Below are 55,542 nucleotides of genomic sequence, written 5' to 3' on the forward strand. Positions count from 1 at the left end.
CGCCGAGCAACCGGCAGATCACCGCCACGGGCAGCGGATGAGCGAAATCCTCGACGACGTCGAACTCGCCCTTCTCGACGATCACCGGCGTGCCGCCCGATGTCATGGACGAGCGGATGCAGGCGGTGCGGCGGCTGCGCGATTATCTCCACGAGTTGATCGAGCGCCGCCGGTCGGAGCCGGGCGACGACCTGCTGTCGGGCCTGATCGCGGTGGAAGAGTCCGGCGATCAGCTGACCGAGGAAGAGATCGTCTCCACTTGTAACCTGCTGCTGATCGCGGGGCATGAGACCACGGTGAACCTGATCGGCAACGCCATCCTGGCCATGCTGCGCAACCGCGTGCACTGGTCGGCCCTGGGCGCCGACCCGGGTCGGGCGCCGGCGATCGTCGAGGAGACCCTGCGTTACGACCCGCCGGTGCAACTGGCCGGGCGAGTCGCCTTGGCGGACATGACGATCGGCGACGTCGACGTGCCGGCGGGCGACATCATGATGGTCCTGCTGGCCGCGGCCCAGCGTGACCCCGCCGAGTTCGACCGGCCCGACACGTTCGACCCCGACCGAGGGACCGTGCGGCACTTGGGTTTTGGTCGCGGAATTCACTACTGCCTGGGCGCGCCCCTGGCGCGGCTGGAAGCCGGCACAGCCCTGTCGGCCGTGACCGCCCGCTTCCCGAACGCCCGGCTGGCCGGCGAGCCGCAATACAAGGCGAATGTCACCCTGCGTGGTTTGTCGGAGCTGGCGGTCGTCCTCTAACTGGTTGACTGCTGGTCCACGGCGCTCGGACGTCGAGTGTGAATTGTGGGCATCGTGCGTGAATTCTGGGCGGCCAGACCGCCGAAATCCCGCCCTGAGCTCAGGCGGTAAACCGTCATTGCACACTGAAAGCCTGAACGCCGCCCTCTAGGGGCGAACGCTCACATGATGCGCTGGCGGAAGGCCTCGTCGTGAATCCCGCTGTGCGGGAACGGCCGTGCCTGGTGCGCGGGAGGTTCGCCGCGGCCCAGCCGATCGTTTTCGGTTCCGTGAGGTGTCAGCTGGCGTGCCGTTAGGCAAATGACCATGATTGCCTGGGTGGCCCAGCAATACCAAGTCATTGACGTGCTTCGTGTACTAGCATGCCATCACCGTACGAAAGTGCTGTTGCCGCAACGCTGCCCACGATGATCGACTTGCTACAACCTGCTCACTGGCAACCGTCGCGGCCAGTGAGATCAGCCGCGTTCCCAGGGCGCGGTCTCGTCCATCTTCTTGTAGTACTTCGCCAGGTGACTCTTGACGCGGTCGATGTCGGCCTTGGGCAGGTCGATGCCGCCACGTGCGCCGTCCATGATCGCGCCGGCGATCATCACTCCCCGCGGCACCGCCTTGAGCTCGCCGCCGATCACATCGGCGAACAGCAACTTGTACGCGGTGAAGTTGTCCTTCTTGTCGCTGTCGTACCAGATGTGGGCGTCCCGGTATTTCTGGTTCGGCTTGTCCTCGGCGCCGGCCCACTTGCGGACGCGCTTGTCGGCGGCATCCCCGTCCCATTTGCGGTCCCGGTCGGCCAACGGCAGGTCCTTGAACGCTGTTACTGACATTCTTTTCGCGTGCCCGCTGCCGGGCCGGGATAAACGCCGCTCAGGCCTCGGGTTACGTGCCTTCCCCGTCGTCGCCCCCCGGAGTTGCCTCGACCAAGGAAATCGATACCGGGATTGGTGTGGCCAACTCGACTTTTCCCTGCGGGTCGTAATAGGCGCCGATTGTGTACTCGCCCACCGACTCGACGGAAATGACGAGGTCCTGGGTAAAGCACCGATACTTGGACGAGTTATCGCCATCGTCCGGCCAGTGCCACTTCCCCTCCAGGCTGCCGCGGGGCGTCCCGCCGGGATCTTTGCACACGACATGTAGTTCCGGGTCGTAGTCACCGCCGCAGCGTGCGTGCACCACCAGCACGACCGGAACCTTTGCCGTCAAAGGGATTTGCGGAACCTGAAAGCCCGTCGTGGGGATGCGGGTGGCGTAGATCGCGCCGGTGTCGTCGAGCGCGGCGGTGCCGGCCACGAAAAGCGCGGCGATATTGAGCATCACGACAGCTTAGTGGGCGTCCCGCAGCCGAATTCGGGGGTTTGCATTCGGTGCGTTAGTCGCAAGAATTTCGCAAGTGGGCGGCGATAGGTTACGGCCCACAGCGGCGAAAGGAACCCCGATGAATAGCACCCGCGTCCTGAAATCGATCATTGCCGCGGCGCTGCTATCCGGTGCGACGGCGGCCGGCGGAGTTGCGCTGGGAGCAGGCACCGCCCACGCCGACGGCCCACACCGCTGGTGCCCGGGGGATCCCAAGAACATGCCCTACGTGGTCAATAGCCTGATCGACTGGGACTGGAACGTCTGCCATACCTGGTACCCGACCAATTACGGGATGGGAAACGTGACCAGCCAGGGCCGGCCCATGTCGATTTGGGACGGAGATAACCCGCCGCCGGAGGCGATCACGCCCCGGGGATGTCCACCGATCGCGTTCATGTGCCCGTAGCCGAAATTGGGACCGGTAGCGGCGCCGGCGATGTCGACTTTGTTCAGTGCAGCGGCCCACCCGGGCCTCGATCGGAAAGGACAACGATGAACAACGTTCGTTCCATGACAGGGCGAATCGCGCGGCTGGCAACCACCGCGGTGGTGGCCGCCGGTCTCGGCGTTGCCGGCCTGGGCCTGACCGTGGGAACCGCGTCGGCCCATCCCGGTCCCGCGCCGTTGAACGCGTGGCCCGGTTGCCCGGAGGATCACCCGCAGGGGCCGTGCCGCTGGTGCCCGGGGCAACCGCTGCCGCCGACCGGCAACCACGTCACCAACCCGGTGATCTGGGACAACAACATCTGCCACACGTACTACTACGTGTACTTCGGGCAGGGGAACGTCGCCCAAAACATCTGGGACGGAGACAATCCGCCGCCGCCGCCCCCGCCGGCACCACCGGGCCTGATCAACAGGGACAACTGCCAGCAGATCCTCGGGATGTTCTGCCCTCACGCGTGATCGGATGCCGGCCCCAGGCCGGGGACGATGTCGCCGAGGCGGAAGGTGACCGGCTGTTCGAGTTGCGCGTAGGTGCATGAGCGCGGGTCGCGGTCGGGGCGCCACCGGCTGAACTGGGCGGTGTGCCGGAACCGCGGGCCTTCCATGTGGTCGTAGCGGACCTCGACCACCCGCTCGGGCCGTAGCGGCACGAACGAGAGGTCCTTGCCGGCGTTCCAACGCGAGAATTCGTTCTTGCGCGGGGTACGTTCGCCGGCTTCGTGCGCAGCCCAGTTCCACGGGTGACCGTCGAAAGTGGTTACCAGCGGCTGCAATGCGGCGAACAGCCGCCGCCGTTCGGCCATCGGGAAGGCGCCGATCACACCGACCGACGCCAGCTGGCCGTCGTCCGTGTACAGCCCGAGCAGCAGCGAGCCGATCGCGTCACCGCCGGACTTGTGCACCCGGTAGCCGGCGACCACGCAGTCGGCGGTCCGTTCGTGTTTGACCTTGAACATGACGCGCTTGTCCGGCTGATACGTGATGCCCAGCGGCTTGGCGATGACCCCGTCGAGGCCGGCGCCCTCGAACTCCTCGAACCATCGTTGCGCGGTTTCCATGTCGGTGGTGGCCGGCGTGACGTGGATCGACGGCCCGGAATCGGCCAGGGCGTCGACGAGGGCCGCGCGCCGCTCGCTGAACGGGCGCCGGGTGTAGTCGTCGTCGCCCAGGGCGAGCAGGTCGAATGCGATGAAGGAAGCCGGCGTCTTCTCGGCGAGCATCCGCACCCGCGAGTCGGCCGGGTGGATCCGCTGTTGCAGCGCTTCGAAGTCCAGGCCGTGGTCGGTGGCGACGACGATCTCGCCGTCGATCACGCAGCGCTGCGGCAGCTCGGCCCGCACCGCCGCGACCAGCTCAGGGAAATACCGGGTCATCGGGCGCTCGTTGCGGCTGCCAAGCTCGACTTCGTCGCCGTCGCGGAAGCAGATGGACCGGAATCCGTCCCATTTGGGTTCATATGACGCGTCCGGCGGCATCGAGTGCACCGGCTTGGCGAGCATCGGCGACACCGGCGGCATGACGGGTAGGTCCATAAGCTGAGGATATGGCTGCTGCAGAAGAGCTCGACGTCGACGGCATCGCCGTGCGGGTGACCAACCCCGACAAGGTGTATTTCCCCGCCCTGGGCGCTAAGGGCACCAAGGGTCGGCTCGTCGAGTACTACCGGGCGGTGGCCGGCGGTCCGATGCTGACCGCGCTGCGTGACCGGCCCACCCATCTGCAGCGCTTCCCGGACGGCATCGACGGCGAGGAGATCTACCAGAAGCGGGTGCCGCAGCATCATCCCGACTACCTGGAGACCTGCCGGGTGACCTTCCCGTCGGGGCGCACGGCGGACGCGCTGAAGGTGACGCACCCGTCGGCCATCGTGTGGGCGGCGCAGATGGGCACGGTCACGCTGCACCCGTGGCAGGTGCGCTGCCCGGACACCGACCATCCCGACGAGTTGCGTATCGACCTGGATCCGCAGCCGGGCACCGGTTTTGGGGAAGCGCGGGCGGTGGCCGTCGATGTGTTGCGGCCGCTGCTCGACGAACTCGGTCTGGTCGGTTATCCGAAGACGTCCGGGGGCCGTGGGGTGCACGTGTTCCTGCGCATCGCCACCGAGTGGGACTTCGTCGAGGTGCGCCGGGCGGGCATCGCGCTGGCCCGTGCGGTGGAGCGCCGCGCACCCGATGCGGTGACGACGTCGTGGTGGAAGGAAGAGCGTGGCGAGCGGATCTTCATCGACTTCAACCAGAACGCCCGAGACCGCACCATGGCGTCGCCGTATTCGGTGCGGCGCACGCCGATCGCGACCGTGTCGACGCCGCTGACGTGGGACGAGTTGGCCGGCGCCGATCCCGACGACTACACCATGGCGACCGTGCCCGACCTGGTGAAGAGCCGGGACGATCCGTGGGCCGCCATGGACGACGTCGCCCAGTCGATCACGCCCCTGCTCGAGCTGGCGGCGGCCGACGAGGAGCGCGGGCTGGGCGACATGCCGTATCCGCCGAATTACCCGAAGATGCCGGGGGAGCCGAAGCGTGTTCAGCCGAGCCGGGATACCGATCTGACTAGGAAAAACAAGCTGAAGTGAGTGGTCAGCCTGCTAGCGGCTTGTCCGTGTCTTTTGATTGATGGCCGTCGCCGTAAATCACGCGCGGCCCGTTACGCTTGCCCTCATCGGCCCCTACACTGGGTGGGAAATGAGCGGCTACCAGACCGTCGTGGTCGGCACCGATGGTTCCTACACGTCGATGCTTGCGGTCGACCGCGCAGCGGCGATCGCTGCGGATCAGGGCGCGAAATTGATCGTTGCTACGGCGCATGCCCCCGTCCGCGAGGAAAAGGGCCGCTACGCGATCCCGCCGGGAAGCGACCACGGCGCGGACTACCGGACGCAGCGCGAAACCCCCTTCCGCCAGATCCTGCGGGACGCCAGCGACCGGGCGTACAAAGCCGGGGCCAAGAACGTGCTGCAGGAGGCGATCGTCGGCCATCCGGTCGACGCGCTCGTAAATCTGGCCGAGAAGGTCCATGCCGACCTACTGGTCGTCGGCAACGTCGGGCTCAGCAGGGTCGCCGGGCGGTTGCTGGGAGCAGTCCCATCCGAAGTCTCCCGCAGGGCCAAGACCGACGTGCTGATCGTCCACACCACCGACTAAGGGCGTCTCTGGGCCCGTAGCGAACTCAGGCACAAGCCACCGATCTCACCAAATGGGTGATCGCCGCCAGTGGGTAATGACGACGGTTTGCGTGCTCGTGGTCAGGCTTGTACGAGCAGGCTGATCGCAAGTCGGTCTACGGCTTGGTCGATCCGGTCTTGGCTTTGTAGCTCTATGGCGACGAACGCGCGAGTCAGCTGATAGTCGATCCGGTCGGGCGTGGCATGGACGTTCATTTCAAGGCTCCGATCTTGTCGCGTCCTTTGTCGGAATGAACGGTTAATGCTTTCGAATCGATCTCCGCCCAACCGGCGTTCACGAGAGATCATGATCACACCGGGCTCCGAAGCGTCCGGACGAGCCGCGATACGGAACACAAGGAAAACGAGCGAGTTTTAAGTTGCGGGGTCGCCAGCCGCACAGTCCCCCTTATCCTGGGAGGGCCATGAAACTCGGGGGCGGATTGGCGGAGGTCGTATGACGGCCGTGCTGGCCTGCCGCGCATGCGGCACCGAATCCCTCCCGAATGCGCGGTTTTGTCATGGATGTGGCGCACCGGTTGGCGCGCCCGCCGCACCGGCGGAGTACAAGCAGGTGACGGTGCTGTTCGCCGACGTGGTCAGATCGATGGACATCGCCTCTGCCGTCGGGGCGGAGCGGTTGCGCGAGATCATGGCGGAATTGGTCAACCGGGCGGCAAATGTGGTGCGGCGGTACGACGGAACGGTGGACAAGTTCACCGGCGACGGCATCATGGCCGTCTTCGGCGCGCCAATAGCGTTGGAAGACCATGCCTTAAGGGCATGCCTTGCGTCATTGGAAATCCACGACGAACTCGCAGGGTTGGTAGCCGAGGTCCGCCACCGAGACGGTGTCGACCTAGCATTGCGCATCGGGCTCAATTCGGGTCAGGTGATCGCCGGCGAAGTCGGCTCGCTTACCTTGGGCTACACCACAATTGGCGAGCAGGTGGGGCTAGCGCAGCGGATGGAGTCGGTCGCTCCGCCCGGCGGGGTAATGCTTAGCCCGTCAACCGCCCGGCTGGTAGCCGGCGCAGCTGCCCTTGGCGAACCGGAGATGGTTCGGATCAAGGGTGACGACGAACCGGTGGCCGCCTATTGTCTGCTGGGCGTAGGCGAACCCCAGCGTGGCGTCGGGCGTGCCGACTCGGCTCTGGTCGGTCGACGCTGGGAAATAGCCGCGATCGAGGGCCTGCTGGAGCGTGCGATCGACGGTCACGGCGCGGTGGTCGGCCTGGTCGGTTCAGCGGGCATTGGCAAGAGCCGCATGGTCCGCGAGGTTGCCGCGATGGCCGCCGCCAGGGGTGTCGACGTGTTCAGCGCCTACTGCGAATCACACACCAGCGACATCCCTTTCCGCGTCGTTGCGCGGCTGCTGCGGGCGGCCAGCGGCGTGGGTGACCTGGACGGCGCGGCGGCCCGTACGCAGGTCCGGACGCGGGCACTTGGAGCCGACCCCGAGGACTTAGTGCTTTTCGATGACCTGCTCGGCATCGCCGATCCCGGCATGGAAGCGCCGAAGATCGATCCGGACGCGCGGCGGCGGCGGTTGGCTGCGCTGATCAAGTCGGTATCGCTGGCCCGCGAAGCCCCGGCGGTCTATGTAGTCGAGGACGTGCACTGGATCGACGAAGTCAGCGAATCCATGCTGGCCGAGTTCCTCATGGTGGTCCCGCAGACGTCGTCGCTGGTGCTGGTCACCTACCGTCCCGAATACCGGGGCGCACTTGGCCGGACCGCCGGGGCTCAGACCATCGCCCTTGCGCCGCTGAGTGATTCAGAAACCACGGCCCTCGTCGCGGAGCGGCTGGGTTCGGACCCTTCGGTTGATGCGCTGCGCGAGAAGATCGCCGCAACCGCCGCCGGTAATCCGTTCTTCGCCGAGGAGATCGTGCGGGAGCTGGCCGAGCGTGGCGCGCTACGCGGCGAACGCGGCGCATACATGTCGGTGGCAGACGTCGGCGAGGTAAGCGTGCCCGCCACGCTGCAGGCGACGATCGCCGCGCGCATCGACCGCCTCGACCCGAAAGCCAAGCGCACGCTGAGCGCAGCGGCGGTCATCGGCTCGAGGTTCGGCCTCGACTTGCTGGAAATGCTGGGCATCGATCCGCTCCTAGACGATCTCGTCGATGCCGAGCTAGTTGATCAGGTGAGGTTCATTCGACAACGGGAATATGTGTTTCACCACCCGATGATCTGGACGGTGGCCTACGCGTCGCAGCTCAAGTCTGATCGCGCCGAGCTGCACCGGCGCGTCGCGGCCGCCATCGAGTCACGTGACCCGGCGGCGGCGGACGACAACGCCGCGGTGATCGCCGAGCACCTGGTGGCGGGCGGTGACTTGCAGGCCGCCTATGGCTGGCACCTTCGCGCCGCGGCGTGGGCGACCACCCGTGACATAACGGCGGCGCGGTTGAGTTGGGAGCGGGCCCGAATGATCGCCGATGCATTGCCCGACGATGATCCCAACCGGCTAGGCATGCGCATCGCCCCGCGGACCATGTTGTGCGCGACCGCCTGGCGAGTTCACGAAAGGGTTGCCGACGATCGCTTCAACGAACTGCGGGAGCTGTGCACAGCCGCAGGGGACAAGGCCTCGCAAGCGATTGCCATGGTGGGGCTGGTGGCCGAGCGCGCATTCAAGGACCGCGTAGCAGAGGCGTCGGAGATGGCGACTGAAGCCATGGTCCTGATCGAGGCGATCGGCGACCAGGAGTTGACGGTGGGTCTGTCGTGCATGCCCATCTTTGCCAAGACGGAAAGCGCCGAGTATTGGGACGTGTTGCGGTGGTCGCAAAGGGTAATCGACCTGGCCGACGATGACCCGTCGAAAGGCAGCTTGATCGTCGGATCCCCGTTAGCGGTTGCCCTCGCGCAGCGCGCTGATGCCCGCTATTCCCTGGGCCGCCCCGGTTGGCGTGACGACGTGGAGCGGGCCCTGGCCATGGCCCGAAGCGCCGACCCGATTTCCTATACGACGGTCGTGAGTTACATCTACTCCGGGGGAATACCCGGCGGGGTGCTCGTTGCCGACGATCGCGCGGTGCGCGAAAGCGAAGATGCCTTAAGGATCGCCGAACGATCCGGCGACGATTTCGCATTGGCCTCCGCCCGGATGACTCTGGGTCTCGCGCTGGTGCACCGCCAACCGGCAGTCGATCGCGACCGGGGACAGCAGCTGCTGGCCGAGGTCCGCGAAATGTACGAACGCTGGCAACTGCACCTCTGCGACCTGCCGACCGTCAACGTGTACTTGGCGCGTGAGATGTTTCGGTCCGGGGATCGCGGCGAAGCGATACAGCTCATGCGCGCCGGCGCCGACGATTTGTTCCGCGAAGGTCGGCTGCTGGGCTGGGGCATGACCGCCACGGGTGTTCTGGTGAACGCGTTGCTGGAACGCGGCGGCGACGGTGACGTGTCCGAGGCCGCGGCCGCGATCGAGCGGTTGGCAGCGGCCCCGGCCGACGACGGCTTAGTGGCGCGCGACATCTGGCTGCTGCGACTGCGGGCGCTATTGGCGCACGCGCATGGCGATACCGCTGCCTATCGAGACTTCCTAGATCGTTATCGAGACATGGCGAAAACGCTTGGTTTCGAAGGCCATATCGCCTGGGCGGAGGCGATGGCTTGACCGCGGGTATACAGCAAGACGTTGGCGTCGACGATCCTCATGCGCCGCGGCGCTGGCGCCGGATCAGTTCTTCGTCTTCGAGTTCGCCGGCGATCTGCAGGGCTCGGTCCAGGTTCACCGGCACGCCCAAATCAGCTGTTCGCGTTTCGAAAACCGCGGGAGCCGGTCGGTGTTGCGCACCCTGCCGGATGGCGTCATTGAGCGCCTGCTTGAACGAGATGTGGCGCTCCCGCATCAGGCGTCTGATGACCACGAGCGTGTCGTCGTCGAGGGTCACCGTGGTCCGCATGACGACAGCATAGGGTTCAAACTTGCTGATGCCATGCTGTCAGCTCACCGCTCGCCGTCGGCGTCCGCTAGTTGAGCCGGCAAGATCCGCGCTGACAAGGGTGCGGCGCGCCAGACCTGAACGCCGCGGCCCTAGTTCGTGACGTGGTCGTTCTTCACCGCGTTCTCGACGTCGAGCAGCGTCTGCGAGATGTCGGCGCTGCGGTTGGGTGTCGCGGCGCTGTCGGCGGCTCCGTGCGGCTTGGGCGCGAACATGCTGGTGACCATCTGATAGATCGGGCCAAGGGCGCCAACCAGTTCCGCCAGCCCCGCACCACCGTTGAGGATGTTCAGGTTCGAGTTCTGCAGCCCGAGGCCCTGAGCCAACTCACGGGCGATGGCCGGCATGACCTCGACCCGCTTGGCCTCGATCTGGGCGTTGTTGTTGGCGGCCAGTGCCTCGGCCTTCTTCAGCGCGCCCGCAGCCTCGGCCAGTTCGTAGGCTTCCTTTGCGGCGGCCTCGGCTTCACCCTCGGCACGGCGGGCGGCGGCATTGGCTTCACCGGCTGCGCGGGTGGCCTCGGCCTTGAACGCGGCCGCATCACGCTGCGCCTCGGCGTCGAGTTTGACCTTGGACGCGGCGGCCTGGGCCTGCTTCACCTCGCGGGTAGCGGCAGCCTCGGCCTCGAACCCGGCGCGTTTGGCGGCGGCCTCCGCCGCACTGGTCTGCGCGTCGGCTTCGATGCGCACCCGCCGGGCTTGGGCTTCGGCGGGCTTGATCTGCTCCGCAACCAACTCGCGCTCACGCAGCGCGGCATTGGTGTCCGCCACCGCCTGCCGGCGCTCCAGTACCTGGCGCTCCACATCGGCCTCGGCCAACTGGCCGGCCGCGTTGGCCTCGGCGTTGGCTTTGTCCACCTCGGCTTTGATCGCGGCCTGCTTGAGCTGGGTCTCGCGGATCTGGTCGTTCTTCTTGCGCTCCGCTTCCTGGCGCGCCTGGGCCGATTCCTGATCGGCGCGAGCTGCAGCAATGGCGGCCTCCTTGGCGGCCTCGGCAAGGTGCGGCGCGGCGAGGTTGTCCAGATAGCCGGACCCGGCGTCGTCGAAGTGCTCGATCTGCAGGGAGTCAACCGTGAGTCCGAGCTTGCTCATCTCGAACTGCGACTGCTTGAGGATCTCCTCGGCCAACGCGTCGCGGTTGCGGTGGATGTCGACGACCTTCATGGCCCCGACGATGGAGCGCAGGTGCCCGGCGAAAATGTTGCGGGTCATGTCCTCCATTTCGCCCTTTCGCTGCTCACCCAGGAAGCGCTGAGCCGCGGCGTTGACGGAGGGAATGTCGCCCTGGACCTTGAAAGCCACGACCGCCTTCAGGTTGAGCAGGATCCCCTCGGTGCTGCGGCAGGTCTCCTCGATCTCCACCTTGTGCAGGTCGAGACCCAAAAATCGCACCTTGCGGAATCCGGGCATCACCCAGGCGCCGTGACCGATCACCACCTTGAATTGCGCGCCTTCGGTTTTTTGCTTTCCACCGGAAATCAGCATGGCCTGATCGGGACTCGGCACTCGGTAACCGAGCATTTTTGTTCTCCTTCGTTGTAGCCGTTTTCGTTGTCTTCCTTCGCCTTCGGCGAAGTGGTCTGTGATCGGTCGCGATGGCCGACAATGCCGATTCTGCGGGGAAGTTCTTGCGAAATCCTTGTGTTCGCGGGCCCGTAATCGCCACCTCATTCCGGCGAATTCTCAGCACCGGATGGTTGCGCGGCGGTTAAACGGTTATCCCGCTCCAATGGCCATCGAAGGCGGTGGTCGGTCAATCGGTGGGGAGCACGCACATGGGCATCGGAATTTCGGTCGCGGGGCTGGCCAAGTCGTTCGGGCCCTCGCGAGTCTGGGAAGACGTCACGATGGACATCCCGCCGGGTGAGGTCAGCGGGCTGATAGGGCCATCCGGAACCGGCAAGTCGGTGTTCTTGAAATCCCTGATCGGGCTGCTGCTACCAGAGCGCGGCTCGATCGTCATCGACGGTCAGGACATCATCAAGAGCACGGCGAAGGAGCTTTACGACATTCGCAGGCTGTTCGGCGTCATGTTTCAGGACGGCGCGCTGTTCGGCTCCATGAACTTGTACGACAACACTGCGTTTCCGCTGCGCGAGCACACCAAGAAGAAGGAGAGCGAGATCCGTGACATCGTCATGGAGAAGCTCCAATTGGTGGGCCTGGGTGGCGACGAGCACAAGATGCCCGGCGAGATCTCCGGGGGAATGAAGAAGCGCGCCGGGCTGGCCCGCTCGCTGGTGCTCGACCCACAGATCATCCTGTGCGACGAGCCGGACTCCGGACTGGACCCCGTGCGTACTGCCTACCTGTGCCAGCTGCTCATCGACATCAATGCGCAGACCGACGCGACCATCCTGATCGTGACGCACAACATCAACGTTGCCCGCACCGTGCCCGACAACATCGGCATGCTGTTTCGCCGCAGGCTGGTGATGTTCGGTCCGCGCGAGGTGTTGCTGACCAGCGACGAGCCGGTGGTGGGGCAGTTCCTCAACGGGCGTCGCATCGGCCCGATCGGGATGTCGGAGGAGAAGGACGAGTCGACGATGGCCGAAGAGCAGGCCATGGTCGACGCCGGTCAGCACGCCGGCGGTGTCGAGGACATCGAGGGGGTGCCACCGCAGGTCGTCGCCACTCCCGGCATGCCGGTGCGCAAGGCCGTCGAGCGCCGCAGGGCGCGGGTGCGCGAGCTGCTGCACACGCTGCCGCCCAAGGCGCAACAGGCGATTCGGGACGACCTGGAGAGCGACACCGCACCGGTTGGCGCACAGCGGCGCTGACGATCCCGGACGACTACGCGGGCGAGGGCTGCGGCCGCGATACCCGGCCGATCAGTACACCGATGAGCGCCGCCGCCAATCCGGCGGCCGTCGCTGCCGCCGACGATGCCGAGAGCACGAAGTAGCCGAAAGCGACGCCGCCGCACAGCAAAACGAGGCGCGGCGGCGTCCAGGCGGCCGCCGCGGGCAGCCGGTAGGACAAACCGATGCCGAGCAGCAGGGCCAGGACATGTCCGACGGCGGTGAAGTCGGCTCCGATGGCCGCCACCGTCACCGCGATGCCGAGCCACCACCCGATCCATGCCGGCTGCCAGCGTGGCGGAATCGATGCCGTCAGCGCGCCGAGGACGCAAACCGCGCCGTAGCTGACTCCGACGTCGCTCGCCCGCGCGATGGAGAACGGCAGCCAGCCCGCCTCGACCGCGACGACCAGACCGGCGGCCACCAGCAGCGTGGCACCGATATGGCCGATCGCGAATGCGATGATCAAACCCCTGCTGCGCCAAATCAATTCGCCCAAAGCCAGCAGGCACACGAGTCCGGGCAGGCACGCGCAGATCTGGCCGCCGTCGTCGACGAACGCGCTGCCGACGAGCGTGCTGAGTCGGCCGTGGGCCAGATTGTGCAGGTTGGTGCTCATGCGACTCACCGCGACCTCGCGGGCGTGCGGACCGAGCGCGCTCAACAGGAGCGACACCGCCACCAGGGCGGTGGCGTACGCCGCCGTGATACGCACTGAAGCCGCACGGGATAGAGTCCGCGCGGTCATCGTGGCCCAACGCTGGGCGTTGTCGCGAACGGCGATGGTGGACATGGTCATTCGCCCTGTCCCGAATGTCCCGACCAGCCCCGGTCCCGCGCGAGCAGGTCCGCGATGGTTTCGCGGCGGACCAGTTCACGCGCCTCGCCCGCGGCGACCGCGACCAGCGGTGGGCGTCCGACGACGCTGCAGCTCGATCCCATCGAGTAGTGGTAGGCGCCGGTGCAGGCCACCGCCAGCAGATCGCCGGGATGGATGTCGGCGGGCAGCTCGACGTCGCGGGCGATCTCGTCCCCGGCCTCGCAGTGCCGGCCGACCACCGTGACCGGCGCGGTGGCCGTCGCCGCGTGCCGGTTTGCCAGTGCCACCGTGTATTTCGCGCCGGCGGGCGCCGTCCGCGGGTTGTCGCTCTTGCCGCCGTCGACCGCGACGACCGTGTGCCCGTCGGGCCGGCGCTTGACGGCGACCACCCGGTAAAGCGTGATCCCGGCGCGGGCCGCGATCGCCCGGCCCGGCCCGATCACGATCCGGGGTCGCGGGTAATCGTGCTGAGCACAGGCGTATTGGAGCGCGGCGTCGACGACCGCCCCTAATGCCCGCGGGTTGAGCTCGGGGTCGCCGCCGACGCTGAGCTCGGTCAGCACCACATGATGGCGATCGCGGACCTCGGCCATCAAGGCCAGCATCTGCCGGATCGCCTCGCCGTACAGCCCGACGTCGGCGAGCTGCGACCCCAGTTGGCAGTGCAGCCCGACCAGGTCCAGCCACGGCTCGCTCACGAGCCGCTTGACCGCGCCGGCGGCCTGCCCGCCCGCCAGGGCGAAGCCGAACGTCTGGTCGCCGCCTTCGACGTCGGGAATCACTCGCAGCAGCACGCGTTGGCGACGGCGCACCCGCCCGGCCAGCAGGGCGATCTCGTTCGGGGTGTCGATCACGATTCGCCCCACCCCCGCGGCGACGGCGTCGTCGAGCTCGCCCGCGCTCTTGGCGGTGCCGTTGAGCACGATGTTCGACGGCGGCACCTCCCCGGTCAGGGCGGTGGCCAGCTCGCCGCCCGAACACACCTCCACGCCCGCGCCTTCCTCGGCGGCCCACCCCGCGACGGCCGCGCTGAGCAGCGCCCTGCCCGCGTAGATCAGTTCGGCGGCGGGCAGCGCCGCGCGATAACCCTTGATTCGTGCCCGGAAGTCTTGTTCGTCGACCACGTAGGCGGGCGTGCCGAACTCGGCGGCGATGTCGATGGCGGCCACGCCGCCCACGCGCAGCCGACCCATTTCATCGACGGAGCTGCTCAGCGGCCAGATCGCGCGGTCGAGGTGGGATCTCACCTCGTGCCGCTGCGACGAAAGCAGCTCGGACAGCGTCATGCTTCCACGGTGCAGGCGTGCGGCGGGGTCCGCCGCGTTCTTAACGAACCTTTCACACGCGTGTGATTAATCTTCACGGATTCAGTACGGCGGACCGCCCCATCCGGCCCACTCAGGCGAAGTAGTCCGACGGAACGAACGGAACGTCGTCCGGCGCATCATGACGGGCGGCCAACAGCGCCCGCGCGGCGTCCCCGATCGGAATTCGCAGCGGTAGCTGCGGTTTCTCGGCGGCGTCGACCACCTCGGCGGCGACCTGCTCCGGTGTGATGATCCCGGCGCGCGCGCCGCCGCCCGCCAGGATCGCTGCATACGGGTCGTCCGGCAGCGTGTAGGTGGTCACGTCGTCGAGCGCGCCCGAGCTCACGGCACCGGGTTCGAGCAGGGCGGCCTGAACCCCGAAGGGTGCGACCTCGATGGCCAGCGCCTCGACCAAGGCCTCCAGCGCCCACTTCGTCGACGCGTACGCCGCGCCGGGTGGCAGCACGACACGGCCCATGACGCTGGACATGAACAGCAGCTTCCCGTCGCCACGCGCGCGCATCTGTGGCAAGACCGCCTGTGCGACGCGGATAGCGCCAAGGGTGTTGAGGTTGAGCAGTCGCTGCAGTTCGGCCAGCGGGGTGGCTTCCACGGACGCGTAGATGATGTCGGCGGCGTTGGAGACCAGAATGTCGACCTCCGCGGCGGCCGCGACCGCCGCCGCCACGCTGGCATCGTCGGTGACGTCGAGCGCCAACCGCTCGCTGACGTCGAGGTCCGCGAGCGCGCGGGGATCGCGGGCGGTGGCCAGGACTCGATGCCCGCGACGGGCGAACTCGACGGCCAAGGCGCGGCCGATGCCGCGGCTGGCACCGGTGATCAGAACGGACGACATGGCATGTGCTCCTTGTTAGTTGGGATGGGTTACGCCGACGCGGCGAAGCGGGGAAGGTTCTGGCGGACGAAGTCGGCGAAGGGCTTGGGCGGACGACGGAGCATCGTCGTCAGGGCCTGCGGGTCGGGTCCGATGGGAGGCTCGGTTCGTTGCGACACGGCCGCGCCGACAGTTGAAATGTGCTGTGCCATAGCGCTATTGATGGGCGAGGTGGGATCGGCCTCGCCGGCGCTCTCCAATTGACTTCGCCACTCGGCCGCGGAGATGTGCTCATAGCGCACGGAACGACCGGTTTCGGCGGCGATGATGCGTGCTATCTCCGCGTGGCTGATGACCTCGGCGGGTGGCGGATAACTGATCTGCGGTGCGGACGGTCGCGGTGCCAGGAGATGAGCAACGGTGATTTCGGCAGCGTCCTCGCCGCTGATCCACGGCGCCGGGGCCGCACCGAAGCTGTTGGCGATCAGGCCCTTCCGGATGAGGGTGTCCCCATGCAGGAGCAGGACGTTCTCGTGGAACAGGGCGGCGAACCGCAGCACCGTGGGGTTCAGACCGGCCCAACCGAACAGCTCCTCGGCGACGGCCTGGGCCTGGCCCAGTCGGCTCGGGCTGTCGACCGACGACACGACCATCGACATCACCACCAGGTGCGCCGCGGACCCGGCGTCGACCAGAGCCGACGAAAGGTTGGCGGCGGCCGAAATGACGCCTGCGGCAATGGGATAGGTGAAGTAGACGGCGCTCAGGTCTTCTACCGCGCCGACCAGTGACGCCCGGTTGTGCAGGTCACCGACGACGGTGGTGGCCCCGCGACGCCGCAGTTCGGCCGCTCGGTCGTCATCCATGCGGACCAAAGCGCGCACCGTGTGGCCGCGGCGCAGCAGGCAGTCCACCACTGTTGAACCGGTGCCGGCGTGCCTGCCGGTTGCGCCTACGACCAGGATCGGTGGCGCCTCTGACGGGGGTTGCGGCATCGGGGCCTCCTCAAGCGGCGGGTTGTCCGTTGGTGCTGAGAGTGTTTGCGCCAGTGGGTAAATCGAAGACCAGCAAAGTGCTGGTCGCGGTCGCCACCAGCCTTCCCGAGGCATCGCTGACTTCCGCCTCGGCAAATCCGATCCGCGACCCCGCTTTGACCACGGTGCCGACCGCGCGCAGCGTCCCGCTGGCCACGGTGACCGCCCTGAGGTAGTTGACCTTGATTTCGACTGACGTGTAGCCGACGCCTTCGGGCAGCGTGGTGTGCATCGCGCAGGCGGCCGCGGTGTCCAACAGGGTGCACACCGCACCGCCATGCACCACGCCCAGCGGGTTGTACATGGACGCATCCGGCGTGCAGGAGAATTCGATACGCCCGGTGCGCACATCCTCGAGCCGCATGCGCAACAGCTCGGCGATCGGTGAGGGCGGCAACTGCCCGTCGGCGACCGCCTGCCAGTACGAAAGGCCGGACATCGACGTGGCCGCGGCCTGCGTGGCGACAGGGTCACGCCAGGTGACCAGCCGCGACTGCTCCACGCCCCAACCCACTGAAGTCTTCACCCGCTGGCCTTCCGGAAACTGATCGGTTTACTCACCCGGGCTCAACCTAGCTCGGCAATTACTGCTTGTAAACCGTTCGGTGTACGATTAAGGTGTGAACGACGCCACATTCCAGACGCGCCCGGCGGGCGGCCGCGGGGCCCGCGAGCGCATCGAACGCGCCGCGGCGCGGCTCTTCTATCGCAACGGGATCCATGCGACCGGCGTCGAACTCATCGCCCAAGAGGCCAATGTCTCGAAGCGCACGCTGTATCAGCACTTCGCCAGCAAGAACGACCTCGTGGACAATTACCTGCGCGGCTACGAGGCCCGCGGCGGCTCGCCCAATGAGCGGCGGCTGGAGGACGCCACCATGTCCCCGCGGGAGCGTCTCCTGGCGATCTTCGAAATGTCGCCCCGGGAAGTATTGCGAGGCTGTCCCTTTCACAATGCGGCCGTGGAATCCGCTGGATCCCTGCCGAGCACGGACGAGATCGTGCGGGCCCACAAGCAGGCGTTCACGCGCCGCCTCGTTGCGGTGGCGCAGCAGGCGGGTGCCGCCGACCCGCACCTGCTCGGCCACCAGCTGGCCGTGCTGTTCGAGGGCGCCACCGCGATGGCCACCTCGCTGAACGACACCGCGCCCGTCGTCCACGCCCGCGCCGCCGCGACCACGCTGATCGACGCCGCCCTGCGCTCTTGACGATCCCCTCCCGGTGCTGTTAGACATGGCGTGCGCCCAAATTTGGGCGATCGCCCAAATACCGGGATCGAGGTGGCAATGGGCCGGATGGAGGGCAAGGTCGCGTTCGTGACCGGCGCCGCACGCGGACAGGGCCGCAGTCACGCGGTCCGGCTCGCGCGGGAGGGCGCCGACATCATCGCCGTCGACATCTGCCGCAAGTTCGAGGCGTCACCGGCGGACGGCGCGGCGCCCGAAGACCTCGACGAGACCGCGGGGCTGGTGAAGGACGCCGGCGGCCGCATTGTCACCGCCGTCGTCGACGTGCGCGACTTCGGCGCGCTGCGGGCCGCCGTCGACAGCGGCGTCGAACAGCTGGGGCGCCTGGACGTCATCGTCGCGAACGCCGGCATCGGCACGACGGCGGGAAAGCTGCACAAGACCGACGAGTCGCTATGGCAGGAGATGATCGACGTCAACCTCAGCGGGGTGTGGAAGACGGTGAAGGCCGGCGTTCCCCACATTCTCGACGGCGGCCGCGGCGGCTCCATCGTGCTGACGTCGTCGGTGGCCGGCAACAAGGCCTACCCGCACGTCGGCCACTACGTGGCGGCCAAGCATGGTGTGATCGGGCTGATGCGTTCGTTCGCAGTCGAATTGGGCCAGCGGATGATCAGGGTCAACGCCGTCCTGCCGACGCACGTGAATTCGCCGCTGCTGATGAACGAGGCCACCTACCGCGCCTTTCGGCCGGAGCTCGAAAACCCCGGTCCCGACGACCTGGCGCCGGTGTGCCAGAGCTTCCACTACCTGCCGATCCCCTGGGTAACCCCCGAAGACATCAGCAACGCGGTGTTGTTTTTGGCCTCCGACGAAGCGCGCTACATCACCGGCGTCGCGCTGCCGGTGGATGCCGGCAGCTGCCTGAAGTAAGGATGCATCGATGACCGTCACCAACGACACCGACGTCTATTACGACCCCTACGACACCGGCATCATCGCCGACCCGTACCCCACCTACGCGCGGCTGCGCGAAGAGGCGCCGATCTACTACAACGAGCGGTACGACTTCTGGGCGATATCAAGGCATTCCGACGTCGAACGGGCGCTGGCCAACTGGGAAACGTTCTCCAACAAGAGAAGCGACATCCTCGAGCTGATCCAGTCGAAATTCGACATGCCCGGCGGCGTCATGATGTTCCAGGATCCGCCCGAGCACACCAGGCTGCGCGGCCTGATGTCGCGGGTGTTCACGCCGCGCCGGATGGCCGAACTCGAAGACCAGATCCGGCGGTACTGCGTGCGGTGCCTGGACCCGCTCGTCGGGTCCGGCGGATTCGACATCATCGCCGAGCTCGCCTCGATGATGCCGATGCGGGTGATCGGCATGCTGCTGGGAATCCCTGAGTCCGAGCAGGTTTCGGTCCGAGACGCCAACGACGCCAACCTGCGCACCAAACCGGGCACCCCGATGAAGGTCGCCGACGCCGACTCGATCGCCGACGGGCGGATCTACGCCGACTATGTCGAATGGCGATCCAAGAACCCGTCCGACGACCTGATGACGGTGCTGCTCAACGTGGAGTTCGACGACGAGCACGGGGTGCACCGAAAGCTGACCCGCAAGGAGGTGCTGCATTACACCCAGGTGGTCGCCGGCGCCGGCAACGAAACAACCGGCCGGTTGATCGGCTGGCTGGCCAAAGTACTGGCCGAGCACCCCGACCAGCGCCGCGAGGTCTACCACGATCGCTCGCTGCTGACCCGAACCGTCGACGAGACGCTGCGCTACGAGCCCACCGGGCCCCACGTCGCGCGTTGGATGGCAAAGGATTTCGAGTGCTACGGCCGGACCGTTCCGGCCGGCAGCGCCATGCTGCTGCTGTTCGGCGCAGCCAACCGCGATCACCGCCGCTATGCCGATCCCGACACGTTCAACATCCGCCGCGACAACATCTCCCACATCACCTTCGGCAAGGGCGTGCACTATTGCCTCGGGGCGAACCTGGCGCGCCTTGAGGGCCGCGTCGCGCTGGACGAGATCCTCAACCGGTGGCCGGAGTGGGATATCGACTATGACACAGCGCAATTGGCGTCGACGTCGACGGTGCGCGGCTGGGAGCGCCTGCGGGTCGTGCTCCCGTAGGTCAGCCGCGCGGCTTCTTCGGGGTCGGCATCTCGAACCGATCCAGGAACCGGTTCACCAGCTGGACGGCCTCGTCGTGGCCGCCTTTGGTGCCGAGTGTCTGTTCGAGGATCAGGGTGCGCCCGATCGCGGCGATGACGACCGCGATGCCCGCCGGCGGGAATTCGCTTGTGTCAAGGCCGTGTTCGCGGACGACGAAGTTGAGCGCGGTGATCTGCTGCTCGCGCCACCGCTCCTGCCAGGCGGAGATCTCCGCTCGGATCTCCTTGCGATGGTTGGCAAGTCCCATGAACTCCAATAGCAGCCGCGCGTCCTTGGGTTCGATGAGCGTCTGCCAGAAGGCGTGCAGCGGCCGGTCGGAGGCCAGCGCCTCGCTCTGCCGTTCCAGGTAGGCGGCGGCCCCACGCCGGAACACGTCGAGGTACAACTCGTCCATCGTGGGGAAGTAATAGTGCACCAAGGCCGGTTTGACGCCGGCCTCGGCCGCGACCCGCCGCGACGTGGCCGCGGCGTAACCCTCGTCGACCATGATCCGGCTCGTCGCGTCGATCAGCATGTCCCGAGTTGTCGAGTCCCTGGCCATCACCGACCCTAAATTGGGCGATCGCCAAAAATCAACCGGCTCCCGTGGGGAGTGTCGGGCTCACTTGACCGACCTCGCGAAAGGGTGATAGGCAATGTCGAGCCCACGTGCTGGGCGATCGCTCAGGAAGGCGGGTGGGCGCGGGTGAAGACGGCGGTGGTGACCGGCGGTGCGTCCGGGATCGGCCGCGCGGTCGCGGAGCGGTTGCGCAGCGACGGATTCCGGGTGGCGGTCATCGATCTGTCGCCCACCGACGACGGGTTCGGTTATGTCGCCGACGTCACCGACCGCGCACAGGTCGACGCGGCGGTTGCGGCCATCCGCGAGGCGCTCGGCCCGATCCTGGTCTTGGTCAACGCGGCCGGTGTGGAGGGCTTCAAGAAGTTCCTGGACATGTCCTTCGAGGCGTGGTCGAAGGTGATCGACGTCAACCTGAACGGGGTGTTCCACACCATCCAGGCCGTGCTACCCGACATGGTCGAAGCGGGCTGGGGCCGCATCGTCAACATCTCCTCGTCGAGCACCCATTCCGGCCAGCCCTTCATGGCCCACTACGTGGCGGCCAAGTCTGCGGTCAACGGCCTGACCAAGTCGCTCGCCCTCGAATACGGTCCGAGCGGGATCACTGTCAACGCGGTGCCCCCGGGGTTCGTCGACACCCCGATGCTGCGCAGCGCCGAGCGTCGGCAGCTGCTCGGCGGCACAGTGGAGGACCACATCGCGCGCACTCCGGTGCGAAGGGTGGGCAGGCCCGAGGACATCGCGGCGGCGTGCGCGTTCTTCGTGTCCGAGGAGGCCGGCTACATCACCGGCCAGATACTCGGCGTCAACGGCGGCCGCAACACCTGATAAGGATGAGGTGTGGCTCCCAGCTTCCAGGACGTCATCGCATCCAAGTACCTGCTCCTGACCACCTTCACCAAGGACGGCCGCCCCAAGCCGGCCGCGGTCTGGGGCGTTCCCGAGGGCGGCAAGCTGCTCGTCATCACCGACGACGAGTCGTGGAAGGTCAGGCGAATCCGTAACACACCCCGGGTGACGCTCGCTCGCAGCACGGCATTGGGAAAGCCGAAGGGCGAGGCGGTCGAGGGGGTCGCCCGGGTCCTGCCGAAGTCCGAGACGCGGCGCGTCTACAACGCGGTGCTCAAGCGGTACTGGTATCACGCCTGGTGGTTCTATGCGCACTCGATCGTGCGCGGCGGCATCGACAAGGTGCACGCCGGGCTGGAGATCGAGCCGGCGTCCTAGGACGGTCCGCGGCGGCAACGGCAACACGTCACCTCAGTCACTTGAGTCCCCGCAGATTGGGGGTCGAACAGGTGCCCGCCTCAGCGCGACAATCGGGCGCCCGAGGGATTTGTCGCTCGGAGGCGGGCACGACAGGTGGCCGCTCCGCCAGGGGCCCATGGGTCAGATGTGATTGCTGGTGAATCACTCCCGCCGGGGGACCGTTATGCGCCAACCGGGGTCGCGGCGTCGCTCTTGGGGTCGATGAGGATCTTCGCGTGTGCCTCCGGATCGCCGAGCGCGTCGAACGCGGCCTCGACCCCGGGCAGCCCGACCGTCCCGGTGATCAGCGGGGCGACGTTGACTTTGCCGTCGGCGAGCATGTGCAGCGTGTCGCGGAATTCCAGCGGGGTGTAGCCGAGCACGAACCGGAGGTCGGTCTCCTTGTTGATCGCCATCGCCGGGCGGATGTGGTCGGAGCCCATGCAGACGCCGACCACAACGACGCGCGAGAACAGCGGCGCGCCCGCGATGATGCCGTCGATAATGCCCGGGACGCCGACACATTCGAAGATGATGGGGTGTTTCGGCGTTGCGGCGCCGGCGGCTTCGGCGGCGCGCCAAAAGTGCCACCAGGGCAGCCGCAGCCGTTGCAGCTTTTCGATGGTGCCGACCGCCAGATCGAACGCCTCGAGGATGCCTCGCAGGTGCTTGCTGCTCGCGTCCGTCGCGTAGGGCGAGTCCTGGGCGGGATCGACGACGATGTCGGCGCCGCAGGCGGTTGCCAGCCCGCGCCGGCCCGGCGAGAAGTCGCTGGCGACCACGGTGCGCACGCCGTGCGCCTTGAGCATGCAGATCACCGCGAGACCGATTGGCCCACAGCCGATCACGATCGCGACGTCACCCTTGCCGACCTCACCGCGCCGCACCGCGTGCCAGCCGACGGCCATGGGTTCGGTCAGGGCGGCCACCTCGGGTGCCAGCCCGTTGGGGACGGGCAACGTCAGCGACTGCTCGACGAGCAGCTGCTCGGCATAGGCGCCCGGGGCCATCGTCGAGAGCCCGATCCCGTGCACCTCCTTGCCGCGGCGCAGCAACGGCAAGGCGACGACCCGGGTGCCTGTCCGCGGGGCCTTTCGGGTGCCGGGGCCGTAATCGAGGACCTCGCCGCAGAACTCGTGGCCGAACACGACGTGCTGGTCCGATCGCATGAACGCGTCATAGCCGGATTCGGCCATCACGTCGGCGAGTTCGTCGCAGTGGTGGCGCGCATGCAGGTCGGATCCGCAGATGCCGCACCGCAGCACCTCGATCAGCAGCTGGCCCTTGCCCGGCACCGGGCTCGGCTGGTCGACGACTTCGAGCTTTGCGTTGGTGCACGTGACGCTCTTCATCTGTCGATCCTCCTACACCGGCTCGGCTTGCAGACCCACCGGCTGCATTCCCGCCGCCTCTTTCAGCTCGTCGTAGGCCTGCCTCGTGCAGCGTGCGAGTTGCGGCAGGTCACCGAGCGCCGCGCTGTTGCCGACGAATCCGAAGTTCATGCTGTCGTGGTAGGACGCCAGCGTGGCGTTGAGCCCGATTGACGCGGCGAGGGCGGAGACCGGGTAGATACCCAGCAGGCGCGCGCCGTTGAGGTAACGGGTCTCCTTGGCGCCCGCCACATTTGAAATTACGAGGTTGCACGCCGGGCGGGCTACCCGGTCCAGGTGCGTGGAGGAGCCCAGGCCGGCGAGCGCGACGAGACCGACCGCGTAGGTCATCGCCGCCTCGCCCGACATGCGGTCGAGTTCCTTCTTGCACGCGGCGACCGAGTCCGTCACCTGGCGCATTCGTTGCGACACGCTCGCGCCGGGCTCGCCGAGTCGGGGGAATATCGCCGACACGCGCGTGCCGATGGCCGCGTCGCCGTCGCCGCGCATCGACACCGGACACATGGCAATGAAGGGATGCGCGAAGGCGCGGTCCGTTTCCCGCAGGTAGGCGTGCAGCCCCGCGTCTATGACGGTGACGGCCACGTCGTTCAGGGTCGCCCCGAAGCGCCGGCCGACCTCGTGCATCTCCTCGAGCGGCAGGGACAGCGTCGCGAAGCTCCGACCGATCTTGAGCGGCTCGTTGGTTGGGGCGTGCCGCGCCGCGAACGGCAGGCTGCCCTCGAGATGCGAGCCGCAGAGACCGCCGAGCACCTTGCGGATGGCGCCGACTGAGATCTGGTTGAGCGCCTCGACCTGCGTGACCGCCCCGTGGATCGACTCCGTGATTCGCGCCGTGAGCGGCGTGGGCGGATGGGGCGCCGGTTCAGGTGCGCCCAGCGCGAAGGCGGGCGTCGGGACGGTGCGCCGATCGGTCGTGCTCAGCCCGGCGTACAGGAGCTTGAGGCCCGATTCGCCGTCGATGATGCAGTGGTGGGTTTTCGTATAGATCGCGAACATGCCGTCGGGTACCCCATCGATCACCCAGCAGCGGAAGAGCGGCCGGTCGCGGTCGAGTTGGGGCTCGTGCAGGTCGGCGACGAGCCGCAACAGATCCTCGTAGGAGGCTCGAGGGGGCAAGGACAAATGACCGACGTGATAGCGGGGATCCCAGCTCGTCACCTCCCGGAAATGGGGCGCCCCGCGACCGAGCAGTTCCGGGACGTAGTTGAACGGGGGCACCGGCGTGCAGCCTCGGTAGGTATCCACGATTTCGCGCACGAGGCGCGCACGGCCGGCCGGCTTCTTGAAGAGAAGCATCGCCCCGACATGCGTGGTCCCGGCCGGTGACTCGATCAACAGCCATGAAAGGTCAAGGGGCGGAATCGGTTTGGTCATGCCCTACCTCCTACCGGAAAACCTGGCACTCGGCCGGGCGCACAGGAGTCCGAACGTTACGGCGATGTTCCCTCCCCGTACCACGGGCTACCAGGGCATTAGGGCCCGTGATCGGCGCCGTTGGTCACGGGCGTGCGCCCGCAACCCCGGGCTAATTGCCCGCGTTACGCAGGGCCTCGAACGTGTCGGCCATTGTGTCGTGCGGGTCCCGATAAGTGATGCCGAGTTCTCGCTCGCTGGGCGAGTCGTCCGACGCCGGCATCTGCGTGTAGTACTGCATCCCCGCCGACGTGATGGGTGTCTCGAAGGGCAGAAACCGGCCGGCGCGGTCCATGACCGCCCCGGCCACCCGCAGCGCGGCGTCCGGGATGGGAACCGCGACCATGGGGGTCCCGGCGATCTGGCCGAGCATGGCCGCGAGCTCGGCCACCGGCACCCGATGTCCGCCCGCGGTGTAGCGGCGCGGCCCGCGCCCCGGCTCCAAGAGTGCGGCGTGCAGCGCGGCCAGATCGCGGACGTCGACAACCAACCACGCCGCGCTGCGTCCCGGGATCGCGTGCATCTGCACCGCGGCCTTGACGCCCTCGCCGGCCTCCCCGAACTGATTTCCGGCCGGGGGGCCGAGGACCATCCCGGGATAAGTGATGTTGACCGGCGCGCCCGCGTCCTGCAGGCCGCGCGCGTAGATCTCCACCTGCGCCTTGGACGTTCCGTACCCGTCCGCTCCACCGACGACCGGCAGGTCCGCCGTGAGTGTCTGTAGGCCTGGATGAAACAGCGCCGTGAAGCTCGACACGTGAACGATCGGGTCCAACCCCAGCTCGACGGACTGGCCCAGGACGTTCTGCGCGCCCTGCATGTTCGTCGTCAGCATCTCTTGGGTCTGGCGCGGGTCGGTGGCGACCAGGGCGGCGCTGTGCACGACGGCGTCGCACCCGCGCAGCGCTTCCCGCACCGAGACGCGATCGGTGATGTCCCCGACGGCGTAGTCCGACACGTCGACGCCCAACTTGGCGACGGACGTCTTCAGCCGGTCGGGATTTCGCACCAGGAAACGGATAGTGTGCCCGGCGTCCGCGATGGCCTTGGCGGTCCAACCGCCGACGAAACCCGTGCCGCCCGTGACCAGAACATGCATGCTGCGATTCTGCACGGGGCTACAGGTGACTCGCGGCGTAGGTGGCCGCTTGGCCCGTCATCCCGTTCACCGAATACGACACATGCGCGAAGGCGTCGTTGCCGTCGCCGCAGATCCCGTCGCCCGGCGCGCACAGCTCCAGGGTCTTGGGCTGATACAGCGGGCCGATAGCGATCACCGGCGCGCCGTACTTTTGCAGCCACGGACCCGACGGTGTCCCGAACAGCGTGACGGCGGCGACATGGTTGGCGACCTCCGGCGGCATGGGCTTGGGCACCGCCGACGCCGGTACGCCCGGCGGTACGGCCGCCGACGTGACGAAACCGGCCACCGCGGCGCCCTGGGAGTAGCCGCCGAGGACCTCGCGGGTCTTCGGGCAGTTCGCCGCCATCGACTCAATATGCGAACCCGCGTCACGGATGCCGTCGATGACGGTCAGCGGAAAGTCGCTGTTCCCGAAATCAGTGCTGGCGGGGTAGTTCACCGGATACACCCCGAGCGTCCGGCCGCCGATCTGCCCGCGCAACGCGTCGACGAATGACCCGCCGACGCCGCCGACGCCGGGCGGTTCGCCGGAACCGCGGGCGAAAACCACCTCGACGTCGGGACACGGGTCGGCGGACGCGCCGGGCGCGGGAGCGCCCAACAGTGCGAAGGCGGCCGACGCGGCCGCGACTCCCATGGATGTCGTCAATCGGCGCATGTTCGTAGACCTTCGCATTGTCGGTGTCTCTTGCCTCTTATTCGACGCCAGCTTCGCTCTGGATTGCCACCCGGCGCGAATTAACCCAGCGGGCCGCCCATCCCGTCGGCAGACCCGCTGGGTCGAAGGACGAACTACTTCTTGAAGGCGTCCTTCACCTTCTCGCCGGCGTCCTTCAGGCTGGACTTCGCCTGATCGGCCCGGCCTTCGTTTTTGGTGTCGTGATCTCCGGTGGCCTTGCCGATGGCTTCCTTGGCCCGGCCGCCGAGATCTTCGATCTTGTTCTTCGCCTTGTCTGTTCCACTCATGTGCTGGTGACTACCCAGCGGTGGGCGATATTGAAACCGCAGGTCGCCGCGCCTGTCATGATGGACATCGTGGGCACCGCGGTGGTGGTGGCGATCGTGGCCGTGCTGATGTTGTTGGGCATCGGCATGGTGGTCAACCAGCTGTTTCGGCTCAGGAAGTGGTTGAACGCCCCGCCCCCCGACCAACCGCCCGGCGACCAGGCCCCCCGACCCCCGGAATGAGCTGTGTTCAGCGCGTTTGCCGGCTGATAGCTTGATGCCGTGATGGCATCGCGCAGGGGATCGACCCTGCTGGTGACCGACGACGGGTTGCCGCGCGGTGTGTCCGGCGCCGCCGACCCCCATTTCGCCAATGTCATCGGGATCTTCGCCCGGCTGTTCTTCGGTCGCCGTTTCGGCGGCGGGGCGCTGGCCGTCTACATCGACGGTGTGCCCGTCGTCGACGTCTGGACGGGGTGGTCGGACCGGGCGGGCACCGAACACTGGACCGCCGACACGGGCGCGATGGTGTTCTCGGCGACCAAGGGCGTCGCGTCGACCGTGATCCACCGGCTGGCCGACCGCGGCCTGTTGTCCTATGACGACCCGGTCGCCGAGTACTGGCCCGAATTCGCGGCCAACGGCAAGGCCGACATCACGGTCCGCGACGTGCTGCGACATCGGTCCGGGTTGTCGCACCTGCGGGGCGTCACCAAGACCGAGCTGATGGACCACGCGCTCATGGAGGAGCGCCTGGCCGCCGCGCCGGTGGATCATCTGCGCGGCGTGCAGGCGTACCACGCCCTGACCTACGGGTGGCTGCTCTCCGGGCTGGCGCGGGCGGTGACGGGAAAGGGCATGCGGGAGCTGATCCGCCAGGAGATCGCGCGCCCGCTCAACACCGACGGCCTGCACCTCGGCCGCCCGCCCGAGGGCGCGCCGACGAAGCCGGCCCAGATCCTGATTCCGCAGGGGCGGCTGCGCGCCCCGGTGTTCAATTTCATCGCGCCGAAACTGGCGGGCCTGCCGTTCTCCGGTGCGCTGGGGGCGATGTATTTTCCCGGCGTCATTTCCCTCATCAAGGGGGACACCGCGTTCCTGGACGGCGAGGTGCCGGCGGCCAACGGCGTGGTGACCGGCCGCGGTCTGGCCAAGATGTACGCCGCGCTGGCCAACGACGGCCGGATCGACGGCAAGAAATATCTGTCCGAGGAGTTGGCGCGTGGCCTGGCGGGGCAGCCGCAACGCAAGTGGCCCGACGCAAACATGGTGGTGCCCATGCCATTTCACCTGGGCTACCACGAGTCGCCGGTGCCCGGGCTGCTCAAGGGTTTCGGTCACGTCGGTCTGGGCGGGACCCTCGGCTGGGCCGACCCCGAATCCGGCAGCGCCTTCGCGTTCGTGCACAACCGGCTGCTCACGCCGTTGCTCTTCGACATGGGTTCCTTTGCGGGACTGGCCAGTCCGCTGCGCAACGCCGTCGAGGCCGCGCGCCATCAGGGCCCGCTCGAGGTGCCGCGGCTCGGCGCGGCCTACAAGTCCGACCGTCGTCGGGCGGCGGTGGCGTCCGGCGGTTAGCCGGCTGTTCGCCCAGTCACACCTTGGCGAAGCCTCTGGGAAGCGTGAGCGGCAGATCCGTGTATGTGACGATGCCCGGCGGGGCGGCGACGACCGCCGGAATCGCGTTGATGGCGGGCAGTGCCGTCATGATGTGACCGAGCGCCATGAAGTCGGCGATGGTCTCGGCCTGGAAGTACGGGGGCGGCAGGAAGCCGACTTTGGTTGTCACCGTTGGCTGCCCATCGATTTGGATGACCCAGCCGTCCTGGTCGATCTTCCAGTCGGGCTCGAGCGTCTGTCCCTTGCGCCACCTCACGTTGAGGTCGATCAACGTCTTGTCGCCGACGACGCCCTGCCAACTGATGTAGACGCCCGCGACGCATCCCGCTGGGATCGTCCACGACGCCATCTCGAGATCGGCTGTGGTCTGGGCGAATTCGGCCACGCAACGCACCTCGTCGAGCTCGACGCCGAGCGCATCGGCCACCAGGCGCACGGCCTCGCCGAAGATCGCCGTACCCTTGCGGGCCATGTCCGCCAGCTCGGGGTGGTCGATCGGCTGACCGAAGCCCACCGGCCTCTCGGTGTCCGGCGAGTCGTAGAACGTGGTGTCGGCCGCCTCGATGACGGACACCTTGTCGATCCGGTTGCACACCATCGCCGAGACGATGGCCAGCAGCTCGGCGAAGCCCGGGCTGACCCCGGAGCCGAACATCGTCGAGCCGCCCTTCTGACAGGCGTCGATGATCCGGTCGCGACCCTCGCCGAGGTTCGCCCCGGTGATGAACGACGCCGTCGTCACCACGTTGACGCCCGCCGACAGGATGTGGACCAGCTCGTCGACGCTGATCCACATGGGGTTGTAGACGACGCAGTCGGGCTTCAGGGCAAGCAGCGCATCGACGTCGTCGGTGGCGGCGACGCCCAGCGGTGCGATGCCGACGAGTTCGCCGGCGTCGCGGCCGACCTTGTCCGGTGACCAGGCGTAGCAACCCACCAGTTCGAGGTTGGGATTGTCGGCGATCGACTGCAGCGAGCTCTTGCCGACGTTTCCGGTGTTCCACTGAACGACCCGATAGTTGTTTGGCACTCGCTCAGCATAGGGAGTCGGGTGGCCGCCGAGAAGGTCAGTAGTCGGATTCGCCGGCCAGGATCTCCGCCAGGAAGGCGTCGTGCGGCGGCCGGTCCAGCCGCGCCCTCGCCCACCGGCGAACCCGCTCCCGGGTTTCGCGGGCCTCCGGCGGCTCGGCGCCGACGATCACCGCCGTCGCCGACCAATCGTGGTCCCAGGCCGCCGCTTCCGTCACCGGGAGTTGCCGGCCGTCGACCAGTGGAAGGATCGCGCCGCCGTGGGCATCCAGCGCGCCGCTGCCGCTGACGTCCCCGGATCGCAGTTGCACCGCGACGCCGGTGGCCGGGTCGGGCCCGATGACGGCCGTCCGCACGACGGCGACCACCGCAGCGTCGGCCATCTGGACGGTCCAGTCGACCGTGTCCTCGCCCGCGTCGAAGATGCCGGTCGGAACCGCGCCCCAGCCGATGGACGCGACACCCCGCGCGATCGGGACGGCGCCGCGCGGAGCCGCGTCCGCGCCGGCGGCCAGCGCATAGTCGTCGCGGTGCCCGCTCGCCGCGTCGAGCTTCACGCCCGGATCGTCGAGCGCCTCATACAGTTCCGGCCAGCCGTCGTCGTCCACGCCGACCTCTTCGGCGAGCCCGGCGCCGGCGCGCACCAAATCGCCTATCCGCGGATCGCCGCCGCGCAGGTGCGCGGTCAGGGCGGCGGCGTGCGGTGCCAGCAGCCCCACCACGTCGGAATCCAGGGTGTCGTCCGTGAAGAAGCCCTGCGCCCCTGAGGTCAGCAGCGCGACCTCGACGTCGAGCAGCGCGCGATCGAGGCCGGCGATGCCGTCGACGCGGCTGGCCGGCCACCACCGCCGCAGCCAATGCCCGATCGCGAGCCGCCGCAGCGGATCGACCGAGCCGGGCACGATGTCGACCCCGGCGAGCTCGATGGTGTGCGGCTCGTCGGACGCGTGAGCGAGCGCGGACACGGTCGCGACGTGCCCAGCTTCGCCCAGGATGCGCCAAAGCCAGTCGGCGCGTGCCAAATCGGTGAAGGTGATCCGGGCCGACTCGTCGTCGGGTGGGTCGTCGATCGTCCACGACAGCACACCACCGCTGACCTCCAGCACCGCGGCCAGCGGCGAATCCGCGGTGGCGGGGCCGGTGCTCCACAGCCCGGAGTCGGCGACCAGTCTCATCCGGCGACCTGCAATTCCAGCATCGCCTTGATGCGTTGCCGGTGGTCCAGGCTCACCGACCGCGCGACGCCCTCCAGCAGTGACCGCACCTCGTCGACGTCGTCGCACGGCTCCTGCCAGACGTCGCGCCCGTGCAGCCGCGCCCACAGTCGGCTCAGGTAGGGCTGGGCGTAGGCGGCGAGGTCGTCGACCACCTGCCGTTGGCGCGGATGGATCGGGCCGCCCTCGGCGAGGTAGCGCCGGGCGTGTAGCACGTAGGCCTCCTTGCGCAGCCGGGCCTGGATCTGGGCCGCCAGCGCGTAGCGGCTGGAGACCGAGGGGTCCAGCGGCGCGAGCTCGACGGCGATCTCGATGCCGGCCACCAGGGTCGCCTGCTTGTCCTCGGACAGCAGCCCCCAGGGCGCCGCGGCCCGGTCGACCTCCTCCTCGCACAGCAGCGGGATGTCGGGCAGCGCGTCGCGGTCCAGCGCTCGCCGCAGCGTCGCGCGCACCCGGTCCACCACGGTGCGGTCCAGCGGGCGATCGCTGTCGGAGCCGCCCGCGATCGGTGGTTGCCGTTGTGGCTGAACCGAACTCAAGCCCAGCCCGACGATCGACCACGGCAGCTCGGCCGCCTCGACCCGGGCCAGGGCCCCCAGGTTGTACGGTGTGGCGTCGGCGATCACGGCCGACCAGACCCGCTGCCGGGCCGCCGCCGCGCGGTGGCTGTCGGCCGGCCCCAGCACCGTGCCCAGCTCGGCAAAAAACGGAGCGGCGGCCGTCGCCGCTTCCAGGGCCCGCACGTCGCGCCAGCTGCGGTCGAGTTGAGCGGCCAGCCCGGCCACCACATCCGGGGCCGCCACGTATTGGTGCAACACCTCGATCGCGGTGCGGTCGCGGCCCTGGTGAATGTCGTTGAGCACGGCGGCTGCCGTCTCGCTATCCTGCGGCGCCGGTGGGCCTTTCGTCACGGCGAGCTCGAAGCACACCGGGAAGTACAATTCCTGGGCGTTGCCGGTGCGGATGCGCTGCCTGCGGCGCTCGAGCTTCAGAGTATCGAACCACGCTGCGGCGGAACGTAATTCGCGCGCGCTGCCGACGATGAGCTCGTGCATGGCCGCTGCGGTTTCCGGTGCGACGACGGGGGCCGAATACTGCGGGTTGGAGCGCAGCCGGAGCACCAGAGGGTCGATGATGCGCTTGACGGTCCGGCTCAAGGGGCCGCCGTCGTCGCTGCTGAGCACCTCGACGCCGGGGCCGATCGCGCGCCACGCGGCCTCGATCACCGAGCGGCGTGGGTGGCCCGCGGCGACGACCGTCGCAACCTGCGAATCCGCGCTCATTCCGACAGGATAGGGGCTCTCCGAAAATATCCGTAGCCGAAAAGTTGGGTTCGGTAGCCGTTTGGGCGTTCCAACCTGGTGGCATGAGGAAGCTGATCATGCTGCTGTCGGGCGTCGTCCGGATCCCGTTCGCGCCGCGCCGCAACACCGCGGCGCCCACCGTCGGAGTCGGCACCGTGCGCACCGTCGGCGACGGGCGCCAGGTTTTCATCGAAGTGGTGGCCGTGTCCGGCGAGACCTTCATCGGGAAACTTGCCCGCTGTGACGGCGATGCCGACGTGTCGATGCTGCGCCCCGGCCTGGTCGTCCTGGTGGCGTTCGATCCCGCTGCCCGCGAGGAGCTTTCGCTGCCCGACGATGTGGTGGCCGTCAACGCGTCCTGGCTGGCGTCGATCTGAGTGCGCTATCGCGCCCCGTCCACCGCGAAACTGACCATGGCGGCCCAATAGAGCGGGCTGGCGGTGAGGATGCCGTCACGCCAGCGGCGCATCTGCGCGCGCTGCCAACGGTTCACCGCGCACCCCGCGTCGGCGCCGTCGTGCGCGTCGTCCACGGCGACAACGACATCGGCCATCGGGTCGGCTGTGTCGGCGGCGGCGAACCGTCGATAGGCCGCGGACGTGGGCAGTGACCACAAGGTGGCGCTCACCAGCTCGGCGCCGCCCAGGACCATCGCCGCCACCAGGCCGGTCGCCTCGTCGAATTGATAGTCGCCGCCCGACCCGCAGGCCAGCAGGGCGACCCGCGGCGGGATGGGCAGTTGCAAGGACATCAGGTCCGACGCGGTCAGCGGGCGATGATCGCCGATGGGCTCGGCATCCCCGGGAACATCCGCCGTGCAGGCCAGGTGCAGCGCCGCGCGGTCGGCCTGGCCGTGCGCCGAACTGGCGTGGCCGACGTACATGAGCCGGCTCGGGGATTGCCCCAGCTGCTTGGCCAGCCAGACGCGGTCGGCATCCTGGCGGCGGAACAGCTCGACGGCGTCGTCGACTTCCGGCAGCACCGGTCGTCGGCGCATCAGCCCGGCGAAGTGTTGCGCCAATTGCGTTGCCGCCGAGGGTCTTCCGAGCACCGAGCCGAGCTCGGAGTCCGGGCGCTGCCCGGGCACCCGGGGGTCGAGGACCAGCACCGGGGGCCCGTCCCGCCGGGCGTCCCAGCCGGCCGGCGCCCGTGGCGAGTGCACGATGTTGGGCGGCACCGCCATCAGCACGTCGACCAGTTCCATCAGCCGATGCCCATCGGTGCGGGCGCCGATATCGTCGAGCTGCCAGGGGATCTGGGCGGCCCCCCGCCCGCTGGAGGTGATGGCATCCTGGCGCGCGCGCACGAGCTCTTCCTTGCTCGGCCCCGATTTCGGCACGGCCAGCAGGCCCCACGGCACGCGGGCCAGCCGAGCGCTGGGCGAGACGAATAACACCGCGCGCGGGGTGGACACGCATTCCGTCAGCAGCTGCCAGCCGGGGGCGCCGATGAGCAGCACCCCTAGGATGTAGGCCATCGTCAACTCGGTGTCCGGCGCGGCGAATGGGCCAGTCGTCAGCGCCCGCTCGATGGCGTCGCGACGGCTTTCCGTGCCGTTGGGTTCGGGTAGGGCGCCGGCCAGTTCCTGCAGGGCCGCGAGCAGGATCGGGTCCTCGATCACCCAGTTGACCGTTTTGGACGGCTGCCCGACGATCCGCAAGCTCCCGTACGTGACGATCCCGACGTCGGCGAAGCGCAGGACGAGAGTCGACCGGTCCGTGTCACTCATGGCCAGGTGGACCAGGCGGGTTCGCCGGCGGTGACCTCGCGGCCATAGCGCTGCAGCGCCAGTTCGCGGTAGTGGCTAAGGATCGGCGCGGCATCCGGATGCATCTGCAGCGGCGGCAGCGGGCCCAGCCGCGTGAGCGACCGGCCCCCCAGCGCCGGCGGGCCGGCTGCGGCCAGCGCTTCGCCGTCCTCGATGAGCACCGGTGGGGTGGCCGTGGACGCCCACTCGCCGATCTTGGCGCGCTCCGGCTCCATGTCGAAAGTCCCTCGGGCGCTGTGATATTCGACCAGCTCGCTGATCAGCTCGGTGTTCTCCCACTCCCACGCGACGGCGAAGGCGCCGGCCAGGATGGGCGCCGAAACGCTGGTCGCCCAACGTGATCGCGCGTCGGCGTCGGCGATCGAATACCGGACCGAGTCGACCGCGAGCGCGGCCGGGACCTTGAGCTCCGCGGCCTGTTCGAGCTTGCTCATGCCGCGCCAGTATTCCGGGGTGCCGATCTCGCCCTTGAGGATGCCCAGGCCCTCGGCCTGCCGCGCCTCGGTTTCCTCCAGCGTCTCGTCGGGATCGCCCGAGCTGTCGAAGCCGAGGTCCGCCAACGCATCCGCGCGCCACACCGTGCCGAGGTGGTTGTCGAGCTGGGCGTATTGCAGCCAACTGCTGCGCGGTGACGAGTCGAGCAGTTCCCGTGCCTGGGCGATCAGCTCGACCGCGTCGGCGAATTTACTCCAAAAGATCGCGATCCAGCTGCGTTGCAACAGAATACGGTGTAGGTACAGCGGCTTTCCGAGTTCGCGCCAGTGCCGCTCGGCGTGCTCCCAGCACTCGTCGGCCGCCTGGAGGGCCCCGGACCCCAGCCGGGTGAATCCCATGTAGAGCCAGCACCGAGCGATGTCGTGCGCACGGTCGTAGCGCGCGATGACGGGGTAGGCCTCCGAGACCAGTTGCTCGGTGCCGGCGTGGTCGGCGGATGCCCAGCAGGCCGCCGCGCGTTCCAATTGCGTTCTGGCCGTTGCCAGTTCCCAGCCGTTCGCTTGTGCGCGGGCGCCCGCCCGGCGCAGCCAGGGTTCGGCCTCGGCCAGTCGCCCGGTCTCGACGCAGAACCTGCCGTACTCCGTGGCCGCCGCCACCCGCACATAGTCGCCGAACGGGCTGTCGCTGCGCAGGCGATCCGGATCCTCCAGCGCGGCCAGCACCTGCTCCCATAACGGAACCGACTGCACGTGAAGGTCGTCGTCGCAGAGCGCGCTGGCACAGAGCAGCTGCGCGTGGGTGACCAGGTAGCCGTGCTCGTCGGCGAGGTCGGCAAAATCACCCCCGGGGGCCGTGTCCGACAACGCCGCCAGCGCCGCTGCAGCGCCCTCGTGATCGCCGAGGGCCGCGGCCAGGCCCGTTTCCAAAAACTGCGCCCGCCGCGAGTACCGCACCATCAGGTGCGCCACCTCGGCGTCGGACATCCGCACCTGTTCGGCCGCCTCCGGCATGGTGCCGGCGGCAATGCCCGAATAGACGGCCAGGCAGTCGCGGATGCGCCGGATCGACTCGCGCACTCCGTCATTCGCCCCGCGCGCCAGATAGATCTCACCGAGTTGTGCCAGGGCTTCCAGCATCAGGTCGTCCCGGTCTTCCCGCTCGATGCGCGGCATCAGGGACAGCAGCAGATCTCGCGCCCGGGTCTCGTCGGCGGCGAACGCCAACCGGCGGGCGTTCTCCAATTCGCCGGGGATCGACACGGCTGCATCATAAGTCCGCCGCCGTGAACGTGGCGAGGAACCGAAGCGGCGGGCGTTTGAGTGAGGGCACGCCCGCCGCTTCGGCGTTCGATCGATCAACCGCAGGTCACCTTGATGCTGAAGTCCTTGGTGATCATCCCGGCCATCGGGTTCTTCATGTCGGCGCCCTGAGCCTGTCCCGTGATGGTGTACGTCTTGCCGTCCACCGACACGTTTGCCGAGCCGACCTTCGCACCCATGCCGTTGCTGACCGACAAGGCGTTGCCGTCGACGAAGAGCGCGAGCGACTCGACCGCCGGGGGGTTCGCGTCGGTCATCACCACGGCCAGCGCCTGCTGGGGCCCGCTGGTGGTGCCGCTGCCGATATCGATCTTGCCGCCGGTCCTGACACACGTCACGGCGGACGGGTTCAGGCCGGGCAGGTCGGTGCCGCCGACCTTGACCTGCGCGTTGGTGCCGGTGCCGGTGGAGGCACTGGGCGCCGTGCTCGACGCCGGGCTGGCTGAGTGGCCCCCGCTCGAGCAGCCCACCAGCGCCGTGGCGACGCCGAGGGTTCCAATCGCTCCCACGAGAAGACGTTTCACTGCAGTTCCTTCCTTCATGCGCCGCCCCAGTGGCGTCGTCATGGGCGCAAGTACAGACCGGCCGCGTCGCTACCGATCCCAATTTCGACGGTCACCCGGTAGGCTGCCTCGACACGGCCCGACGAAGGGAGACGCGCAATGGCGAGCGTGAAATGGCTGGAACAGCCTGAGGCGCATGACTTCCCGGCGGCGGCCGACTACCTCGCCCTGCTCGCGGAGCCGGGCACCGCCAACGAGTTGGCCGAAAAGCTGAAGTCCGGAGTCGTCAGCCACAAGAAGGCCAAGGACATCCTGCGGGCGGCGCAATTGAGCCTGCTTCCCGAAGACAACCCGCACGTCGCCGCGGATCTGTCCAAGATCAAGAAGGGGCAGGCGTTGTCGCCGATTCTGCTGGTGCGCGGCGACTTCACGGCGGGTGTCCCGCTGCAGATCGCCGACGGTTACCACCGGGTGTGCGCGAGCTATCACACCGACGAGAACACCGATATCCCCGTCGTCATCGTGTCATCGTGATCGAGATCGAAGCCGCCGGCGCGGTCCGGGTCCTGACCATTTCCTCCGGGCGCGTCAACGCCCTCGACGTCGAGCTGCTCAGGGAGCTGACCGACGCCCTGGGCGAGCTGCAGCACTCGGGTGCCCCCGCGCTCGTCGTCACCGGCGCCGGTCGCGCATTCAGCGCGGGGGTCGACCTCAACCGCGTGGTGGACGGCGGTTCGGCCTACACCGACCGGCTGATCCCGGCGCTGTCCGAGGCGTTCGAGGCGCTGTTCTGCTACCCGGGCCCGACGGTGGCCGCGGTGAACGGAGCCGCCATTGCCGGCGGCTGCGTGCTGGCCGCTGCCTGCGACCGCCGGCTGATCGGCCCGGAAGCACAGATCGGGGCGACCGAGGTCCGGGTAGGAGTGGCGTTTCCGGTCGCCGCGCTCGAGGTGATGCGCTACGCGTGCGGGGACCGCGCGGAAGAGGTGGTGCTCGGCGGCGGTGTCTACCGGGGCGAGGAAGCCATCGCCAACAGGCTGGCCCACCGCGTCGTCGCCGACGATCTCCTCGGGGCGGCGGTGGCGGAGGCCTCCGACCTGGGCGGCATCCCGATGGAGGCCTACCGGCACACGAAAGCGCAGCTGCGGGCCCCGACCCTGGCCCGGATGCGCGAGGGTGCCCTTGTCGACAGCGAGGTGCGCCAACTGTGGGGCTCGGACGAGACGCAGCGGCGCATCGCCGCCTACGTCGAGAGCCTGCGGCGCCGCTGAGTTATTCGTCGAGCGCGACACCGCCGCGAGTACGCCTGCGGCGCATCCGGTGTGAGCCCTTGCCGGTCGGCCGGCGGTTCTGCAATCCGCCCCGCGGCTCGTCGGCGGCTTCGGCTTCCTCGGCGGCCGGTTCGGCTTCCGTCTCGGCCTCGGCGCTGGCCGCGACGGGCTCTTCGGCCTTTTCCGTTTCTTCCGTTTCTTCGGTTTCTTCGGTTTCTTCGGCTTCTGCGGTCTCGTCGGGCTCTTCGGCCGTGACTTCGGCCTCGGTGTCTTCGGCCTCGTCCGCCTTCTTGCGGCGAAGGCCCCGCTTCTTGGGCTGCTTGGCCTTCTTCGGCTTGATCGGCTTCGGCGGTGGCGGCGGCAATTCGGCGATAAACGAGAGGTAGAACGCGAAGATGCCGATCACGCCGATTGCGGCGGCGGCGCCATAGACGGCGAACAACCACCGCCCGGCGTGGTCCAGGCTGAGCCAGATCTCGCTGATCGCGGTGCCGATGATGAGCACGCCGGAAAGCACGTGGGCCACGATCGACCAGAGCCGGATGGACAGGGCGAGCTGGGGCGTCCCCAATTCCGGCTTTCGAGTCCGCAACTGGGTGAACACCACCGGAAGGGCGGCCAGGGCCACCAGGGCACCCGTCACGATCCGAAGCGTCGTCCCCAACGAATGCGTGGTGTCACCCATCAACTCGGGCCAGCGGGGCAGCACGAAAAAGAAGTAGAGGACGCCGGCAGCGATCGAAAACGATGCGTGCCACGGTATGGCGACCTTGCGCCCCATACGCCTCCTCATGCTGGTACCGGGGCCATGTCGGCCCGGTACGCCAGCCTAAAGGCCGTTCAGAGCGATTCCAAACAACCCCCGTGCGTGGTCGCGCCTCAAACCGAGGGCGACCGGTGGCGGAGGATGCGGGATTTGAACCCGCGAGGGCTGTTAACCCAACCCGCGTTCCAGGCGAGCGCCATAGGCCACTAGGCGAATCCTCCGTGGGCCATGTTAACCGAGCGGCGCGCGGTCGCCGCCGGTTGTTGTGGGCTTGGGTATTAGACTCGCCGGAGGACCCCGCGCGGCGTCTATCCTGTGAACTCCCCCAGGGCCGGAAGGCAGCAAGGGTCAATGGGCTCTGTCGGGTGCGCGGGGTCCCCTATGTCCGATGTGTGGCGGACCTCGAATCCAGCGTTCAACAACGAAAGGTCCCCTGGTGGCGTTCGACTCCCTCAGTCCTGACGAGCTGGCCGCGGTGCACGCTCGCAACCAGCAGGATTACGCGGAGCTGCAGGCCAAGAAGCTGGCCCTGGACTTGACGCGCGGCAAACCCTCGCCGGAGCAGCTCGACCTGTCCAACCAGCTGCTGAGCCTGCCCGGCGACGACTACCGCGACGCCGAGGGCACCGACACCCGCAACTACGGCGGCCTGCACGGCCTGCCCGAACTGCGGGCCATCTTCGGCGAGCTGCTCAGCATCCCGGTGCAAAACCTGATCGCCGGCAACAACTCCAGCCTGGAGCTGATGCACGACCTCGTCGCCTTCTCGATGCTGTATGGCGGGGTCGACTCGCCGCGGCCCTGGAAGGACGAGCCGGCCGTCAAATTCCTGTGCCCCGTGCCCGGCTACGACCGCCACTTCGCCATCACCGAGACCATGGGCATCGAGATGATCCCGGTCCCGATGCTGCACGACGGGCCGGACGTCGACCTCATCGAGGAGCTGGTCGCCGTCGACCCCGCGATCAAGGGGATGTGGGCGGTACCGGTGTTCGGCAACCCCACCGGGATCACCTATTCCTGGGAGACCGTTCGCCGGCTGGTGCAGATGCGCACGGCGGCGCCCGACTTCCGGCTGTTCTGGGACAACGCGTACGCGGTGCACACCCTGACGCACGACTTCATCCGCCAGGTCGACGTGCTGGGCCTGGCGGGCACGGCCGGCAACCCGAACCGGCCCTACGTCTTCGCGTCCACCTCGAAGATCACCTTCGCCGGTGCCGGGGTCAGCTTCCTGGGTGGGTCGCTGGGCAACATCGCCTGGTACCTGCAGTACGCGGGCAAGAAATCGATCGGCCCGGACAAGGTGAACCAGCTGCGGCACCTGCGCTTCTTCGGCGACGCCGACGGCGTGCGCCTGCAGATGCTGCGCCACCAGCAGATCCTGGCGCCAAAGTTCGCGCTGACGCTCGAGATCCTGGATCAGCGGCTCAGCGACTCGAAGATCGCCTCGTGGACCGACCCCAAGGGCGGCTACTTCGTCAGCCTCGACGTGCTGCCCGGCACTGCGCGGCGGACCGTGGCCCTGGCCAAGGACGCGGGCATCGCGGTGACCGAGGCGGGCGCGTCGTTCCCGTACCGCAAGGATCCCGACGACAAGAACATCCGGATCGCGCCGACCTTCCCGTCGCTGCCGGACCTGCGCGACGCGGTCGACGGCCTGGCGACGTGCGCGCTGCTGGCGGCCTCCGAGTCCCTGCTGGCGTCCTCCCCGTCGAGTGTGAGCTGACGGCGCCGACACGCCGAGCGAGTTGACCGCAGCTTCACACCGAAAAGCCACTGATGCACACTCGACGCGGCCCGGGCTTTAGTCGGCCCGCTCGAACTGATTGCCCGCCTCCTCAGCACACCCTGCCGGGTCTGCATAGTCAGCCCGCGACGGTAGCCTGCTGACCGTGGCCCTCTACCGCAAATACCGACCGGCAACCTTCGCCGAAGTAGTAGGGCAGGAGCACGTCACCGAGCCGCTGTCCATCGCCCTGGAGGCCGGCCGAATCAACCACGCGTACTTGTTTTCCGGGCCGCGCGGCTGCGGAAAGACATCGTCGGCGCGCATCCTGGCCCGGTCGTTGAACTGTGCGCAGGGCCCGACGGCCACCCCGTGCGGGGTCTGCGAATCCTGCGTCGCGCTGGCGCCCAACGCGCCGGGCAGCATCGACGTGGTGGAGCTCGACGCCGCCAGCCACGGCGGCGTGGACGACACGCGCGAGCTGCGCGACCGCGCGTTCTATGCCCCGGCGCAGTCGCGCTACCGGGTGTTCATCGTCGACGAGGCGCACATGGTGACCACCGCCGGGTTCAACGCGCTGCTCAAGATCGTCGAGGAGCCGCCCGAGCACCTCATCTTCATCTTCGCCACCACCGAGCCGGAGAAGGTGCTGCCGACGATCCGGTCGCGCACCCACCACTACCCGTTCCGGCTGCTGCCGCCGAAGACCATGCGGGCGCTGGTCGGGCGGATCTGCGAGCAGGAGGGCGTCGTCGTCGACGACGCGGTGTATCCGCTGGTGATCCGCGCCGGCGGTGGCTCGCCGCGCGACACGCTTTCGGTGCTCGATCAGTTGCTGGCCGGGGCCGAGGGCAATCACGTGACGTATCAGCGCGCGCTGGGCCTGCTGGGCGCCACCGACGTCGCACTTATCGACGACGCCGTCGACGCGCTGGCCGCCGCGGATGCCGCCGCGTTGTTCGGCGCGGTCGAATCGGTGATCGACGCCGGGCACGACCCACGGCGTTTCGCCACCGACCTGTTGGAGCGCTTCCGCGATCTCATTGTGCTGCAAGCGGTTCCGGATGCCGTGAGCCGCGGCGTGGTGGATGCGCCCGAGGACGTGCTGGACCGGATGCGCGAGCAGGCGGCGCGCATCGGCCCGGCGACGCTGACCCGCTACGCCGAGGTGGTGCAGGCCGGGCTGGGCGAGATGCGTGGTGCGACGGCGCCGCGCCTCTTGCTCGAAGTGATCTGCGCGCGGCTGCTGCTGCCGTCGGCCAGCGACGCCGAATCGGCGCTGCTGCAGCGCATCGAGCGGATCGAGACCCGGTTGGGCGTCTCGATCCCGGCGTCGGAGGCCGCCGCCGAGCCCAGCCCACCGCCGCGGCGGGTGACCGTTTCCCGGCCCCAGCCGAAACCTGAGCCCACGCCCGAGCCGGCCCCCGAACCGGCTCCGGCGGCGGCACCAGTACCCGCGTCCGCGCCCGAACCCGAATCCGCCTCCGCCCCGGGCGAACTCAACGCGTCGGCGGTGCGGACCATGTGGCCGACGGTGCGTGACAAGGTGCGCCAGCGTTCCCGCACCACCGAAGTGATGCTGGCGGGTGCCACGGTCCGCGCGGTGGAGGACAACACGTTGGTGCTGACCCACGCGTCGGCGCCGCTAGCCAAGCGGCTGTCCGAACAGCGCAACGCCGACGTCATCGCCGAGGCGCTCAAGGACGCGTTGGGGGTGAGCTGGCGGGTGCGCTGCGAGGTCGGTGACCCGGTGCCCGCGCCGGCCGCCCCACCGCCGGTCGTGCGGGAAGCGCCGCCGGATGAGCCCGCCGACGCGGCTTCGTCTCAGCGAGACGAAGAGGAACACATGCTCGCCGAGGCCGGTCGCGCCGAGGCGGCGCCGCGGCGCGATCCGGAAGAGGTCGCACTCGAGCTGCTGCAGAACGAGCTGGGCGCGCGCCGGATAGACGGCGGCTAGTGGGACCGTAAGCGCGCGTTGGGGGCACCTCCCGCTTGCGGGGGACCGGGCGCAACGGGTCGCCACCCTCGGCTAGGCCGAAGCTAAGGCGTCCACCACGGCCGCAGCGGCAGGTCGTCGTCGCCGCGGGCGTCGACGTTGGCCGCCAGCACGTGGTGCAGCTGAAGGTTGTTCTGCTCGAAGGCAACTCGTGAGGCCGCCATGTACAAGCCCCACACCTTCGCCGTCGCCAACCCGACCTCGGCGACTCCTTCGTCCCAGTGTTCGACGAGGTTGCGGCACCAGTCGCGCAGCGTCATCGCGTAGTGATGCCGGAAGTTCTCCTCGTGCAACACCTCGAAACCGGCGTCCTGGATCTCGGTGACGATGCGGCCCGAGCCGGTCAGCTCGCCGTCCGGGAACACGTAGCGGTCGGTGAACCCGCCGGCGAACGAGGTCGACTTGTTGTCGTGCCGGGTGATGCAGTGATTGAGCAGCAGCCCGCCGGTGCGCAGCTTGGACTTCAGGAAGCCGAAGTACGCGGGGTAGTTCTTGACGCCGATGTGCTCGGTCAGGCCGATGGAGGAGACGGCGTCGAATCCCGCCTCGTCGACGTCGCGGTAGTCGGAATGGCGCACCTCGGCGAGGTCCGCCAGGCCCGCGTCCTCAATCGCCTGGCACGCCCACTTGGCCTGCTCGGCCGACAAGGTGGCGCCGATCGTGCGGACGCCGCGTCGCGCCGCGTAGCGCACCATGCCACCCCAGCCGCAGCCGACGTCGAGCAGCCGGTCGCCCGGCTGCAGCCGCAGCTTCTCGAAGATCAGCCGGTACTTGTTGTCCTGGGCCTCTTCCAGCGTCGCGTCGGCGTGCGGATAGACCGCGCAGGTGTAGGTCATCGACGGGCCGAGCACCCATTCGTAGAAGGTGTTCGAGACGTCGTAGTGGTGATGGATGGCCTCGGCGTCACGGGTCTTGCTGTGCATGACACCGGCGGCCACGCGCCGCCACCGCGGCGGCGCCTCCTCCGGCGGTGGGGCGACGGGCAGCAAGTGCTCGAGGCCCATGGACCGGACGACGTTGGCGAGCACCCGCGCCGACGGCCGCTTGAAGTCGACCCGGTCGGTCAGCGCCTTGAGTAGCGGGTACGGATCGCCGGGATGCACGCCGTACGTCTGCAGGTCACCCGAGACGTAGGCGCGGGCGAGGCCGAGTTCACCGGGGGCCGTGGCCAGGTAGGTGGCGCCGCGAGGCGAACAGAGGTCCAGGCCCAGCTCGGCATCCTCGCTGCCGGCGGTGCTGCCGTCGTACGCGGTGAACTTCAGTGGGTGGCGCCCGGTCGCGGCGAAGATCTCCAGAATCTCGGCCATGCTGAGCTTGCCCGTAGTGGTGTGGCGGGGCTCTTTGGTTGTCGTCATCGCCGTTGCACCGCCTTTGCGTACAGGTCCAAAAGACGCGAGTCGGGGTCGTAGGTCTTTTTCACGGTTTTGTATGTCTCCCCGCCATAGAGTTCGTCAAACTCCTCGCGGGTGTAGAACGAGTCGGAGTACAGCGACTTGTGGCCATCGAGCTCGCTGACCTTGGCCTCGATGGCACGATTCGTCACCCCCGCTGCGCTTCCCCCGGCCGCCGGTACCGAGGACCAGAACCCAATATTGACGTATGTGTGATCCGGTCGCATCGGATACAGCGGCCAACCCTCGTGATCGCGCAGTCGCAGGGGGCACAACCAGATCGGGGTGATGGGCACGTTGTCCAGGAACCACTCCAAGAACTCGCATGTGCGTTCAACCGGCACCTCGACGTCCTGGACCACGCGTTCGCGCGGCGGACGTCCGTGGCGCTTCTCGATCCGGTCGGCGATGCCGAAACGCTGGTCCAGGGCGATGAGTTTCGAGTACACGCTGCTGCGCCGGTAACGGCGCGGCCACCAGCGGCGCACCCGCGGGTTCTGCACGCCGAACGCTCGTGAGCACCAAAACCAGTCCGTGTCCCAGCGCCACAGGTAGTCGTGGATCGTCAGCCGATCGTCCTTGGTGGCTTCCACCCCGGGCGAATCGTGCCGAATCGATTGGTAGTAAATGTTTTTCCCGGTGTAGTCGCTGACCGGGCCCGGCGTGCCGGTCCGCCGGCCCACGCACAGGTAGCTTTCGTCGGCGCTGAACACCACGCCGTCCAAGTAGTCCACCGGCGTGCCGCCCTGACCACCGGTGTCGATGATGCGTTCCATCGCCGCGACCAGCTCGGGCAGCGAGCGGAATCGGACGTGCCGCAGCGCCACGAACGGCGCGACGGGTTCCAGCTCGATCCGAATCCTTGTCGAATAGCCCAGCGTCCCATAGGAATTCGGGAAGGCGCGGAACAGGTCGTGATGCTGGGTGCGCGACGTGGTGAGCAACTCACCGGCGCCGGTGAGGATGTCCATCTCGAGCACCGACTCGTGCGGCAGGCCGTTGCGAAACGACGCCGACTCGATGCCCAGGCCGCTGACCGCGCCGCCGAGGGTGATGGTCTTCAATTGCGGAACCACCAGTGGCGAAAGGCCATACGGCAGGGTCGCGGCCACCAGATCCTCGTATGTGCACATGCCGGCGACATCGGCAGTGCGGGATTCGGAATCTACAGAGAGAACGCCGGTCAAACCGGAGGTGTCCAGGCCGCGTGAATCGCGTTTGGTGCGGGCGCGGAACAGGTTTGAGGTGGGCTTGGCGAGCCGGACGGCGGAGGTCGTCGGGATGGATCGATAACTCGCCATCAACCGATCGACGCCCGCTGCGTGAGCCGACAGTGCAGATCCAGGGACTGGCACCACATATACCCTAGTCTTCGAAAACAGCCCGTGCACCAGACGCGGGCGCGATTAGCAAGAGGAGTCGGGCCTGATGGGCCAGGTGAGCGCAGCCAGCACGATCTTGATCAACGTCGGGCCCGAGGCCACACTTGCCGCGGTGGCGGACTACCAGAAGGTGCGTCCGAAAATCCTGTCCCCGCAGTACAGCGAGTACCAGGTGCTACAGGGCGGCCAGGGTGCGGGCACCGTCGCCAAGTGGAAGCTGCAGGCCACCAAGTCGCGAGTGCGCGACGTGCAGGTGGACGTCGACGTGGCCGGCCACACCGTCATCGAGAAGGATGCGAACTCGTCCATGATCATCAACTGGACGGTCGCACCGGCCGGACCGGGATCCAGCGTCACGGTGAAGACCACCTGGACCGGTGCGGGCGGCGTCAAGGGCTTCTTCGAGAAAACCTTTGCGCCGTTGGGGCTGAAGAGGATTCAGTCCGAGGTGTTGACGAACCTGAAGAACGAACTGGAAAGCTAGCGCGCCTGGCCCTGGGTGGCGAGGAAGCCCGCGACGCCGCGAACCAGCGCATCGGCGTATTTTTGGCGGCCGTCGGCGGACTCCATCAGCGCCGAATCCACCGGATTCTTCATGTTGCCGCACTCGACGAGGATCGATGGGTACTGCGCCAGGTTCAGGCCGGCGAGGTCCGAACGCCCGTACAAGCCGTCCTGGCCGATGTAGTTGGCGGGCGGAATGCCCGAGGCCTGCAACTGGTCGCGCATGATTCGGGCGTACTGCACCGACGGACCGGCCTGCGCCTGGTTCAGCGGCGGGGCCGAGTAGTTGACGTGAAAGCCGCGCCCGGACGGCGGACCGCCGTCGGCGTGGATGCTCAGGATCGCGTTGGGGTGCAATGCGTTGGCCGCCGCGGCGCGCGCGTCGACGCACGGCCCCAGCCCGGTGTCGTCGCCGCGCGACATGGCGGTCCGCACGCCCAGGGCGTTCAACTCGGCGCGGACGCGCAGCGCGGTGTCCCAGGTGAACGTGTGCTCCATATAGCCGCTATTGGTCGACGTCCCGCTGGTCTGGCAGTCCTTCGTGCCGCCGCGCCCGGTGGGCACCTGCCGCCCGATCGACGCGTCGTTCGAGCCGTTGTGGCCGGGGTCGATGAAAACGACCATCCCGGCGATGTTGGACGGGACTGCCGTCGCCGTCGGCATGATCACCGTCGACGCGGCAACCAGCGCGCCGACCACCAGTTTGATTCCGACACGCCTGCTCAGTCGTAGGTCCACCGCGCAAAGGTAACGTCGCGCGGTCTACGCTGGGTGTTCCGAATCGCCCGACACCCACAGGCGAAACCAACTCGAGACCAAGATGCGAGGGGATTGTCATGCAACCCGGAGGCGACATGTCGCAACTGCTCGCCCAGGCGCAGCAGATGCAGCAAAAGCTATTGGAAGCCCAGCAACAGCTCGCCAACTCCGAGGTGCACGGTGAGGCCGGCGGGGGTTTGGTCAAGGTGACCGTCAAAGGCAGCGGCGAGGTGGTCGGCGTGCAGATCGACCCCAAGGTCGTCGATCCCGCGGATGTCGAGACCCTGCAGGATTTGATCGTCGGCGCCATGGGCGACGCGTCGGCGCAGGTCACCAAGATGGCGCAGGAGCGGTTGGGCGCGCTGGCCGGGGCCATGGGCGCCCCGCCGGCCAAACCCCCGGCGCCTCCCACCCAACTGCCGGGGCTGTGACGTTATCCCGACATGTTTGAGGGACCCGTCCAGGACCTGATCGACGAGCTGGGCAAGCTGCCGGGCATCGGGCCGAAGAGCGCGCAGCGCATCGCGTTTCACCTGTTGTCGGTCGAGCCGCACGACATCGACCGGCTGACCGCGGTGCTGGCGAAGGTCCGCGACGGTGTGCGGTTCTGCGCGGTGTGCGGCAACGTCTCCGACGACGAGCGGTGCAGAATTTGTTCCGATCCCCGCCGGGACGGCTCACTGGTGTGCGTCGTCGAGGAGCCCAAGGACATTCAGGCCGTCGAGCGCACCCGCGAATTCCGCGGCCGCTACCACGTGCTCGGCGGCGCGCTTGATCCGTTGTCCGGGGTGGGCCCCGACCAGCTGCGCATCCGCGAGCTGCTGAGCCGCATCGGTGAGCGCGTCGACGACGTCGACATCACCGAGGTGATCATCGCCACCGACCCCAACACCGAGGGGGAGGCGACCGCCACCTACCTGGTTCGGATGCTGCGCGACATCCCCGGCCTGACGGTAACGCGGATCGCGTCGGGACTGCCGATGGGCGGCGACCTGGAGTTCGCCGACGAGCTGACGCTGGGCCGCGCGCTCACCGGCCGCCGGGCGATGGTCTGACACGTACGGCCCTTGCGGCCGGAGCTTTCCGGGGGATAGGCGACCGCCGAATTTGATATCGCATTCGGTATCAAATCCGCCGATTACCTGGTCACGACGGCGAAGTTGTCGCTGGTGTTCCACGCCGCCTCGAAGGTGGCGATGGAAACCTGTTCGTCGCGGCCCGCCGCGGCGCCGCTGTCGTTGAGGTGCACCAGGTTGGTCTTGGTGTCGATGCCGGTGACGACGACGAAGTGGTTTTCCTGGGAGCGGTCGCCGCCCGAGTTCCAGATGATCCGGTCGTTGAGCCCGACGATCACCTTGCGTCCCTGGTCAAGGTCCTGCTCAAGGACGCCGATGTTGGTGTGCACGGCGTCGGACGCGATGCCGTAGTGCGCCAGCAGCACCGGCAGGTCCGAGTTCTTGGTCTTGGCGCCGGGCTTGTAGATGGGTCCGGGGTGGCTCACGCTCGGGGTGTTTGCGGCCACGCCGGTGATCTCGTCCTCGGAGGGTTCGCGGCCGGTGATCTGGCCGACCACGTCGGCGACGGCCATCTCGCCGCAATCGAGGTTTTGCTGCTGGTAGCGCCAGTAGGGCGCGGCGGCGGCCGGGTCGCCGTGCATGCCCTCAAGGGTGGGGGCGGGGGCCGCATCGGCCGTCCCCGCGAACGCGACCATCGAGCCGGCGGCCGCGCTCAGCACGGCCGCGAGACCGACAATGCGCGCCGCATCGGTGAGCCGGGTTCTCGTGTTGCTCATGGGTTCCCTTTCTCGGTGGGGGACTCGAGAAAAGGCTGGGCGGCGGCCCTAGGGGGATCCTTGAAGGATTCTTGGAGCGCAGGTCGGAGGGCTAGCGGGCCGCCAGCCGCTCCCGGCGCAGCAGGTCGACCTCGGGCAGCTGTAGCGGCGCCAGCTCGCCCACTACCTTGCCGAGCAGCAGGTCGGCCAGCTCCGGGTTGCGGGCCAGGCACGGCCCGTGCATGTAGGTCGCGACGACGCTGCCCTGCACCGCGCCGTCGAAGCTGTCGCCGGCCCGGTTGCCCGCGCCCTTGACCACCGCGCCCAGCGGCGACGCGGCTGGCCCCAAAACCGTTCCGCCCCTATGGTTTTCGAACCCAGTCAGTGGTTGCGTCAACCCGGCCGGCAGCGGCTCGCTCACCAGTTCGCCGATGGTGCGCCGGTCCTGCGGCGAGGTGGTCAGGTCCAGCATGCCGACACCGTCGACTCGTTCCCCGGCCGACGTCTCGTACCAGTGCCCGAGCACCTGGATGGCCGCGCAGATTGCCAGCACAGGGGCGCCCCGCTCCGCCGCGCGCTGCAGGCCAGGGTGCTTGATCAGGTGCTTGGTGGCCAGCCGCTGCGCGTAGTCCTCGGCGCCGCCCAGCGTGTACAGGTCCAGCGACTCCGGCACCGGGTCGGCCAGCGTGATCTCGACGATCTCGGCGGCCACCCCCCGCATCCGCAGGCGTTGCCGCAGCACCAGGGCGTTGCCACCGTCGCCGTAGGTGCCCATCACGTCGGGCAGCACCAGCCCGATCCGGACAGTCGAGTCAGCCATGGCGCGCCAATGCTCGCTGCAGCTGCAGGAAGGCGGTGTAGTTGGCGACGACCTCGACGCGCCCGGGCGGGCACGACGCGATCGCCGCCACGGTGTCGTGGACCAGCGTGTGCTCGACGCCCGCGTACCCGAGGCGCACCGCCAGGTCGGTGCCGCGTTCGCCGGCGGCGACGACCGCCGTCTCGTCGAAATGCTCGAACCGCACGTCCCACAGCCACGAGAGGTCCTCGCCGTCGGGCACCTGGCCGTTGACCGCGATCACGACCCCGGCCGCGTGCTTGTCCACCATCGACAGCGCCTCCTGCCAGCCGGCTGGGTTCTTGGCCAAGAGAATGCGCGCTTCGTGCTCGCCCACGCGGACGCTGCGGTAGCGCCCGGCGACCTCGTCGACTTGGGAAACCGCCGCCACCGCTTGCACCGGGTCGGCGCCCAGGGCGACGGCGGCGGCCACGGCCTGCGCGGCGTTGCCCCGGTTCACCGTGCCCGGCAGCGCCAACCGCATCGGCAGGGCCAGGCCGTCGGGCCCGTACAGCGTGTCGTCATCGAACCACCACTGCGGGCTGGGCCGCTTGAAATCGGCGCCGGTGGAGTACCAGTGCCCTTTGTCCCGGACAATGACCTCGCCGCTGCGCGGGCAGCTGACCGAGTCGTTCGCCCATGCACCGCCCGCGGCCACCCACACCACGTTGGGGCTGTCGTAGGCCGCGGAGGTCATCAGCACGTCGTCGCAGTTGGCGACGACGACGGCGTCCGGATGCCGGGCCAGGCCGGCCCGCAGCGTGCGTTCGATCACGTTGATCTCGCCCACCCGGTCCAGCTGGTCACGCGATAGGTTGAGCAGCACGATGACGCTGGGTTTCACCGCATCGGAGACGTGCGGCACGTGCATTTCGTCGACTTCCAGGGCGGCAAGCCCGGCGCGCCGATCTGCGGCCAGCGCGGCCACCAGGCCGGCATCCATGTTGGCGCCCTCGGCGTTGGTGGCCACCGGGCCCAGCGTCCCGAGCGCGGCCGCCGTCATCCGCGTGGTGGTCGACTTGCCGTTGGTGCCGGTGACGACGACGGTGCGCCGCCCGGCGCCCAGCTGGCGCAGCACCGAGCGGTCCAGGGTCATCGCGACCAGCCCACCGATCATCGCGCCGGCCCCGCGACCGGTGACCCGCGACGCCCAACGCGCGCTCGCCCCCGCGGCGAGAGCCAGGCGTGCACGGCTGGTGATCACCCGCGCAGTTTATTAGGGCGATCGCAAGCGCGGCGCTGTGCGCCGGGCGCTGCGGGTCGCCCTCATCGGTTTAGGGCGATCGCAAGCGCGGCGCTGTGCGCCGGGCGCTGCGGGCCACCCGCATCGATTTCTGTAGGCGATCGCGACACGAGGGCCGAACGACCAGGTGATGTCGGTCCGGCGTGCCATCCTCACTTCATGAACCGGGTGTCCTGGGGGCGGCCGGCCAGCGAGCCGGGCGGGGGTTGGGCCGTTATCGACGTCGAAACCTCGGGGTTTCGGCCGGGCCAGGCGCGGATCATCAGCATCGCCGCGCTGGGTCTGGACGCTAACGGCCGGGTCGAGCAGTCCGTGGTCAGCCTGCTCAATCCCGGGGTGGACCCCGGGCCCACCCACGTGCACGGCCTCACACCCGCGATGCTGGAGGACCAGCCGCAGTTCGGCGACATCGTCGGCGACCTCGTCGAGGTGCTGCGCGGCCGCACGCTGGTGGCGCACAACGTCGCTTTCGACTACTCATTCCTGGCCGCCGAGGCGGAGCTCGCCGAGGCCGAACTGCCCGTCGACAACGTCATGTGCACGGTCGAGCTGGCGCGCCGGCTGGACCTCGGTGTCGACAACCTGCGGCTGGAAACGCTCGCGGCGCATTGGGGCGTGGTCCAGGAGCGGCCGCACGACGCCTTCGACGACGCGATGGTGCTGACCGGGGTGTTGGAGTCGGCGCTCGAGCGGGCCCGCGAGCGCGACGTCTGGCTGCCGGTGCGTCCGGTGACCCGGCGCCAATGGCCCAACGGGCGGGTGACCCACGACGAGCTGCGCCCGCTGAAGGTGCTGGCCTCGCGGATGCCGTGCCCGTATCTCAACCCGGGCCCGTATGTCCTTGGCCGGCCGCTGGTCCAGGGCATGCGGGTGGCGCTGGCCGCCGAGGTGGCGCGCACCCACGAGGAGCTGGTCGAGCGGATCCTGCACGCCGGGCTGGCCTACAGCGACGTCGTGGACGGGGAGACCTCGCTGGTGGTCTGCAACGACGCCGCTCCCGAGCAGGGTAAGGGCTATCACGCCCGACAGCTGGGGGTGCCGGTGGTGTCCGACGCGCAGTTCATGGACTGTGTCGGCGTCGTCGCCCGGGGCACCAGCATGGAGGAGTTCACCGACATCAACACGACGAACCCGCAGCTCGCGTTGTTCTGAGCGACCCGTTGCATCACTACATCCGTAGTAGTACCGTTGCGGCATGACAACCACTACAGATGTAGTACAGCGCGAGTCGTGGTGGGCCTTCTACCGTCGGCACGGTTATTTCTTTCGCCAAGCGGCGATGCTGACCATCTCCCTCGGTGTGCTGATCCACCTGTACCGGGTCATCTTCGGCGACGACCTCACGCTGAAATACGCGATGACCCTGACGACCGACAGGATCCTGCTGGTCCCGATGACGTATGCGGCCCTCACCGGCGTCCTGGTGTGGCGGCGGGTGCGGTTCGCCAACAAGCCGCATCGGGCGTTCTTCACGGCGTCGCTGGTGTACATCGCCGGCAGCGTCCCGCTGCACATCTGGTGCTCGTACGTCACCAAGGACCTGTCGCTGTACATGTGGTTTCGGCCGTGGTTCAGCTACCTGCTGTTGATCGTGGTCTATCCCGCCTTCCTGACGATGTTCTGGCGGCTGCGCTACAAAGACTGATGCCTCCCAATCCCGAGCGCCGCGCTCAGCTCCTCGACGCCGCGATCGGCATCCTCGCCGACACCGGCGTCGGGGGGCTAACTCATCGTCAGGTCGACGAGCGGGCGGGCCTGCCCGCGGGCACGACGTCGAACTACTTCCGCACGCGCCAGGCGCTGCTCGAAGCCACGGCGGCGCGCACCGTCGACCTGCATTGGCAGCGCGTCGAGGCCTTGCAGGCCGCGATCGGGTCGCTCACCCGCGACGGCATCACGGCACTGCTGACGCGGATGCTGTCCGACCCCGACGAGCAGGCCCGCCGCTACACGCTGGCGCGGTTCGAGCTGTTCATGGAGGGCACGCGCCGACCGGAGCTGCAGCCCTTCCTCAAGGACCTGCAGGCCGCGGCGGTGAAGTCCGCAACGCTGATCCTCGAGGCCGCGGGCTTCACTCCGACACCGGACCAGATGGACGAGCTGAGCCGACTGCTCAACGGCTACGCGTTCAGCAGTCTCACGCTTCCCGGCGCCCGCGACCCCGCCGAGTTGGTGGACCGGCTGCTGCGCGCATACTTCCCGGTCTAGCCACGCGGGTGCCTGCTCGATCGTGGGTCAATTCCAGCAATCTCTCAGCTGGAACCCGGTAACTCTCCAGGTGTTGCTCTGAGGCTAATGGTTAGCATTAGCGGGCCGGTGCGGGGCCGCAAACGCCTCCTGTGCTTGGTGTCCGGGGACCGATCTAAGGGCGATGACCGCATGGCGGCGTCGTCCACGCCAGCAGTGAGGACAAAGCTTTCAGTGAGTGGACCGTTGGCCGATTTCGCCGTCGACCGGCGGGTGTTGCTGATCACCGGCATCGCGCTGTTCGTCGGCGCACTATCGGCGGGAGTGGCGTGGTGTCTGCTCCAGCTGATCGGGCTCGTCACCAATCTTGTCTTTTATCAACGAGTCTCGGATGCCCTAGTGTCGCCCGTCGCTAATCAGCATCCGTGGTGGCTGATCCTGGGTGCCCCCATCGCAGGTGGTTTGGTGATCGGTCTGATGGCTCGGTACGGGTCTGATCAGGTTCGCGGCCACGGCATGCCCGAGACGATCGAGGTGATCCTCACCGGTAGCAGCCGTGTCGAGCCCAAAGTGGCCATCCTGAAACCAATCTCGGCGGCCATCAGCATCGGTACCGGCGGCCCGTTCGGTGCTGAGGGCCCGATCGTCATGACGGGCGGCGCGACGGGCTCGGTAGTCGCCCAGTTCTTGCATCTGACCGCGGACGAGCGAAAGATTCTGCTCGCCTCCGGCGCCGCCGGGGGCATCGCGGCCACCTTCAACGCTCCGCTGGCATCCATCTTGCTGGCGGTCGAGTTGCTGCTGTTCGAATTCCGGCCGCGCAGTCTGGTACCCGTCGCCGGCTCGGTAGCCGTGGCCACAGTGGTGCGCCTGTTGATCCTGGGTCACGCGCCGATATTTCCGGTCACTACCTGGAACGCCGAAATACATTGGCCTATTGATGCTTTGGCGGTCGTGGTTGGGATCGCCGGCGCCGCGGTCGCTCTTGGTGCGACGCACTTGGTCTATTGGGCCGAGGGCGTCTTTCCGCGTGTGCCTATCCATTGGATGTGGTGGCCGGCGCTTGGTGGTCTCATCATTGGCATCGGCGGGTTGATCGAACCGCGCGCCCTCGGAGTGGGCTACAACGTGATCGGTTCACTTCTCTCCGGGCACGCCGGACTGTCGCTGATCGTCGGCATTCTCGTTGTGAAGACCGCAATTTGGGCCCTGTCACTCGGCTCGGGGACTTCGGGTGGGGTGTTCGCCCCCGTGTTCATGATCGGTAGCGCACTCGGGGCCTTTGTCGGGCACTGGCTGCCGCACGTGTTCCCTGGCTTTTGGGCAATGTTGGGTCTGGCCGCCGTGGTGTGCGGCATCATGCGGGCGCCGCTGACGGCCATCATGTTCACCCTGGAGCTCACCCGCGCTTGGCCCGCGATGCTTCCGGTGATCATCGCTACCGTCACCGCGTACGTGATCTCCGTTCTGTTGCTGGCGCGTTCGGTGCTCACCGAAAAGATCGCCCGCAGCGGCATGCACCTGACCCGCGACTACACCACCGACCCGCTGGAGGCATTTCTGGTCGCCGAGGTGGCGCGTTCGGGGCCGCCTGCCGCACCGGCGGGCGGCACGATAAGCGCCCAGGCCACATTGCGGCACGCCGCAAACGTTTTCGCCGAATCCGACGGCAGGCCGCTGCGGGTGTTGTCACCGGAGGGCACCGACCAGGGCCATCTGCTGATGACGGATTTGCTCACCGCCCGGCTCCACGATCTCAACGAAGACACGGAACGGACCCGGCACCTGGTGCCCTATTTCCCGAGGCCGCCGCGAACCGCCGTTCGCCGCTGGGTATCGGCTCGGCGCAACGGCCGCGCGAGCTGACCGTGAGCCCTAATTCCGCGACGCGCGGTTGACCGCCGACACCACGGCCCGCAGCGACGCGGTAGTGATCGACGGCGCGATCCCGACGCCCCACACGGTCCTGCGCTCGCCGGACGCGTGCCGACCCGCTTCGCCCGGCTTCGCCGCGCTCGCGATCGGCACGGCCACCGAAGCCTCCACATACGCCGCCGCCTGCGCGTCGTCCCCCGAACTCATCGCGTGCTCGGAGTAGTCCAGCACGGCGACGTCGAACCCGACGGTGCCCAGTGCGTGCACGAACGCCGCGAGCGGGCCGTTGCCGACGCCGACGATCTCGGTCTCCACCCCGTTGACCTTGACGGTCGTGGTGATGGTGGTCGTGCCGCCGTCCTCCTCGGAGGCGTCGACCCGCTGCTTGATGCGCTCCAACGGCCAGATCGGGGCCAGGTACTCCTCGGAGAACGCCTCCCACATCTCCTTGGGTGACACCTCGCCACCCTCGCCGCCCGTGCCCTCGGCGATCTTCTGGATCACCTGCGAGAACTCGATCTGCAGCCGCCTCGGCAGCGCCAGACCGTGGTCGGCCTTCATGATGTAGGCCACGCCTCCCTTGCCGGACTGCGAATTGACCCGGATCACCGCCTCATAGGTGCGTCCGACGTCCTTGGGGTCGATCGGCAGATACGGAACCTGCCACAGCATGTCCTCGACGTCGGTGTCGGCGGCATCCGCATCCACCTTCATCTGGTCGAGGCCCTTGTTGATGGCGTCCTGGTGGCTGCCGGAAAACGCGGTGTAGACCAGGTCGCCGCCGTAGGGGTGACGCTCGTGCACCGGCAGCTGGTTGCAGTACTCCACGGTGCGGCGGATCTCATCGATGTTGGAGAAGTCGATCTGCGGGTCCACGCCGCGGGAAAACAGGTTGAGCCCCAGGGTCACCAGGCACACGTTGCCGGTGCGCTCCCCGTTGCCGAACAGGCAGCCCTCGATTCGGTCGGCACCCGCCTGGTAGCCCAATTCGGCTGCGGCGACGGCGGTTCCGCGGTCGTTGTGCGGGTGCAGGCTGAGGATGACCGACTCCCGGTTGGCCAGGTTGCGGCTCATCCACTCGATCGAATCGGCGTACACGTTGGGCGTGGCCATCTCCACCGTGGCGGGCAGGTTGAAGATGATCGGGTTCTCGGGTGTCGGCGCGATGATCTCGCCAACGGCGTCGCACACCTGCTTGGCGTACTCCAGTTCCGTGCCCGTGTAGGACTCGGGTGAGTACTCGAAACGCCACTGTGTGCCCGGGTACTTGGCGGCCTCCTCGACGCACTTGCGCGCGCCGTCGGTCGCGATGGCCTGCACGGCGGCCCGGTCGGCGCGAAACACCACGCGGCGCTGCAGGATCGACGTCGAGTTGTAGAAGTGCACGATGGCCCGCGGCGCGCCCTCGCACGCGACGAAGGTGCGCTCGATCAGCTCCGGCCGGCACTGGGTCAGCACTTGGATCGTGACGTCGTCGGGAATGGCGCCGTCGCTGATGATCTCGCGGACGAAGTCGAAGTCGGTCTGGCTGGCCGACGGGAACCCGACCTCGATCTCCTTGTAGCCCATCCGCACCAGCAGGTCGAACATGCGGCGCTTTCGGGCCGGGCTCATCGGGTCGATCAGCGCCTGGTTGCCGTCGCGCAGATCCACTGCGCACCAGAGCGGGGCGCGGGTGGTGACCCGGTCCGGCCAGGTGCGGTCGGCCACTCGGATGGGCTCGACTTCCTCGGCGAAGGGCCGATACCGGCCGATCGGCATGGACGAGCCGCGCTGCGGATTCCAGGCGGGTTGTTCGGGTCCGGGTGGGCCGGCGGGTTTGACGATGGTGCGGGCCGACTTATAGGCGTCGGGCGAATCTGGATTGGTCACGGTAGTTGCTCCGGGGGATGAGAAGGAAACTCAGACCGGCGCATCGCGAACTCCCGCGACGGGAGGCCGGTCTTGATCAGACCCCGTCGCGGCGTCCGAGGAGGAGCACCCGCTGCACGTTGTGCACTCTACCGCGCGCGGGCCGGGCGCCAAAACTCGCTGCGGTCCGTGATTGAGGCGTCACCGTCGCG

The 55,542-nt window shown here is 68.1% G+C and carries 57 protein-coding genes, 1 tRNA gene, 1 other RNA gene and 1 pseudogene (1 of these 60 only partly in view); 27 read left to right on the top strand and 33 right to left on the bottom strand.

The genetic code is table 11. The features are described 5' to 3' along the window. Positions 1-68: 68 nt before the first annotated feature. A pseudogene (locus tag A5706_RS17195) lies at positions 69-758 on the top strand (cytochrome P450); the annotation flags it as partial. Positions 759-1,216: 458 nt separating this feature from the next. On the opposite strand, the gene A5706_RS17200 reads toward A5706_RS17195, so the two are convergent. Together A5706_RS17200 and A5706_RS17205 are read right to left on the bottom strand one after the other, a co-directional pair. Further along, on the bottom strand, positions 1,217-1,585 hold the full coding sequence (locus A5706_RS17200; protein ID WP_068132742.1) for a hypothetical protein: 369 nt from the start codon (positions 1,583-1,585) through the stop codon (positions 1,217-1,219). A 52-nt stretch (positions 1,586-1,637) separates the two neighbouring features. Further along, positions 1,638-2,075, bottom strand: a complete 438-nt coding sequence (locus A5706_RS17205; protein WP_068132748.1) for a hypothetical protein — start codon at positions 2,073-2,075, stop codon at positions 1,638-1,640. Between the two features lie 121 nt (positions 2,076-2,196). Here A5706_RS17205 and A5706_RS17210 point away from each other — a divergent pair, with 121 nt between their 5' ends. Both A5706_RS17210 and A5706_RS17215 read left to right on the top strand, forming a co-directional pair. Beyond that, positions 2,197-2,526 carry a hypothetical protein gene (locus A5706_RS17210; RefSeq protein ID WP_068132751.1) on the top strand — a complete coding sequence of 110 codons (330 nt, stop codon included), beginning with the start codon at positions 2,197-2,199 and terminating at the stop codon, positions 2,524-2,526. 104 nt (positions 2,527-2,630) lie between these two features. Further along, positions 2,631-3,026, top strand: coding sequence for a hypothetical protein (locus tag A5706_RS17215; protein ID WP_068132958.1), 396 nt, complete (start codon positions 2,631-2,633; stop codon positions 3,024-3,026). Here the strand turns inward: A5706_RS17215 and A5706_RS17220 are convergent. Beyond that, positions 3,017-4,099 carry an ATP-dependent DNA ligase gene (locus A5706_RS17220; protein WP_068132754.1) on the bottom strand — a complete coding sequence of 361 codons (1,083 nt, stop codon included), beginning with the start codon at positions 4,097-4,099 and terminating at the stop codon, positions 3,017-3,019. The two genes, A5706_RS17215 and A5706_RS17220, sit on opposite strands and share 10 nt — an antisense overlap. 11 nt (positions 4,100-4,110) lie before the next feature. Between A5706_RS17220 and ligD the strand changes: the two genes are divergently transcribed. Both ligD and A5706_RS17230 read left to right on the top strand, forming a co-directional pair. Further along, complete coding sequence (gene ligD, locus A5706_RS17225) at positions 4,111-5,148, top strand: non-homologous end-joining DNA ligase (protein WP_068132756.1); 1,038 nt, start codon at positions 4,111-4,113, stop codon at positions 5,146-5,148. A gap of 109 nt (positions 5,149-5,257) precedes the next feature. After that, the gene (locus A5706_RS17230; RefSeq protein ID WP_068132758.1) at positions 5,258-5,716 is read left to right on the top strand and encodes a universal stress protein; all 459 of its coding nucleotides are present in this window, start codon (positions 5,258-5,260) and stop codon (positions 5,714-5,716) included. 101 nt (positions 5,717-5,817) lie between these two features. On the opposite strand, the gene A5706_RS34800 is transcribed toward A5706_RS17230, so the two are convergent. Further along, on the bottom strand, positions 5,818-5,952 hold the full coding sequence (locus A5706_RS34800; protein WP_255406319.1) for a hypothetical protein: 135 nt from the start codon (positions 5,950-5,952) through the stop codon (positions 5,818-5,820). A 241-nt stretch (positions 5,953-6,193) separates the two neighbouring features. On the opposite strand from A5706_RS34800, the gene A5706_RS17235 reads away from it, so the two are divergent. Continuing rightward, the gene (locus tag A5706_RS17235; protein ID WP_068132760.1) at positions 6,194-9,367 is read left to right on the top strand and encodes an adenylate/guanylate cyclase domain-containing protein; all 3,174 of its coding nucleotides are present in this window, start codon (positions 6,194-6,196) and stop codon (positions 9,365-9,367) included. A 37-nt stretch (positions 9,368-9,404) separates the two neighbouring features. Here A5706_RS17235 and A5706_RS17240 read toward each other — a convergent pair whose 3' ends face one another. Further along, a complete protein-coding gene (locus tag A5706_RS17240) occupies positions 9,405-9,656 on the bottom strand; it encodes an antitoxin (protein WP_068132762.1) in 252 nt (83 codons plus the stop codon). A gap of 131 nt (positions 9,657-9,787) precedes the next feature. Further along, positions 9,788-11,215 (bottom strand): flotillin family protein, encoded by a 1,428-nt coding sequence (locus tag A5706_RS17245; protein ID WP_068132764.1) that lies wholly within the window; start codon positions 11,213-11,215, stop codon positions 9,788-9,790. Between the two features lie 254 nt (positions 11,216-11,469). Here A5706_RS17245 and A5706_RS17250 point away from each other — a divergent pair, with 254 nt between their 5' ends. Next, complete coding sequence (locus A5706_RS17250) at positions 11,470-12,477, top strand: ABC transporter ATP-binding protein (RefSeq protein WP_068132767.1); 1,008 nt, start codon at positions 11,470-11,472, stop codon at positions 12,475-12,477. Positions 12,478-12,490: 13 nt separating this feature from the next. Here the strand turns inward: A5706_RS17250 and A5706_RS17255 are convergent, their stop codons facing one another. From A5706_RS17255 to A5706_RS17275, 5 genes are all read right to left on the bottom strand, one after another. Then, a complete protein-coding gene (locus tag A5706_RS17255) occupies positions 12,491-13,291 on the bottom strand; it encodes a rhomboid-like protein (protein WP_231985337.1) in 801 nt (266 codons plus the stop codon). A 2-nt stretch (positions 13,292-13,293) separates the two neighbouring features. Continuing rightward, the gene (locus tag A5706_RS17260; protein ID WP_068132770.1) at positions 13,294-14,604 is read right to left on the bottom strand and encodes a hypothetical protein; all 1,311 of its coding nucleotides are present in this window, start codon (positions 14,602-14,604) and stop codon (positions 13,294-13,296) included. A 112-nt stretch (positions 14,605-14,716) separates the two neighbouring features. Then, a complete protein-coding gene (locus tag A5706_RS17265) occupies positions 14,717-15,481 on the bottom strand; it encodes an SDR family NAD(P)-dependent oxidoreductase (protein ID WP_068132771.1) in 765 nt (254 codons plus the stop codon). Between the two features lie 29 nt (positions 15,482-15,510). After that, on the bottom strand, positions 15,511-16,455 hold the full coding sequence (locus A5706_RS17270) for an NmrA family NAD(P)-binding protein (RefSeq protein WP_068132774.1): 945 nt from the start codon (positions 16,453-16,455) through the stop codon (positions 15,511-15,513). Positions 16,456-16,465: 10 nt separating this feature from the next. After that, positions 16,466-17,020 (bottom strand): PaaI family thioesterase, encoded by a 555-nt coding sequence (locus A5706_RS17275; RefSeq protein ID WP_068132775.1) that lies wholly within the window; start codon positions 17,018-17,020, stop codon positions 16,466-16,468. 94 nt (positions 17,021-17,114) lie between these two features. Between A5706_RS17275 and A5706_RS17280 the strand changes: the two genes are divergently transcribed. The 3 genes from A5706_RS17280 (at position 17,115) to A5706_RS17290 (ending at position 19,827) form a co-directional block, all read left to right on the top strand. Further along, entirely contained in the window at positions 17,115-17,702 is a 588-nt protein-coding gene (locus A5706_RS17280; RefSeq protein WP_068132778.1) for a TetR/AcrR family transcriptional regulator, read from the top strand. A 78-nt stretch (positions 17,703-17,780) separates the two neighbouring features. Beyond that, entirely contained in the window at positions 17,781-18,614 is an 834-nt protein-coding gene (locus tag A5706_RS17285; protein ID WP_068132781.1) for a mycofactocin-coupled SDR family oxidoreductase, read from the top strand. 10 nt (positions 18,615-18,624) lie between these two features. Further along, positions 18,625-19,827, top strand: coding sequence for a cytochrome P450 (locus A5706_RS17290; RefSeq protein WP_068132783.1), 1,203 nt, complete (start codon positions 18,625-18,627; stop codon positions 19,825-19,827). A 1-nt stretch (position 19,828) separates the two neighbouring features. Here A5706_RS17290 and A5706_RS17295 read toward each other — a convergent pair whose 3' ends face one another. Continuing rightward, positions 19,829-20,383 (bottom strand): TetR/AcrR family transcriptional regulator, encoded by a 555-nt coding sequence (locus A5706_RS17295; RefSeq protein ID WP_068132786.1) that lies wholly within the window; start codon positions 20,381-20,383, stop codon positions 19,829-19,831. 171 nt (positions 20,384-20,554) lie between these two features. Here A5706_RS17295 and A5706_RS17300 point away from each other — a divergent pair, with 171 nt between their 5' ends. Together A5706_RS17300 and A5706_RS17305 are read left to right on the top strand one after the other, a co-directional pair. Next, a complete protein-coding gene (locus A5706_RS17300; RefSeq protein WP_068132788.1) occupies positions 20,555-21,259 on the top strand; it encodes an SDR family NAD(P)-dependent oxidoreductase in 705 nt (234 codons plus the stop codon). A 12-nt stretch (positions 21,260-21,271) separates the two neighbouring features. Then, complete coding sequence (locus tag A5706_RS17305) at positions 21,272-21,658, top strand: PPOX class F420-dependent oxidoreductase (protein ID WP_068132792.1); 387 nt, start codon at positions 21,272-21,274, stop codon at positions 21,656-21,658. 203 nt (positions 21,659-21,861) lie between these two features. Here A5706_RS17305 and A5706_RS17310 read toward each other — a convergent pair whose 3' ends face one another. The 5 genes from A5706_RS17310 to A5706_RS17330 form a co-directional block, all read right to left on the bottom strand. Further along, complete coding sequence (locus A5706_RS17310; RefSeq protein WP_068132796.1) at positions 21,862-23,031, bottom strand: zinc-binding dehydrogenase; 1,170 nt, start codon at positions 23,029-23,031, stop codon at positions 21,862-21,864. 12 nt (positions 23,032-23,043) lie between these two features. Further along, a complete protein-coding gene (locus A5706_RS17315; protein WP_068132799.1) occupies positions 23,044-24,447 on the bottom strand; it encodes a wax ester/triacylglycerol synthase family O-acyltransferase in 1,404 nt (467 codons plus the stop codon). Positions 24,448-24,598: 151 nt separating this feature from the next. Then, positions 24,599-25,585 (bottom strand): SDR family NAD(P)-dependent oxidoreductase, encoded by a 987-nt coding sequence (locus A5706_RS17320; RefSeq protein WP_068132804.1) that lies wholly within the window; start codon positions 25,583-25,585, stop codon positions 24,599-24,601. Positions 25,586-25,604: 19 nt separating this feature from the next. Further along, on the bottom strand, positions 25,605-26,288 hold the full coding sequence (locus A5706_RS17325) for a cutinase family protein (protein ID WP_231985338.1): 684 nt from the start codon (positions 26,286-26,288) through the stop codon (positions 25,605-25,607). Positions 26,289-26,422: 134 nt separating this feature from the next. Further along, positions 26,423-26,596: a CsbD family protein gene (locus A5706_RS17330; RefSeq protein ID WP_068106689.1), complete on the bottom strand. Its 174-nt coding sequence runs from the start codon at positions 26,594-26,596 to the stop codon at positions 26,423-26,425. A gap of 6 nt (positions 26,597-26,602) precedes the next feature. On the opposite strand from A5706_RS17330, the gene A5706_RS17335 reads away from it, so the two are divergent. After that, complete coding sequence (locus A5706_RS17335; protein WP_156767193.1) at positions 26,603-26,818, top strand: hypothetical protein; 216 nt, start codon at positions 26,603-26,605, stop codon at positions 26,816-26,818. Positions 26,819-26,860: 42 nt separating this feature from the next. Continuing rightward, positions 26,861-28,153: a serine hydrolase domain-containing protein gene (locus tag A5706_RS17340; RefSeq protein WP_068132812.1), complete on the top strand. Its 1,293-nt coding sequence runs from the start codon at positions 26,861-26,863 to the stop codon at positions 28,151-28,153. Positions 28,154-28,169: 16 nt separating this feature from the next. On the opposite strand, the gene A5706_RS17345 is transcribed toward A5706_RS17340, so the two are convergent. Genes A5706_RS17345 through A5706_RS17355 form a run of 3 tightly spaced genes read right to left on the bottom strand, consistent with a single transcriptional unit; the run spans position 28,170 to position 31,721 of the window. Then, positions 28,170-29,225 carry a dihydrodipicolinate reductase gene (locus A5706_RS17345; RefSeq protein WP_068132815.1) on the bottom strand — a complete coding sequence of 352 codons (1,056 nt, stop codon included), beginning with the start codon at positions 29,223-29,225 and terminating at the stop codon, positions 28,170-28,172. Between the two features lie 37 nt (positions 29,226-29,262). Then, entirely contained in the window at positions 29,263-30,399 is a 1,137-nt protein-coding gene (locus tag A5706_RS17350) for a hypothetical protein (RefSeq protein WP_068132818.1), read from the bottom strand. Beyond that, a complete protein-coding gene (locus A5706_RS17355) occupies positions 30,396-31,721 on the bottom strand; it encodes a hypothetical protein (protein WP_068132820.1) in 1,326 nt (441 codons plus the stop codon). The genes A5706_RS17350 and A5706_RS17355 overlap by 4 nt, the downstream gene beginning before the upstream one ends. Positions 31,722-31,765: 44 nt before the next feature. Between A5706_RS17355 and A5706_RS17360 the strand changes: the two genes are divergently transcribed. Further along, positions 31,766-32,119: a hypothetical protein gene (locus A5706_RS17360; RefSeq protein WP_369831892.1), complete on the top strand. Its 354-nt coding sequence runs from the start codon at positions 31,766-31,768 to the stop codon at positions 32,117-32,119. A 5-nt stretch (positions 32,120-32,124) separates the two neighbouring features. Here the strand turns inward: A5706_RS17360 and A5706_RS17365 are convergent, their stop codons facing one another. The 3 genes from A5706_RS17365 to A5706_RS17375 form a co-directional block, all read right to left on the bottom strand. After that, positions 32,125-33,471, bottom strand: a complete 1,347-nt coding sequence (locus A5706_RS17365; protein ID WP_068132827.1) for a CHAT domain-containing protein — start codon at positions 33,469-33,471, stop codon at positions 32,125-32,127. Continuing rightward, positions 33,468-35,204: a hypothetical protein gene (locus A5706_RS17370; protein WP_068132831.1), complete on the bottom strand. Its 1,737-nt coding sequence runs from the start codon at positions 35,202-35,204 to the stop codon at positions 33,468-33,470. Before A5706_RS17370 ends, A5706_RS17365 begins: the two co-directional genes overlap by 4 nt. 95 nt (positions 35,205-35,299) lie before the next feature. Next, positions 35,300-35,806: a lipoprotein LpqH gene (locus tag A5706_RS17375; protein ID WP_197517873.1), complete on the bottom strand. Its 507-nt coding sequence runs from the start codon at positions 35,804-35,806 to the stop codon at positions 35,300-35,302. 120 nt (positions 35,807-35,926) lie between these two features. On the opposite strand from A5706_RS17375, the gene A5706_RS17380 reads away from it, so the two are divergent. Both A5706_RS17380 and A5706_RS17385 read left to right on the top strand, forming a co-directional pair. Continuing rightward, positions 35,927-36,301 carry a hypothetical protein gene (locus A5706_RS17380; protein WP_068132837.1) on the top strand — a complete coding sequence of 125 codons (375 nt, stop codon included), beginning with the start codon at positions 35,927-35,929 and terminating at the stop codon, positions 36,299-36,301. Beyond that, positions 36,298-37,038 carry an enoyl-CoA hydratase/isomerase family protein gene (locus tag A5706_RS17385; protein ID WP_068132840.1) on the top strand — a complete coding sequence of 247 codons (741 nt, stop codon included), beginning with the start codon at positions 36,298-36,300 and terminating at the stop codon, positions 37,036-37,038. Before A5706_RS17380 ends, A5706_RS17385 begins: the two co-directional genes overlap by 4 nt. A 1-nt stretch (position 37,039) precedes the next feature. Here the strand turns inward: A5706_RS17385 and A5706_RS17390 are convergent, their stop codons facing one another. Then, entirely contained in the window at positions 37,040-37,819 is a 780-nt protein-coding gene (locus tag A5706_RS17390) for a hypothetical protein (protein ID WP_068132842.1), read from the bottom strand. Positions 37,820-37,936: 117 nt separating this feature from the next. Next, positions 37,937-38,025, bottom strand: a tRNA-Ser gene (locus A5706_RS17395). A 67-nt stretch (positions 38,026-38,092) separates the two neighbouring features. Here A5706_RS17395 and ffs point away from each other — a divergent pair. The 3 genes from ffs (at position 38,093) to A5706_RS17410 (ending at position 41,490) form a co-directional block, all read left to right on the top strand. After that, an RNA gene (gene ffs / locus A5706_RS17400) (signal recognition particle sRNA small type) lies at positions 38,093-38,189 on the top strand. A gap of 51 nt (positions 38,190-38,240) precedes the next feature. Further along, positions 38,241-39,533, top strand: a complete 1,293-nt coding sequence (locus A5706_RS17405; protein WP_156767194.1) for an aminotransferase class I/II-fold pyridoxal phosphate-dependent enzyme — start codon at positions 38,241-38,243, stop codon at positions 39,531-39,533. A 166-nt stretch (positions 39,534-39,699) separates the two neighbouring features. Beyond that, a complete protein-coding gene (locus tag A5706_RS17410; protein WP_068132845.1) occupies positions 39,700-41,490 on the top strand; it encodes a DNA polymerase III subunits gamma/tau in 1,791 nt (596 codons plus the stop codon). A gap of 83 nt (positions 41,491-41,573) precedes the next feature. Here A5706_RS17410 and A5706_RS17415 read toward each other — a convergent pair whose 3' ends face one another. Beyond that, a complete protein-coding gene (locus A5706_RS17415; RefSeq protein ID WP_197517868.1) occupies positions 41,574-42,884 on the bottom strand; it encodes a class I SAM-dependent methyltransferase in 1,311 nt (436 codons plus the stop codon). After that, a complete protein-coding gene (locus A5706_RS17420) occupies positions 42,881-44,278 on the bottom strand; it encodes an FAD-binding oxidoreductase (RefSeq protein ID WP_068132848.1) in 1,398 nt (465 codons plus the stop codon). Before A5706_RS17420 ends, A5706_RS17415 begins: the two co-directional genes overlap by 4 nt. Before the next feature lie 70 nt (positions 44,279-44,348). On the opposite strand from A5706_RS17420, the gene A5706_RS17425 reads away from it, so the two are divergent. After that, positions 44,349-44,786 (top strand): SRPBCC family protein, encoded by a 438-nt coding sequence (locus A5706_RS17425; RefSeq protein WP_068132850.1) that lies wholly within the window; start codon positions 44,349-44,351, stop codon positions 44,784-44,786. Here A5706_RS17425 and A5706_RS17430 read toward each other — a convergent pair. Next, positions 44,783-45,544, bottom strand: a complete 762-nt coding sequence (locus A5706_RS17430; RefSeq protein ID WP_197517869.1) for an Rv3717 family N-acetylmuramoyl-L-alanine amidase — start codon at positions 45,542-45,544, stop codon at positions 44,783-44,785. The two genes, A5706_RS17425 and A5706_RS17430, sit on opposite strands and share 4 nt — an antisense overlap. 98 nt (positions 45,545-45,642) lie before the next feature. On the opposite strand from A5706_RS17430, the gene A5706_RS17435 reads away from it, so the two are divergent. Both A5706_RS17435 and recR read left to right on the top strand, forming a co-directional pair. Then, entirely contained in the window at positions 45,643-45,996 is a 354-nt protein-coding gene (locus A5706_RS17435; protein ID WP_068132853.1) for a YbaB/EbfC family nucleoid-associated protein, read from the top strand. Positions 45,997-46,008: 12 nt separating this feature from the next. After that, on the top strand, positions 46,009-46,620 hold the full coding sequence (gene recR / locus A5706_RS17440; RefSeq protein WP_068132854.1) for a recombination mediator RecR: 612 nt from the start codon (positions 46,009-46,011) through the stop codon (positions 46,618-46,620). Positions 46,621-46,703: 83 nt separating this feature from the next. On the opposite strand, the gene A5706_RS17445 is transcribed toward recR, so the two are convergent. The 3 genes from A5706_RS17445 to A5706_RS17455 all read right to left on the bottom strand — a co-directional run bounded on the left by A5706_RS17445 (position 46,704) and on the right by A5706_RS17455 (position 49,378). Next, positions 46,704-47,357, bottom strand: coding sequence for a C39 family peptidase (locus A5706_RS17445; RefSeq protein ID WP_068132857.1), 654 nt, complete (start codon positions 47,355-47,357; stop codon positions 46,704-46,706). A 91-nt stretch (positions 47,358-47,448) separates the two neighbouring features. Further along, complete coding sequence (locus A5706_RS17450) at positions 47,449-48,156, bottom strand: type 1 glutamine amidotransferase (RefSeq protein ID WP_068132860.1); 708 nt, start codon at positions 48,154-48,156, stop codon at positions 47,449-47,451. Beyond that, positions 48,149-49,378 carry a Mur ligase family protein gene (locus A5706_RS17455; protein WP_068132866.1) on the bottom strand — a complete coding sequence of 410 codons (1,230 nt, stop codon included), beginning with the start codon at positions 49,376-49,378 and terminating at the stop codon, positions 48,149-48,151. The genes A5706_RS17450 and A5706_RS17455 overlap by 8 nt, the downstream gene beginning before the upstream one ends. A 198-nt stretch (positions 49,379-49,576) precedes the next feature. Between A5706_RS17455 and A5706_RS17460 the strand changes: the two genes are divergently transcribed. The 4 genes from A5706_RS17460 (at position 49,577) to A5706_RS17475 (ending at position 53,470) form a co-directional block, all read left to right on the top strand. Next, positions 49,577-50,569: a DEDDh family exonuclease gene (locus tag A5706_RS17460; RefSeq protein WP_068107066.1), complete on the top strand. Its 993-nt coding sequence runs from the start codon at positions 49,577-49,579 to the stop codon at positions 50,567-50,569. Positions 50,570-50,612: 43 nt separating this feature from the next. Beyond that, a complete protein-coding gene (locus tag A5706_RS17465) occupies positions 50,613-51,062 on the top strand; it encodes a hypothetical protein (protein ID WP_068132869.1) in 450 nt (149 codons plus the stop codon). Next, on the top strand, positions 51,062-51,625 hold the full coding sequence (locus tag A5706_RS17470) for a TetR/AcrR family transcriptional regulator (RefSeq protein WP_068132873.1): 564 nt from the start codon (positions 51,062-51,064) through the stop codon (positions 51,623-51,625). The genes A5706_RS17465 and A5706_RS17470 overlap by 1 nt, the downstream gene beginning before the upstream one ends. Before the next feature lie 213 nt (positions 51,626-51,838). Further along, a complete protein-coding gene (locus A5706_RS17475) occupies positions 51,839-53,470 on the top strand; it encodes a chloride channel protein (protein WP_231985339.1) in 1,632 nt (543 codons plus the stop codon). 9 nt (positions 53,471-53,479) lie between these two features. Here A5706_RS17475 and leuA read toward each other — a convergent pair whose 3' ends face one another. Next, positions 53,480-55,351, bottom strand: coding sequence for a 2-isopropylmalate synthase (gene leuA, locus A5706_RS17480; protein WP_068132878.1), 1,872 nt, complete (start codon positions 55,349-55,351; stop codon positions 53,480-53,482). 180 nt (positions 55,352-55,531) lie between these two features. Continuing rightward, positions 55,532-55,542: the 3' end of a DUF4185 domain-containing protein gene (locus tag A5706_RS17485; RefSeq protein ID WP_082964459.1), read on the bottom strand. It continues 1,258 nt past the right edge of the window; only the last 11 of its 1,269 coding nucleotides appear in the window; its start codon lies off the right edge, out of view — the gene reads right to left on this strand; it ends in the stop codon at positions 55,532-55,534.

This window comes from Mycobacterium sp. E796 (genome assembly GCF_001672815.1).
Lineage (GTDB): Bacteria > Actinomycetota > Actinomycetes > Mycobacteriales > Mycobacteriaceae > Mycobacterium.

Excerpts from the sequence above, each read along its gene's own strand:
- A5706_RS17240 (WP_068132762.1), bottom strand. The coding sequence starts at position 9,656 with ATGCGGACCACGGTGACCCTCGACGACGACACGCTCGTGGTCATCAGA.
- A5706_RS17265 (WP_068132771.1), bottom strand. The coding sequence starts at position 15,481 with ATGTCGTCCGTTCTGATCACCGGTGCCAGCCGCGGCATCGGCCGCGCC.
- A5706_RS17290 (WP_068132783.1), top strand. The coding sequence starts at position 18,625 with ATGACCGTCACCAACGACACCGACGTCTATTACGACCCCTACGACACC.
- recR (WP_068132854.1), top strand. The coding sequence starts at position 46,009 with ATGTTTGAGGGACCCGTCCAGGACCTGATCGACGAGCTGGGCAAGCTG.
- A5706_RS17295 (WP_068132786.1), bottom strand. The coding sequence starts at position 20,383 with ATGCTGATCGACGCGACGAGCCGGATCATGGTCGACGAGGGTTACGCC.
- A5706_RS17445 (WP_068132857.1), bottom strand. The coding sequence starts at position 47,357 with ATGAGCAACACGAGAACCCGGCTCACCGATGCGGCGCGCATTGTCGGT.
- A5706_RS17315 (WP_068132799.1), bottom strand. The coding sequence starts at position 24,447 with ATGACCAAACCGATTCCGCCCCTTGACCTTTCATGGCTGTTGATCGAG.
- A5706_RS17465 (WP_068132869.1), top strand. The coding sequence starts at position 50,613 with ATGACAACCACTACAGATGTAGTACAGCGCGAGTCGTGGTGGGCCTTC.
- A5706_RS17340 (WP_068132812.1), top strand. The coding sequence starts at position 26,861 with ATGGCATCGCGCAGGGGATCGACCCTGCTGGTGACCGACGACGGGTTG.
- A5706_RS17325 (WP_231985338.1), bottom strand. The coding sequence starts at position 26,288 with ATGCGCCGATTGACGACATCCATGGGAGTCGCGGCCGCGTCGGCCGCC.
- A5706_RS17205 (WP_068132748.1), bottom strand. The coding sequence starts at position 2,075 with ATGCTCAATATCGCCGCGCTTTTCGTGGCCGGCACCGCCGCGCTCGAC.
- A5706_RS17210 (WP_068132751.1), top strand. The coding sequence starts at position 2,197 with ATGAATAGCACCCGCGTCCTGAAATCGATCATTGCCGCGGCGCTGCTA.
- A5706_RS17355 (WP_068132820.1), bottom strand. The coding sequence starts at position 31,721 with ATGAGCGCGGATTCGCAGGTTGCGACGGTCGTCGCCGCGGGCCACCCA.
- A5706_RS17235 (WP_068132760.1), top strand. The coding sequence starts at position 6,194 with ATGACGGCCGTGCTGGCCTGCCGCGCATGCGGCACCGAATCCCTCCCG.
- A5706_RS17285 (WP_068132781.1), top strand. The coding sequence starts at position 17,781 with ATGGGCCGGATGGAGGGCAAGGTCGCGTTCGTGACCGGCGCCGCACGC.
- A5706_RS17425 (WP_068132850.1), top strand. The coding sequence starts at position 44,349 with ATGGGCCAGGTGAGCGCAGCCAGCACGATCTTGATCAACGTCGGGCCC.
- A5706_RS17380 (WP_068132837.1), top strand. The coding sequence starts at position 35,927 with ATGGCGAGCGTGAAATGGCTGGAACAGCCTGAGGCGCATGACTTCCCG.
- A5706_RS17435 (WP_068132853.1), top strand. The coding sequence starts at position 45,643 with ATGCAACCCGGAGGCGACATGTCGCAACTGCTCGCCCAGGCGCAGCAG.
- A5706_RS17470 (WP_068132873.1), top strand. The coding sequence starts at position 51,062 with ATGCCTCCCAATCCCGAGCGCCGCGCTCAGCTCCTCGACGCCGCGATC.
- A5706_RS17415 (WP_197517868.1), bottom strand. The coding sequence starts at position 42,884 with ATGACGACAACCAAAGAGCCCCGCCACACCACTACGGGCAAGCTCAGC.
- A5706_RS17245 (WP_068132764.1), bottom strand. The coding sequence starts at position 11,215 with ATGCTCGGTTACCGAGTGCCGAGTCCCGATCAGGCCATGCTGATTTCC.
- A5706_RS17220 (WP_068132754.1), bottom strand. The coding sequence starts at position 4,099 with ATGGACCTACCCGTCATGCCGCCGGTGTCGCCGATGCTCGCCAAGCCG.
- A5706_RS34800 (WP_255406319.1), bottom strand. The coding sequence starts at position 5,952 with ATGAACGTCCATGCCACGCCCGACCGGATCGACTATCAGCTGACTCGC.
- A5706_RS17255 (WP_231985337.1), bottom strand. The coding sequence starts at position 13,291 with ATGTCCACCATCGCCGTTCGCGACAACGCCCAGCGTTGGGCCACGATG.
- A5706_RS17215 (WP_068132958.1), top strand. The coding sequence starts at position 2,631 with ATGACAGGGCGAATCGCGCGGCTGGCAACCACCGCGGTGGTGGCCGCC.
- A5706_RS17460 (WP_068107066.1), top strand. The coding sequence starts at position 49,577 with ATGAACCGGGTGTCCTGGGGGCGGCCGGCCAGCGAGCCGGGCGGGGGT.
- ligD (WP_068132756.1), top strand. The coding sequence starts at position 4,111 with ATGGCTGCTGCAGAAGAGCTCGACGTCGACGGCATCGCCGTGCGGGTG.
- A5706_RS17365 (WP_068132827.1), bottom strand. The coding sequence starts at position 33,471 with ATGAGTGACACGGACCGGTCGACTCTCGTCCTGCGCTTCGCCGACGTC.
- A5706_RS17330 (WP_068106689.1), bottom strand. The coding sequence starts at position 26,596 with ATGAGTGGAACAGACAAGGCGAAGAACAAGATCGAAGATCTCGGCGGC.
- A5706_RS17320 (WP_068132804.1), bottom strand. The coding sequence starts at position 25,585 with ATGCATGTTCTGGTCACGGGCGGCACGGGTTTCGTCGGCGGTTGGACC.
- A5706_RS17390 (WP_068132842.1), bottom strand. The coding sequence starts at position 37,819 with ATGGGGCGCAAGGTCGCCATACCGTGGCACGCATCGTTTTCGATCGCT.
- A5706_RS17375 (WP_197517873.1), bottom strand. The coding sequence starts at position 35,806 with ATGAAGGAAGGAACTGCAGTGAAACGTCTTCTCGTGGGAGCGATTGGA.
- A5706_RS17250 (WP_068132767.1), top strand. The coding sequence starts at position 11,470 with ATGGGCATCGGAATTTCGGTCGCGGGGCTGGCCAAGTCGTTCGGGCCC.
- A5706_RS17350 (WP_068132818.1), bottom strand. The coding sequence starts at position 30,399 with ATGAGACTGGTCGCCGACTCCGGGCTGTGGAGCACCGGCCCCGCCACC.
- A5706_RS17230 (WP_068132758.1), top strand. The coding sequence starts at position 5,258 with ATGAGCGGCTACCAGACCGTCGTGGTCGGCACCGATGGTTCCTACACG.
- A5706_RS17270 (WP_068132774.1), bottom strand. The coding sequence starts at position 16,455 with ATGCCGCAACCCCCGTCAGAGGCGCCACCGATCCTGGTCGTAGGCGCA.
- A5706_RS17450 (WP_068132860.1), bottom strand. The coding sequence starts at position 48,156 with ATGGCTGACTCGACTGTCCGGATCGGGCTGGTGCTGCCCGACGTGATG.
- A5706_RS17200 (WP_068132742.1), bottom strand. The coding sequence starts at position 1,585 with ATGTCAGTAACAGCGTTCAAGGACCTGCCGTTGGCCGACCGGGACCGC.
- A5706_RS17260 (WP_068132770.1), bottom strand. The coding sequence starts at position 14,604 with ATGACGCTGTCCGAGCTGCTTTCGTCGCAGCGGCACGAGGTGAGATCC.
- A5706_RS17310 (WP_068132796.1), bottom strand. The coding sequence starts at position 23,031 with ATGAAGAGCGTCACGTGCACCAACGCAAAGCTCGAAGTCGTCGACCAG.